General features: G+C 37.5%; 44 protein-coding genes and 5 pseudogenes (1 of these 49 running past the window's edge). 27 read left to right on the top strand and 22 right to left on the bottom strand.

Translation table 11 applies throughout. The annotated features are described in order from the left end of the window. Positions 1 to 114: pseudogene (locus FTV18_RS10200) on the top strand (IS982 family transposase); its annotated part reaches 36 nt to the left of the window's first position; the annotation flags it as partial. Positions 115 to 309: 195 nt separating this feature from the next. On the opposite strand, the gene FTV18_RS10195 reads toward FTV18_RS10200, so the two are convergent. Genes FTV18_RS10195 through FTV18_RS10185 form a run of 3 tightly spaced genes read right to left on the bottom strand, consistent with a single transcriptional unit; the run spans position 310 to position 4,064 of the window. Continuing rightward, a complete protein-coding gene (locus FTV18_RS10195; RefSeq protein WP_180017926.1) occupies positions 310 to 2,499 on the bottom strand; it encodes a polysaccharide biosynthesis tyrosine autokinase in 2,190 nt (729 codons plus the stop codon). A 36-nt stretch (positions 2,500 to 2,535) separates the two neighbouring features. Continuing rightward, entirely contained in the window at positions 2,536 to 2,964 is a 429-nt protein-coding gene (locus tag FTV18_RS10190) for a low molecular weight protein-tyrosine-phosphatase (RefSeq protein ID WP_034706709.1), read from the bottom strand. Continuing rightward, positions 2,964 to 4,064 carry a polysaccharide biosynthesis/export family protein gene (locus FTV18_RS10185; RefSeq protein ID WP_180017923.1) on the bottom strand — a complete coding sequence of 367 codons (1,101 nt, stop codon included), beginning with the start codon at positions 4,062 to 4,064 and terminating at the stop codon, positions 2,964 to 2,966. Before FTV18_RS10185 ends, FTV18_RS10190 begins: the two co-directional genes overlap by 1 nt. A 392-nt stretch (positions 4,065 to 4,456) precedes the next feature. Here FTV18_RS10185 and wecB point away from each other — a divergent pair, with 392 nt between their 5' ends. The 21 genes from wecB to FTV18_RS10080 all read left to right on the top strand — a co-directional run bounded on the left by wecB (position 4,457) and on the right by FTV18_RS10080 (position 30,193). Beyond that, positions 4,457 to 5,584, top strand: coding sequence for a non-hydrolyzing UDP-N-acetylglucosamine 2-epimerase (wecB, locus tag FTV18_RS10180; RefSeq protein ID WP_180017921.1), 1,128 nt, complete (start codon positions 4,457 to 4,459; stop codon positions 5,582 to 5,584). Positions 5,585 to 5,603: 19 nt separating this feature from the next. Then, positions 5,604 to 6,863, top strand: coding sequence for a UDP-N-acetyl-D-mannosamine dehydrogenase (gene wecC, locus FTV18_RS10175; RefSeq protein WP_180017919.1), 1,260 nt, complete (start codon positions 5,604 to 5,606; stop codon positions 6,861 to 6,863). 4 nt (positions 6,864 to 6,867) lie between these two features. Beyond that, positions 6,868 to 8,268: a hypothetical protein gene (locus FTV18_RS10170; protein ID WP_180017917.1), complete on the top strand. Its 1,401-nt coding sequence runs from the start codon at positions 6,868 to 6,870 to the stop codon at positions 8,266 to 8,268. Then, positions 8,258 to 9,460 (top strand): lipopolysaccharide biosynthesis protein, encoded by a 1,203-nt coding sequence (locus tag FTV18_RS10165; RefSeq protein ID WP_180017915.1) that lies wholly within the window; start codon positions 8,258 to 8,260, stop codon positions 9,458 to 9,460. Before FTV18_RS10170 ends, FTV18_RS10165 begins: the two co-directional genes overlap by 11 nt. Next, the gene (locus FTV18_RS10160) at positions 9,450 to 10,493 is read left to right on the top strand and encodes a hypothetical protein (RefSeq protein WP_180017913.1); all 1,044 of its coding nucleotides are present in this window, start codon (positions 9,450 to 9,452) and stop codon (positions 10,491 to 10,493) included. The genes FTV18_RS10165 and FTV18_RS10160 overlap by 11 nt, the downstream gene beginning before the upstream one ends. Continuing rightward, positions 10,490 to 11,893: a mannose-1-phosphate guanylyltransferase/mannose-6-phosphate isomerase gene (locus FTV18_RS10155; RefSeq protein ID WP_180017911.1), complete on the top strand. Its 1,404-nt coding sequence runs from the start codon at positions 10,490 to 10,492 to the stop codon at positions 11,891 to 11,893. The genes FTV18_RS10160 and FTV18_RS10155 overlap by 4 nt, the downstream gene beginning before the upstream one ends. A 122-nt stretch (positions 11,894 to 12,015) precedes the next feature. Continuing rightward, entirely contained in the window at positions 12,016 to 12,264 is a 249-nt protein-coding gene (locus tag FTV18_RS10150; RefSeq protein WP_180017909.1) for a hypothetical protein, read from the top strand. A gap of 69 nt (positions 12,265 to 12,333) precedes the next feature. After that, positions 12,334 to 13,470 carry a glycosyltransferase family 4 protein gene (locus FTV18_RS10145; protein WP_180017907.1) on the top strand — a complete coding sequence of 379 codons (1,137 nt, stop codon included), beginning with the start codon at positions 12,334 to 12,336 and terminating at the stop codon, positions 13,468 to 13,470. Positions 13,471 to 13,656: 186 nt separating this feature from the next. Further along, positions 13,657 to 14,802 carry a glycosyltransferase gene (locus tag FTV18_RS10140; protein WP_180017905.1) on the top strand — a complete coding sequence of 382 codons (1,146 nt, stop codon included), beginning with the start codon at positions 13,657 to 13,659 and terminating at the stop codon, positions 14,800 to 14,802. A gap of 13 nt (positions 14,803 to 14,815) precedes the next feature. Beyond that, positions 14,816 to 16,954 (top strand): bi-domain-containing oxidoreductase, encoded by a 2,139-nt coding sequence (locus tag FTV18_RS10135; RefSeq protein ID WP_180017903.1) that lies wholly within the window; start codon positions 14,816 to 14,818, stop codon positions 16,952 to 16,954. Beyond that, positions 16,951 to 18,759, top strand: a complete 1,809-nt coding sequence (locus tag FTV18_RS10130; RefSeq protein WP_180017901.1) for a heparinase II/III family protein — start codon at positions 16,951 to 16,953, stop codon at positions 18,757 to 18,759. Before FTV18_RS10135 ends, FTV18_RS10130 begins: the two co-directional genes overlap by 4 nt. Then, positions 18,756 to 19,967, top strand: coding sequence for a glycosyltransferase family 4 protein (locus FTV18_RS10125; RefSeq protein WP_180017899.1), 1,212 nt, complete (start codon positions 18,756 to 18,758; stop codon positions 19,965 to 19,967). The genes FTV18_RS10130 and FTV18_RS10125 overlap by 4 nt, the downstream gene beginning before the upstream one ends. Before the next feature lie 4 nt (positions 19,968 to 19,971). Then, positions 19,972 to 20,583 carry a sugar transferase gene (locus FTV18_RS10120; protein WP_180011547.1) on the top strand — a complete coding sequence of 204 codons (612 nt, stop codon included), beginning with the start codon at positions 19,972 to 19,974 and terminating at the stop codon, positions 20,581 to 20,583. Continuing rightward, on the top strand, positions 20,576 to 21,232 hold the full coding sequence (locus tag FTV18_RS10115) for a NeuD/PglB/VioB family sugar acetyltransferase (protein ID WP_218945550.1): 657 nt from the start codon (positions 20,576 to 20,578) through the stop codon (positions 21,230 to 21,232). The genes FTV18_RS10120 and FTV18_RS10115 overlap by 8 nt, the downstream gene beginning before the upstream one ends. Before the next feature lie 31 nt (positions 21,233 to 21,263). Further along, entirely contained in the window at positions 21,264 to 22,433 is a 1,170-nt protein-coding gene (locus tag FTV18_RS10110; protein ID WP_180017896.1) for a DegT/DnrJ/EryC1/StrS aminotransferase family protein, read from the top strand. 135 nt (positions 22,434 to 22,568) lie between these two features. Beyond that, entirely contained in the window at positions 22,569 to 24,443 is a 1,875-nt protein-coding gene (locus FTV18_RS10105; protein ID WP_180017894.1) for a nucleoside-diphosphate sugar epimerase/dehydratase, read from the top strand. 26 nt (positions 24,444 to 24,469) lie between these two features. Beyond that, positions 24,470 to 25,345, top strand: a complete 876-nt coding sequence (gene galU, locus FTV18_RS10100; protein ID WP_180017892.1) for a UTP--glucose-1-phosphate uridylyltransferase GalU — start codon at positions 24,470 to 24,472, stop codon at positions 25,343 to 25,345. A gap of 15 nt (positions 25,346 to 25,360) precedes the next feature. Continuing rightward, positions 25,361 to 26,617, top strand: coding sequence for a nucleotide sugar dehydrogenase (locus FTV18_RS10095; protein WP_180017890.1), 1,257 nt, complete (start codon positions 25,361 to 25,363; stop codon positions 26,615 to 26,617). Then, positions 26,617 to 28,272 (top strand): glucose-6-phosphate isomerase, encoded by a 1,656-nt coding sequence (pgi, locus tag FTV18_RS10090; protein WP_180017888.1) that lies wholly within the window; start codon positions 26,617 to 26,619, stop codon positions 28,270 to 28,272. The genes FTV18_RS10095 and pgi overlap by 1 nt, the downstream gene beginning before the upstream one ends. A gap of 22 nt (positions 28,273 to 28,294) precedes the next feature. Then, entirely contained in the window at positions 28,295 to 29,311 is a 1,017-nt protein-coding gene (gene galE / locus FTV18_RS10085; RefSeq protein WP_180017886.1) for a UDP-glucose 4-epimerase GalE, read from the top strand. Between the two features lie 6 nt (positions 29,312 to 29,317). Continuing rightward, the gene (locus FTV18_RS10080; protein ID WP_180017884.1) at positions 29,318 to 30,193 is read left to right on the top strand and encodes a beta-1,6-N-acetylglucosaminyltransferase; all 876 of its coding nucleotides are present in this window, start codon (positions 29,318 to 29,320) and stop codon (positions 30,191 to 30,193) included. An 84-nt stretch (positions 30,194 to 30,277) separates the two neighbouring features. Here the strand turns inward: FTV18_RS10080 and FTV18_RS10075 are convergent, their stop codons facing one another. Further along, complete coding sequence (locus FTV18_RS10075) at positions 30,278 to 31,648, bottom strand: phosphomannomutase CpsG (RefSeq protein ID WP_180017882.1); 1,371 nt, start codon at positions 31,646 to 31,648, stop codon at positions 30,278 to 30,280. Positions 31,649 to 31,791: 143 nt separating this feature from the next. Between FTV18_RS10075 and FTV18_RS10070 the strand changes: the two genes are divergently transcribed. Then, positions 31,792 to 32,856, top strand: a complete 1,065-nt coding sequence (locus tag FTV18_RS10070; protein WP_180017880.1) for an acyltransferase — start codon at positions 31,792 to 31,794, stop codon at positions 32,854 to 32,856. A 325-nt stretch (positions 32,857 to 33,181) separates the two neighbouring features. Here the strand turns inward: FTV18_RS10070 and FTV18_RS10065 are convergent, their stop codons facing one another. From FTV18_RS10065 to FTV18_RS10000, 14 genes are all read right to left on the bottom strand, one after another. After that, positions 33,182 to 34,780: a Tn7-like element transposition protein TnsE gene (locus FTV18_RS10065; RefSeq protein ID WP_180017877.1), complete on the bottom strand. Its 1,599-nt coding sequence runs from the start codon at positions 34,778 to 34,780 to the stop codon at positions 33,182 to 33,184. Between the two features lie 111 nt (positions 34,781 to 34,891). Further along, positions 34,892 to 36,424, bottom strand: a complete 1,533-nt coding sequence (locus tag FTV18_RS10060; protein WP_180017875.1) for a TnsD family Tn7-like transposition protein — start codon at positions 36,422 to 36,424, stop codon at positions 34,892 to 34,894. A 2-nt stretch (positions 36,425 to 36,426) separates the two neighbouring features. Next, positions 36,427 to 38,109 (bottom strand): AAA family ATPase, encoded by a 1,683-nt coding sequence (locus FTV18_RS10055; RefSeq protein ID WP_180017872.1) that lies wholly within the window; start codon positions 38,107 to 38,109, stop codon positions 36,427 to 36,429. A 33-nt stretch (positions 38,110 to 38,142) separates the two neighbouring features. After that, positions 38,143 to 40,305 (bottom strand): DDE-type integrase/transposase/recombinase, encoded by a 2,163-nt coding sequence (locus tag FTV18_RS10050; RefSeq protein WP_180017870.1) that lies wholly within the window; start codon positions 40,303 to 40,305, stop codon positions 38,143 to 38,145. Further along, entirely contained in the window at positions 40,289 to 41,092 is an 804-nt protein-coding gene (locus tag FTV18_RS10045; RefSeq protein ID WP_180017868.1) for a TnsA endonuclease C-terminal domain-containing protein, read from the bottom strand. The genes FTV18_RS10050 and FTV18_RS10045 overlap by 17 nt, the downstream gene beginning before the upstream one ends. 154 nt (positions 41,093 to 41,246) lie before the next feature. Continuing rightward, positions 41,247 to 43,085 (bottom strand): glutamine--fructose-6-phosphate transaminase (isomerizing), encoded by a 1,839-nt coding sequence (glmS, locus tag FTV18_RS10040; protein ID WP_180002650.1) that lies wholly within the window; start codon positions 43,083 to 43,085, stop codon positions 41,247 to 41,249. A gap of 12 nt (positions 43,086 to 43,097) precedes the next feature. After that, positions 43,098 to 44,462, bottom strand: coding sequence for a bifunctional UDP-N-acetylglucosamine diphosphorylase/glucosamine-1-phosphate N-acetyltransferase GlmU (gene glmU / locus FTV18_RS10035; RefSeq protein WP_180017866.1), 1,365 nt, complete (start codon positions 44,460 to 44,462; stop codon positions 43,098 to 43,100). 20 nt (positions 44,463 to 44,482) lie between these two features. Next, the gene (locus FTV18_RS10030) at positions 44,483 to 44,959 is read right to left on the bottom strand and encodes a phosphatidylglycerophosphatase A (protein WP_180017928.1); all 477 of its coding nucleotides are present in this window, start codon (positions 44,957 to 44,959) and stop codon (positions 44,483 to 44,485) included. Between the two features lie 22 nt (positions 44,960 to 44,981). After that, positions 44,982 to 45,899, bottom strand: a complete 918-nt coding sequence (thiL, locus tag FTV18_RS10025; protein ID WP_180017864.1) for a thiamine-phosphate kinase — start codon at positions 45,897 to 45,899, stop codon at positions 44,982 to 44,984. 17 nt (positions 45,900 to 45,916) lie between these two features. After that, positions 45,917 to 46,366 carry a transcription antitermination factor NusB gene (gene nusB, locus FTV18_RS10020; RefSeq protein ID WP_005233270.1) on the bottom strand — a complete coding sequence of 150 codons (450 nt, stop codon included), beginning with the start codon at positions 46,364 to 46,366 and terminating at the stop codon, positions 45,917 to 45,919. Between the two features lie 4 nt (positions 46,367 to 46,370). Then, on the bottom strand, positions 46,371 to 46,841 hold the full coding sequence (gene ribE, locus FTV18_RS10015; RefSeq protein ID WP_004280926.1) for a 6,7-dimethyl-8-ribityllumazine synthase: 471 nt from the start codon (positions 46,839 to 46,841) through the stop codon (positions 46,371 to 46,373). Positions 46,842 to 46,852: 11 nt separating this feature from the next. After that, entirely contained in the window at positions 46,853 to 47,974 is a 1,122-nt protein-coding gene (gene ribBA / locus FTV18_RS10010; RefSeq protein ID WP_180017862.1) for a bifunctional 3,4-dihydroxy-2-butanone-4-phosphate synthase/GTP cyclohydrolase II, read from the bottom strand. A 412-nt stretch (positions 47,975 to 48,386) separates the two neighbouring features. Beyond that, positions 48,387 to 49,898, bottom strand: a complete 1,512-nt coding sequence (locus FTV18_RS10005) for an aldehyde dehydrogenase family protein (RefSeq protein WP_180017860.1) — start codon at positions 49,896 to 49,898, stop codon at positions 48,387 to 48,389. 336 nt (positions 49,899 to 50,234) lie between these two features. Next, positions 50,235 to 51,203, bottom strand: coding sequence for an alpha/beta hydrolase (locus FTV18_RS10000; RefSeq protein ID WP_180017858.1), 969 nt, complete (start codon positions 51,201 to 51,203; stop codon positions 50,235 to 50,237). 519 nt (positions 51,204 to 51,722) lie between these two features. Here FTV18_RS10000 and FTV18_RS09995 point away from each other — a divergent pair. Next, entirely contained in the window at positions 51,723 to 52,313 is a 591-nt protein-coding gene (locus FTV18_RS09995; RefSeq protein WP_159123826.1) for a TIGR00730 family Rossman fold protein, read from the top strand. Next, positions 52,310 to 52,711 (top strand): NUDIX domain-containing protein, encoded by a 402-nt coding sequence (locus FTV18_RS09990; RefSeq protein WP_034170792.1) that lies wholly within the window; start codon positions 52,310 to 52,312, stop codon positions 52,709 to 52,711. The genes FTV18_RS09995 and FTV18_RS09990 overlap by 4 nt, the downstream gene beginning before the upstream one ends. Positions 52,712 to 53,335: 624 nt before the next feature. On the opposite strand, the pseudogene FTV18_RS09985 reads toward FTV18_RS09990, so the two are convergent. The 3 genes and pseudogenes from FTV18_RS09985 to FTV18_RS09975 all read right to left on the bottom strand — a co-directional run. Next, positions 53,336 to 53,458, bottom strand: a pseudogene (locus tag FTV18_RS09985) (VF530 family DNA-binding protein); the annotation flags it as partial. 113 nt (positions 53,459 to 53,571) lie between these two features. Further along, a pseudogene (locus FTV18_RS09980) lies at positions 53,572 to 53,706 on the bottom strand (IS3 family transposase); the annotation flags it as partial. 120 nt (positions 53,707 to 53,826) lie between these two features. Continuing rightward, a protein-coding gene (locus FTV18_RS09975) for an IS4-like element ISAba33 family transposase (RefSeq protein WP_180017856.1) occupies positions 53,827 to 54,920 on the bottom strand; the annotation gives its coding sequence in 2 pieces (ribosomal slippage) (positions 53,827 to 54,377 and positions 54,377 to 54,920; 1,095 coding nt in all). Between the two features lie 383 nt (positions 54,921 to 55,303). On the opposite strand from FTV18_RS09975, the gene FTV18_RS09970 reads away from it, so the two are divergent. After that, positions 55,304 to 56,923 carry an oleate hydratase gene (locus FTV18_RS09970; protein ID WP_004883953.1) on the top strand — a complete coding sequence of 540 codons (1,620 nt, stop codon included), beginning with the start codon at positions 55,304 to 55,306 and terminating at the stop codon, positions 56,921 to 56,923. A gap of 417 nt (positions 56,924 to 57,340) precedes the next feature. On the opposite strand, the pseudogene FTV18_RS09965 reads toward FTV18_RS09970, so the two are convergent. Next, a pseudogene (locus tag FTV18_RS09965) lies at positions 57,341 to 57,466 on the bottom strand (IS4 family transposase); the annotation flags it as partial. Between the two features lie 41 nt (positions 57,467 to 57,507). Here FTV18_RS09965 and FTV18_RS09960 point away from each other — a divergent pair. Then, positions 57,508 to 57,671: pseudogene (locus FTV18_RS09960) on the top strand (IS1595 family transposase); the annotation flags it as partial.

Genomic DNA, 57,671 nt, shown 5'->3' with positions numbered 1-57,671 from the left:
AGCAAAGCACGTAGTGTTCATGGATTTCTAGGAGGGATTTACGTGTCCTTGTGTGCATATCAACTGATCCATAAAAATAAGCCAACAATTCAAATTATGAAGTCATCGGCTTAAGCAGGATTCGGGTTATATTAAATAATTATTTTTAATTTTATCAGTCATTATAAGACTATAACTAATTTCATAGTAGGATAAATATAAAAAGCTTCAAACTAATTTGATTACTCTACCTTAGTTTGAAGCTTTATGATAACAATGAGGTTATCTTTATATTTAAGACAAATTTAATTGCTATGAATTAAATTTATCTTAATCACCATCTTTTGAAGCCTTATAAGCATACGCATAGTTATATCCGTACCCATAACCATTACCTGGCCCTTTTTGTACATCATTCAGAATAACACCATTAACTTTCACATTAGCCTGTTCAAAACGAGTAACAGTAATTTCAAGTTCTTTAATTTGTGTTTTACCATGACGTGCAATTAATAGATTTACACCAGCATATTGTGCAATGATGATACCATCGGTTACGGCTAATATTGGCGGAGTATCAATCAATACGTAATCAAAACTAGCTGAAGCTTGCTCGAGAAAAACTTTGAACTTATCTGTACTGAGTAATTCAGATGGATTTACTGGACTTTTACCTCGAGTAACAAAGAACAAGTTATCAACCTGTGAGTTTTGAACTACATCTTCATAGCTATTTTGATGATTTAATAGTTCGGATAAACCTGGTTGTACTTCTTTATTAAAATATTTATTTAAATAACCACGACGTAAATCACCATCAATCACTAATACGCGGCTTCCGCTTTGAGCCAAAATAGTTGCTAGGTTGGTAGTAATGAATGATTTACCAATTTCAGGGGCCGGACCTGAAAGTGCAATAATATTATTTTTGGCATTACTCAAAGCAAAATGGATTGCAGTACGCATACTGCGTAAGCTTTCAATTGCAATATCACTACTATCCTTAACCGCAAGAATAGGAATGCTCTTTTTCTTTTTCAGTAAATTGACGCGACTTTCTTGGAGAGGAGATCGAGGAACTGTTGCATATACAGGCAGATCTAACTCTCTTTCAATTTGTGCTGAATCCTTGATTCCTGAACGCATCATATTGCGCAATAAAGCAAGTAATGTTCCTAAAAAACCGCCTAAGAAAATAGATAAAATTATAATTTGTAATTTCTTTGGTTTAATCGGTTCAATTGGTTCTACGGCAGTATCAACAATACGTACATTACCAATTTCACCGGCTTTAGCGATGCGAAGTTGTTGATAAGTATTAAGTAATCCGGTATATAACTGTTGTTTAACTTCAACCTCACGATAAAGTTGTAAGTAACGACGTTGTAAATCAGGAAGCTGCTTTAAAGTATTACTCAATGCTGCAATTTTACTATTAATTGCACCGAGTTGAGCATTCATTTGTTCCATTACTGGATGTTCTTCAGTATAACGTGCAGAAGCTTCAGCAACTTTAAGTTCAAGTTCAGCTTTTTGTGTTTCTAGAGCAATACTTTGAGTCAAATACAGTTCTGATTCTTTAGTTAAGTCCACAGTATTATATTGTTGACGGAACTGGTTAAATTCACGTTCTACCTGATCTAGCTGTTGGCTCAACTCAGGGAGTTGTTCATCTAGAAACTTCAATGTTTGGGCAGATTCAGCTGAACGACGTTCAATATTTTGCTGGCTATAGGCTGTTAAGATGGCATTCAATACTTGAGTAATATGCTGTTTGTCCTGGCCCTGATAATTTAATCCAAGTACACCCGTCATTTTACCTTTTTCAGCAACTGAATAATTATTAAGTATGCGTTGCACTGCCGCAGGCAAAGTCAGCTTTTTAATATTATAAGTAGAACCTAAGGGATCTTTACTATAAATGGCGACTTTCCAAAGACCATATCTTGATTGAATTTGACTGGTTTGGTTTAAAGGAGCAGTAAATATAATTTCATTTGTTACTGTATCAGTTAGATTATATTTATTATGATCGAAACTTAATAACAGATTTTTATTTTTATAATAATTTGGAATATCAAACTGTCTTACATCAAAACTTTGCTCATTATCTTTGAAGAGTACTGATTTTGTCGTATATTGGATATCATAATTATGATTTTTTAATAATCGATTCCAGATCGAATCTTCAGTACCAGAAATTACAAGGTCCAAGTTTAACTGGTTAATCACTGAGCCAAGCACAAGACGCGATTTTAAAATCTCAATTTCAGCTTGAGCAGGAGATTTCTGCTCAATCATATTAGAAAGGTCACCTAATAAAGCTGCTGATGCTCCCTTACTATCTTCTACTTGTACCAGGGCATCTACGTTATAGGTATCTGGAGTGATCCTTAGATATAATAAAGCTGCAATTAAACTCAATAATATACAGATCGTGATCAGTTTCCATTGAGCAATTAAGGAAAAAAATAATTCCTTCAGATCAATAGTATCTTCGGTATTGGCAGTTTGGCTCATAATTTAGATATCAAAAAAGTGAAAATATTAAAAAACTTAAATATATTTTTTCCAGTCAGTAATGCAGTCTTGAATCAATCTACAAGTTTCATCAAAGACTGTTTGATCATGCTGATAAGGATCGGCAATATTTTTACTTTGCCAATGTCCCAGTCTAAAGGTTTTACCTTTAGCAAAAGGCCAGGTTTGTTCTATATGTTTTTGCTGATTTTGGCTCATAACTAATATTAGGTCGGCTTTTTTAATGAGTTCTGCATTCAGTTTTTTTGCAACATGAGGACTCATATCAATTCCAAAGCGTTGCATACATAGACTCGCTTTTTCATCAGCTGCATGACCAATTAAACCAGAAATACCTGCAGATTCAATATTTAAATGAGGATATTCCTGTTTTAAAAAATATTCTGCCATTGGGCTACGACAAATATTACCAATACAGACCACTAAAATATTGTTAATTTTCATTAGTTCCCCAAACGATCTAAATTATACAATGCATTTGAGAAAGGAATAACCTGGTTAACAACACGTTGCCAGCGTGCAAGACCTGAAGCATCTACATAAACAATATCATTGCTACGCATTTTAAACTGATTTGCTAGGCCAAAGTCTCCAATATTACTGAGATCCATATGATATATTTCTGTCATTGGAGAATTTACATTAGTTCGTACCACGTAAATTTTACTGCGACTCGCAGAAAGTGGATTTAATCCCAAGCTTTCCCCGATAACATCGCTAAGACTCATGCCTTGGTCGCGTATAGGTAGTGACTGGTTTTTACCTGACTCACCCATAACATAAATTTTTTGATTTTCACGATTATTGACATATAAGGTGTCATTAGGCTGTATTAATAAATTATGTAGAGAGAATCCAGCTTTTTCTAATTCTAAGGTATTTAAACTATAGGAACGTCCTTCACGAACTAATGTAATAGAAGTATTATCACCTTGCTCAGGATTAATACCACCTGCCATTCCTAATGCTGTATAAACGCTCACAGGCTGGTCATTGAGATAAAACTGGCCACCTTTTACAACATTGCCCTGAACCGAATATCTTTTACCTTGATATGATAATACCCGAACGATGACATCCGGAGTCTTTAAGTAACGTGATAACTGACTACGTAATTCACGATTGACCTGGGCTACTGATTTTCCTGAAGCTTGATAGCGTCCAATAATTGGAAAATGAATATAGCCATCTGAATCGATCTGGAAGCCATTCGCTTGTGCAGACTGATCACTCGTAATATTACTTGCAGAGGTAAGTTCTGGATAAGCCCATAAATAGATAGATAAAATATCACCCGGACTCAACTGATAGCTGCGGTGCGATGTACTAAAAAGATGAGCATATTCTTGTTGAATATTATGTACAGCAGGCTGAGCAGCCATAATTGATTCTTGATCTAGCTTAATGACATTTACTGTAGTGCCTAGATCAGTTTGATAAACACCCTCACTAGGTAAGTCATTTGTTTGTAGACCAGAGGTGATTGCACACCCTGTAGTGGTAATACCACATGCCAATAAAACAGCTAATCGAAAGTGTCGCACAGGCTTTCCTAAATATTAATTTTTAGATTCATTCAAATTGGAGTTATTCTACCGAAGTTACCAGTTATATACATAACAATTTGTAACTTATTACCAGTTTTTTTTAAAGGGAAAAATTAGGTTTATAACAGATAATAATTGTATTAAATAAAATACCAAATTTTCACAAAAAATATACATTACTTTATAATTTAAGTTATTTGAGCACAAATCATAATAGAAATTTTATTGTTTTCTGATACTATTCGTGCCGAAACATGCGGACTCAGTAAGCAGTAAAATGAGATTAAGCATTTTAAGATTATTATAGAGTGATTTTGATAAGCCTAGTCAAGAGTTTAAATAAAGTACTCCGAAGTGGCCAGATCACATTCATTAAAAAGGCAGGTAAAGTGAAAAAAAAGGTATTGCTAGTATTTGGTACAAGACCAGAAGCTATTAAAATGGCGCCGTTAGCACTGCAATTAAAACAACAAGATAGTTGCTTTGAAACAAAAGTTTGTGTGACAGGTCAACATAGGCAAATGTTAGATCAGGTACTAGAACTTTTTGATCTTATCCCGGATTTCGATTTAAATTTGATGAAACCCGGCCAAACCCTTTCTGATATTACTTCAGGTGTATTAAAAGGTTTGGAGCAGGTTTTTAAAGATTGGCTTCCAGACGTTGTATTGGTGCATGGCGATACGGCTACAACTTTTGCGGCGTCTTTGGCTGCATATTATCATAAAATTAAAATCGGCCATGTTGAGGCAGGGCTGCGCACAGGGGATATTTATTCTCCGTGGCCTGAGGAAGCGAACCGCAAACTTACAGGCGCTTTGGCAAACTATCATTTTGCGCCTACACAGTCTTCTTATAATAATTTAATTAAAGAAAATATTGATCCTAATCATATTGCAATCACCGGCAATACTGTTATTGATGCATTATTAAAAGTAAAGCATAAGGTTGAAACGGATCAAAAAATTGCTGCCGATTTTGAATCGCAGTTCAGCTTTTTAGATGCAGGCAAAAAGTTAATTTTAGTGACTGGCCACCGCCGTGAAAACTTCGGTCAGGGCTTTTTGAATATTTGCCAGGCGCTGGCGAATATCGCTCAAAAATATCCTGACGTTCAAATTGTTTATCCTGTGCATTTAAATCCAAATGTGCAAAAGCCTGTAAATGAGCTGCTGTCGGGTATTTCCAATATCCATCTGATTGCTCCTCAGGATTATTTGCCTTTTGTGTATTTAATGAATAGAAGCTACCTGATATTAACGGATTCAGGCGGTATTCAGGAAGAAGCGCCGTCATTGGGCAAGCCGGTGCTGGTTATGCGGGATACGACAGAGCGTCCAGAAGCGGTTGATGCGGGCACGGTTAAATTGGTGGGTACAGATGCTGCTCTGATTCAGCAGGCTGTAACAGATTTAATTGAAAATAAAGCGCTGTATATGCAGATGGCAGAATCCCACAATCCGTACGGGGATGGAACAGCATGTCAGCAAATCATTGAATTTTTGAAAAATAACTGAGTAAGTGTTAGTCAATATTATGAATAATCAATTTAAGCATATTTGTGTTATCGGTTTAGGCTATATCGGCCTTCCTACTGCAGCCACTTTCGCTGCGCATGGTGTAAAAGTAACAGGTGTTGATGTTAATCAGCATGCTGTAGATATGATTAACCAAGGAAAAGTTCATATTGTTGAACCTGATCTTGATGCGCTGGTTAAAGATGTTGTTGAAAAAGGCATGCTGTCTGCTCAAACAGCGCCAGTCGAAGCCGATGCATATATTGTTGCTGTGCCAACGCCGTTTAAAGACAATTATGAGCCGGATCTGAAATATATCGAGGCAGCATCAAAAGCGCTTGCGCCATTTTTGAAAAAAGGCAATTTGGTTATTCTCGAGTCAACTTCTCCTGTAGGCGCAACTGAGCAGATGTCTGCCTGGTTAAGTGAAGCGCGTGAAGATTTAACTTTCCCGCAGCAGGCTGGGGAAGAGTCAGATATCCGTATTGCTCACTGTCCAGAGCGTGTACTGCCTGGCAAGGTACTGGTTGAGCTGATCAGCAATGACCGGATTATTGGCGGTATGACTCAGCCATGTTCAACAGCTGCCAGTGATTTGTATAAAACATTTGTAGAAGGCGGCTGCATTGAAACCAATGCGCGTACAGCTGAAATGTGCAAATTGACAGAAAACTCTTTCCGCGATGTGAATATTGCTTTCGCAAATGAGCTTTCAATTATCTGTGACAAGCTGGATATTAATGTTTGGGAGCTTATTGCGCTTGCCAACCGTCATCCGCGTGTAAATATCTTGCAGCCGGGCCCTGGGGTGGGCGGTCACTGTATTGCTGTTGATCCATGGTTTATTGTGTCAAAAACGCCAGAGCAGGCGCGTTTAATCCGTACTGCACGTGAAGTGAATGATGCAAAACCGGAGTGGGTGATTGATCAGGTTAAAATTAAGATCGCAGAGTTTTTGCAGGCTAACCCTGAAAAAACGATTAAGGATGTAACAGTAGCTTGTTATGGTCTAGCGTTTAAACCTGATATTGATGACTTGCGCGAAAGTCCTGCTTTAGAAATTACTAAAAAACTTGCAGAGCAAGGTTTAAATATTTTAGCGATTGAACCAAATATTGAGATATTGCCAGCTAAGTTTTCTGGAAATGTGAAGTTGATTAATCTAGATAAAAGCCATATTGCAGATATTCATTTAATTTTAGTTGATCATAAAGAGTTTTATAGCGGTTTTTTTAAAGGGATTAGCAATGTAATAGACACGAAGGGAATTATAAAATAAATTCATGAAGAAACTTTTTATATTTTCAGTGCTATTTTGTTTAGTATCTGATATACCAAGAAATGAATCTTTGCTTTATTTTTTAGGGAGCATTTTTTTAAGTGCTTCCATTTTTTACTTCCTCTTAGCTAATTCAAAAAAATCTGCTACTACATTACTTGTTATTTTATTTTCAAGTCGAGATATTTGGTTTGGAGATGGGGGAGTTTCTGTTGTGTCGATATGGCAACAGCAATTCTCAATAATTAATCCATCGATGATAGTCATGGTATTGGCTATAATAACACTAATTAAAAATAGAATTAAAGAGATACCTAAAGAAGTCTTATTCATAAGTTTGATTTTTCTGCTAATGCCTATGATAGCTGGGCTATTATCTGGTTCATTGTTAGATATTCGTCAAATGGTTGAGGTAATTACTGATATAAAATTTTTTGTAATGTTTGCTTTAGGAATTATACTGGCATATACCCTAATAATAAATAAAACATATACTTTAGAAGAATTCCTGAAAATTATTTTAATTATTTTGTTTGCTAGGCACTTTGTTGACTTTATATATTTTCTAATAGGATATGGGCCATATTTTAGTGGGATAGCAAACCGAGTTAGTATGGATTCTTTAAAAGGAGGGGTTATTCTTTTAATTTTCTATTCATTTTTAAATTTCAGTCCGGCAAAAAAAAATTATTATACATTGCTAATAGCTTTTTCATGCCTTTTATTATTATTTGTATATAGTACTAGGATGTTGTGGGTAACATTTGTTTTAGGATTTTCTTTTATATTTTTTAGGTCAAACTTTGGTTTTAAATTTAAAGCAACGATATTTTTAATATTGTTAATGATATTGATAAGTTTTGCAATGCAAATATCAATTTTTGAACTTCAATATAATAGATTTAAAACTTTGACAGATGGTAGAGAGGAGAGTTTAATATCGAATTTGGATGAAAATTTTTTATCGAGAATAGATCCAGTGAGATATGCTCAATACTTTAATGTTTGGAGTAAATTGTTGAGCGATAATTCAATATTATGGGGGCAGGGTATTGGAGGATATTATAATAATTACCCCTATGTTATACCAAATACATTAGAGGCTGCTTTTCCTGACTATAGTTTTGAAACTAATAGATACTATAAAACTCATGAAATGCTATCTCATATATTATTGAAGTTTGGATTAATTGGTGTTTTTGCATATTTTTACTTTCATTTAAAAAGTATTATTGGTTGGATTAGTATACTCAATCAAAATAGAGATCCTTTAATTAGAAGTTATATTTGTTTATTTCCAACAGTATTTTTACAATTTTACTGGTCTGGAAAAAATATTTTATTTATGGGTATGTTCTTGGCAATCGGATTAATTGGTCTAAGATTGAGAAAAGATGTTAGATAGTTTAAAAGTTCTTTTAAAGTTGTTGTCAACTAATATATTGGTGGCAATTTTATCATTCAGTTTGACCATTTATTTAGCCTCTATAATTGGACCTGAATTATACGGCAAATATGCTTTTTCAATGATATTGGGGCTGTTTTGTGCTCAATATGTAGTTTTTTCAACTGAGGCTACAGGAAGATTTTTGAAAAATACTATGGGGGATGAGAGGGCATTTAATGCGGTTAGTTTTTTAAGGCTGATACATTTTTTTGTTATATTGATTTTTTCAGCACTATTGACTTTTAAATATGACTTTGAAATTATTTTAGGAATGATTGCAGTCGCTATTGCAGGTTTGAATTCATCATATATATATGAGTGGAAACATGAACAAGCCAAATACTCAGTAGTATTTCTAATAGAAAAAATAATATATATATCTTCTGCCTTCGTTTTTTTATATTTTTTTGATGTTAAAAATATTTATTTCTTATTTTTAATAATGTTGTTGGTTACTCTTTCTAGCTGTTATTTTCAATATAATTATATTGGAGTCTATAAGGTATCATTTAATTTTAGTGATGTGATATTTGTTTTTAAAAATAATTATATGATGTATTTGACTGCGTTATTGACTTTTGTTTATGGTGGATATGGTAGGATTTTAATTGGGGAAGGTTATGGTATGGCTATGCTAGGTCTATTCTCTGCAGCTTGGCAAATGGTATTTATAATTACAATGTTTAACAGCCAAATTGTTCGTATATGGAGGGGGAGGATAGCAGACAGTGTTTTTAAAAAAGATAGTAATGATTTGTTATTAAATATAAAAACCTACTTAGTTTATTGTGTTGTACCAGTATTAATTTTTTCATTGATATTATTTTTCTTCTCAGATTTATTTTTTTCAATGCTATTTTCAGATAAGTATGTAGATAGTGCGAAGATGGTGAAATTCTTAAGTCCCTATTTCGTGATAATAACTTTAGAGTTCTTATCTGTAATGTTGTGGTCATCTGTGTCAGATAGGAAGATTAATTTAATATTGTATGCTGTATTTTCTATTGTTACATTTATTATAATGCATATTGGTGTAAAATTTTTGACAATATACGAATTTATATTGATTATTCCTATAATGCATGGTTTTTGTGTTTTTACTAGTCTTGTTTTTTTTGGTTATAAATTGAGGAATCTAAATGAGAAATAAAGTGCTTTTTTTTGACCCAGTATCCCCTAAGGGGCATGTTGGATTGAACTCTATGATTTATGGTTCCTTTAAAGGAGATAAAAAAATAGTTGTAGGCACTTCTCTGAAAGGGGAATTTGATCATATCGATAACATAGCTTATTTTAGAAATAAAATTTTAAAAAAAAATAGATTTTATCATTTTTGTTTTTGTGCTTTATTTTCAATATATTATTTGTTTTTTGCGAAATTAAATAATTATGATAGTGTTGTTTTTTTATCATATGATAAATACACAATTTTTTTTATTTCATTTTTTTCTTTTATTTTGGGGATTAAGGTTTATGCTTTTGAACATAATACTTTTCCTGTTGGTCAAAATTTTTTATCATATTTTTTAAATATTAATTCTAAAAATATTATTCGATTATGCTTTATGAGTAATATGGTCGATTTCTTTAGAAATAAAAATATTTCATCTTACTATATTCATCATCCTATTGTGGGGTTGGATCTTAATGTTCATGATGAATTTTTTGATAAAAGCAAATCCAAAGGAACTGGGAAAGATTTTTTTTCTATTAAGATGATTGATAAATATAATTTTTGTGGTGTGATTTTTTGTCCTAGTGGGAGTAATAATATCGATATTCTAAAATCTAAGATATTAGAATATTCTGATTTTCTTTTTATTGTTAAGAGGCCTAAAACTAAAATTTCTGAATTAGAAAATATATCTAATGTATATTTGGTTGATTACTTTTATGATTTGGGAGAATGGTTTAAGGTTGTTGACTTTGTTTATCTTCCAATTGATTTTGAATATAGAGTATCTGGATTTTTTTACGAATCATTGAAATTCTCAAAAAAGTGTATAATTTCAAATTGTGGTTTTTCTGACTATATAAAATTAAATTTCCCAAATTACTACTTATCCTCTGAAGATAATTGGTATAATTTTAAAAATGCTTCATTTAATTTTGATATCGTGAATTATAATTTAGATTTTTCTAAATTAATTAACAAAATTTTGATTAAGGATATTCGTAAATGAAAACTGTTCCTATAGTAATGGCAGGTGGAAGTGGAACTAGATTATGGCCATTATCTAGAGAAAATTTCCCAAAACAATTCATAAAATATAATTCAGAACTTTCTTTTTTTCAGGAAACTATCAATAGAGTCAATATTGATGGCTTAGAAAAGCCAATAGTAGTAACAAATGAGAACCACAGATTCATTGTTGCACAGCAACTTTGTGAAATTTCCTGTGATGCAACAATAATTCTTGAGCCTGTTGGTAAAAATACTGCAGCAACAATAGCAATTTCAGCATTGCATAGTCTTTCGGAATTTCCAGATGAAAATGTGAATTTACTAGTTTTATCAGCTGATCATTATTTTGAGGACTTTGGTCCAGTGATAAAAAAAGTTAATCAATTAAGTAATATGGAAGATATTCTTTGTGTATTTGGTATTGTTCCGAACAGAGCGGAAACAGGATTTGGTTATATAAAAAAAGGTAAAGGTAATTATTCAATCTATTCCGTAGATGAATTTAAAGAAAAACCTAATGAGTCAACAGCTAAAAATTTTGTGGATAGTGGTTGTTATTTATGGAATACAGGAGTTTTTCTTTTTAATCGGGATACTCTAATTAGTAAGATGCTGAAACATTGTTCCGATATATATCAAGTTTGTTTAGTTGCTTATGAAAAAGCAGAATATGATTTAGATTTTATAAGATTAAGTCGTGATGATTTTGGAAAATGTAGAGAAGAATCTATTGACTATGCTTTGCTAGAGAAGATTACAGATTTGAAGGTTTGTGAACTTAATCTATCTTGGAATGATGTTGGTTCGTGGCTTGCGTTTTGGGAGATAAATAAAAAAGACTCAAATAATAATTATGTTTCCGGAGATGTATTTTGTGAAAAAACGGAAAATAGTTTGATCTATTCCACTGATAAGTTTGTTGCAACCTATGGTTTATCCAATGTGATAATTATTAATACTAGTGATGCATTATTAGTGATTAATAAAAATGATGCTCAAAGTGTTAAAAAGATAGTGTCTTATCTTAAATCTAATTCTAGAAAAGAATGTATTTCTCATGTTGAAGTTAAGAGGCCATGGGGTAAATTTGAATCAATACAGTTAGGAGAAAATTATCAAGTAAAAAAGATTACTGTAGATCCAGGACAAAAGTTATCAACACAAATGCATTTTCATAGAGCAGAGCATTGGGTTGTAGTCAAAGGTACTGCTAATGTTTTAAAAGGCAAAAATAAATCACTGATAACAGAAAATCAGTCAATATACATAGAACTTGGTGAAATACATTCACTAGAAAATCCTGGTAAAATTCCGTTAGAAATAATCGAAATTCAATCGGGATCTTATTTGGGTGAAGATGATATTATTAGATTTGAAGATCACTATGGGCGTATTTAATTTTTAAAATCATATTATCTGAATTTTTAAATTTGTCATTCATCTATTTTTTAATGATCTTTTTTAATCTTAATTCATTAGATTTTATTTTAGTGATAGTAAGTTAATTTTATTGGTAATTTATGATTAAATATATTTTAACCACATACAGTTTTTTTAAAGAGGGTCCGTGTGGAAGAGTTAGTCATGCCAAAGGTTTTGTAGAGGGATTATCTCAGAATGATAATCCAGTTACTATCGTCAGCTATGGTGGTGGTGAAAAATTCATTAAAATTAATTTATCTATAAATTTCTCAATAGTTGGTTGTTTTTTTAATTTTTTTAAAGAGATTTTGATTTCAATATTTTTTAAAAGAAAAAATAGTGATTAGATGGCGCTCTATGTTGCCTTTTTTATTTCTTATAATGTTTTTAAAGTTTCTGATGAGGGTCGTTAAATCATGATTCGTGTTGCTGTTAGTTGTAGAGTTCTACCATCCTGGCGAGTGCCTTTGTTTCAGCGACTATCTGAAATAAAAGGAATTGATTTATGCGTATTTTATGCCGATGATTTTGAAGGAACTAAGGTTAAAAGCTATAGCGGTATTGTAGATTTTAAAACCGTAAAATTGCCAACAAAAAAAATGTCATTTAAAACTTCAAATGGTCATGCTTACATACCTTATAATCCTAACTTGTATAAAAGTTTGGAGGCGTTTTGTCCAGACGTAATTATTGTTGAAGGCGCTTCAAATATACTTAATAATCTAGTATGTTTTTTTTATGCAAAAAGAAAAAAATGTAAAATAATACAATGGGGGCTAGGCGAGCTTGAAGGTCGCAAGAAATCAATTCATAGAAGATTGGCAGATGTATTCTTTCACACGATTGAACGTCAATCTGATGCTGCAATTGCCTATAGTTCCTACGGTGCTCAATACTATAAAAATTTGGGATTAGCTGAGTCTTCTGTTTTTACAGCTGTCAATGTTATTGATACTGAAAAAAGAATTTTTGAGCTAAAAAAATATTGTAATGAGAATAATCTTAGATATCCATCTCCAGTTCCTATTCAAAATAAATTAGTTTTTATTGGTAGTTTATCTGAAAATAAAAATATTGATTTATTAATAAAATCCTTTAAAAAGGCTTTGGAATATTTACCTAATTTAACTCTAGATATTATTGGTGATGGACCTTTTAGATCCTCTCTCGAAAAATTGGTTGATGAGTTGAATCTAAATTCTGAAATTTCATTCAAAGGTAATCAGACCTTTTTATCTCCTTATTTATATGATGCAAGTTTGATGGTTTTACCAGGTTTAGGTGGCTTAGCAATTTCAGATTCTTTGATCCATGGAGTACCCGTGCTGTGTGGAATTGGCGATGGATGTGAAAAAGATTTAGTAACAAATAATGGAGTTATTTTAAAAAATATTACTTTAGACTCTTTATGCACCGAAATAGTTAGTATATTTAGCTCGCCGGAAAGACTTGAAAATTTAAGAAAAAATGCTCAAAAGTTTGAGAGTAGTAATTTTAATATAAATAATTATGTAAGTGTTATTCATCAGGCTATTACCTATGTTTTTGATTAATATATATAGACGTTTTGTTTTTAAGTCTAATCATGTTGAGTCATTAGCAGAACAAATGCTGAAGTATAAAGATGCTCAATTGATAGATAGACATAAAAAAAGCACTAGAGAAATTTTTTCTAAATATTCAAGTGATAGTTTGTCGAAACATCTGGTTGATATTTTAAAGATTTGGATGAGCAAAAAATGAAGATTTTTCTAGACTGTAGTTTGTTGAGTATTGGTGGTGGAATACAGGTAGGATTAAGTATTATTCAGAACTTAGCTAATGATCCTGAGTTTGAAGTCATTGTTGCTGCTTCTCCTCAAATTGACCAGCAGCTTTCTCATGAAATTAAAAGTAGTTTTATTGCTTATAAAAAGTTTGAAAATGTTTCTATACTCAATAAAGTTAGACAAGGGAAACAGCTGGCTGCTTTTGAAGAGGTTTATAAACCTGACCTAACTTTCTGTGTCTTTGGTCCTGTTTACTGGAAGCCTAAAGCAAAATTTTTACAAGGCTTTGCTTTACCAAAAATGTTATACCCAGAGGCTAGAAAAAATTACCCAAGTAAATTGGATAAAATTAAGGAAGAAATAGTAGATTCTATTAAGGCTTTATTTTTTAAAAATAATAGTGAATATATTATTGTAGAAACTGAAACTTTTAAATCGCGTTTACTACAAAAGTTTAAGTTTGACCTTGAAAAAGTTTTTGTGGTTCGTAATAGTTATAGTCCAGCCTTTCAACAAGCAATTATAGAAAATAAGCAAAGCATTTTTCCAGAAGACGGTCAGATTAATATTTTCGTTCCTGGTGGGTATTATCGTCATAAAAATTATGAGAGCTTGCCAAAAATTGCAGCTGAGTTATTAAAAATTTATCAACAAAAAAGCTTTTGTTTTTATTTGAGTTTAGACTCCGCTTCTCATGGGTGGTTGAATATTTTAAAATTAGCAACAGATTTAAATGTTACTGACTATGTTAAAACATTGGGGCATATTCCAAATTCTGAAATTGCTAAAGTGTATTTGCGTTCTCATATTATTATGAGCTTAAGCAGTGCGGAAGCTTCAACAGCTGTGTATCCTGAAGCAATGTGTGCAAGAAGACCTTTAATTATTTCTGACACTGATTTTGCTCATGCTTCATGTGAAAATGCTGCTTTATATGTTGATCCATTTAATCCTGCTGAAATCGCTGAAAAAATATTCTATTTATCTAGTCATTCAGAATTGGTTTCTGAGTTAGTAGAGAATGGTGAAGAAATTTTTACAAAAAATTATCCAGACCCTGCTGCTAAATGGAAACAGCAAAGGGAATTATTAATTAAATTAGCAAATACTCCATAATTTAGGTCTTCTCATGAAACAAATCCTTCAAGACATGGCAAAAGGCGGTACAACCGTAACAGAAGCACCAGTACCACAGTGCTCTAAAGGGCATTTACTTATTTCCACTACTACTTCGCTTATTTCAGCAGGTACAGAGCGCATGTTAGTCGGCTTTGGTAAAGCTTCTATGTTAGACAAGGCGCGCCAACAACCAGAAAAAGTAAAAATGGTGCTAGAAAAAGTCCAGACAGATGGACTGCTTACTACCTATGACGCAGTAAAGTCCAAACTGGCACAACCTTTACCACTTGGTTATTGTAATGTTGGTGTAGTTCATGAGGTTGGAGCGGGTGTAGACGATTTTAAAGTAGGTGATCGTGTTGTTTCCAATGGGCCGCATGCAGATATTGTAAAAGTACCAAAAAACTTATGTGCGCTCATTCCAGAAAATGTTTCGGATGAAGCTGCATCTTTTACAGTTGTTGCGAGTATTGGCTTGCAAGGCATCCGCTTAGCCCAGCCAACAATTGGCGAAAGTTTTGTTGTCACAGGTGCAGGCTTAATTGGACTGTTAACCATACAAATGCTGCGTGCGAATGGCTGCCGTGTACTAGCAATTGATTTTGATCAGTCTAAATTAGAACTCGCAAAACAGTATGGCGCAGAAATATGCAATCCTGGACGGGGTGAAGATCCTGTAGCCGCAGGTATGGCATTTAGCCGCGGTGCAGGGGTAGATGGTGTCATTATTACAGCTTCTACTAAAGTCAGTGATCCTGTTGTACAGGCAGCTCGTATGAGCCGAAAACGCGGGCGTATTATATTGGTCGGCGTGACAGGACTTGAGCTGAATCGTGCAGATTTTTATGAAAAAGAACTCAGTTTCCAAGTTTCTTGTTCATATGGCCCAGGACGTTATGATGCTGCCTATGAAGAAAAGGGGCAGGATTATCCTCTAGGTTTTGTACGCTGGACAGAACAGCGCAATTTCGTTGCTGTATTGGATATGATGTCTGCAGGGACTTTAAATCTTGAACCTTTAATTACCCATCGATTTAAATTTGAAGATGCACCTCAAGCATATGATGTATTGACGCAAGATAAGTCTGGTCTAGGCATTTTGCTGCAATATAACTCGCCAGTTGAAACGAGATTAGAAAAGCATGTCATTTTAAATCCAATTCATATTGAACCAAAAAATGCCGTAGTTGGTTTCATTGGTGCAGGAAACTATGCTTCACGCATACTGATCCCCGCCTTTAAAAAAGCCTCATCACAGCTGCATACCATTGTAACTTCTGGTGGTATTAATGGGGTGATTCATGGTGAAAAGGCAGGATTTGCAGAAGCCTCGACAGATATAGATGCCTTATTAAGCAATCAAGATGTAAATACTGTAGCAATTGCAACACGACATAATAGCCATGCCTATTTTGTAGAAAAAGCGCTGTTAGCGGGTAAAAATGTTTTTGTAGAAAAACCGATTGCACTGACGATTGCAGAAATTGAGAAAATTGAGCAAGTTTATAACAGCAATATTGAAAAAGATCAGTTTTCACGTGTAATGGTTGGGTTTAATCGCCGTTTTGCACCGCAAGTTCAAAAAATGAAGTCATTATTGAACAGTGTGAAAGAACCCAAAAGCTTTATTATGACGATGAATGCTGGTGCGATTCCTGCAGATCACTGGACTCAGGATAATACTGTTGGCGGCGGACGAATTATTGGTGAAGCATGCCACTTTATCGACTTAATGCGTTTCTTGGCTGGCTCAAAAATTGTTTCTGTACAGGCGCGCCGCATGGGTGATACAGATGCAGTTCAAGTATTAGAAGATAAAGCTTCTATTACTTTAGGTTTTGAAGATGGTTCGTTTGGCACTATTTTCTATTTGGCGAATGGCGCTTCAAATTTCCCTAAAGAGCGTGTAGAGGTATTTACAGCAGGGCGCGTACTGCAGCTGGATAATTTCAGAAAGCTTAAAGGCTTTGGCTGGCCTGGATTTAGTAAAATGAATCTATGGCGTCAAGATAAAGGGCAAGATGCATGTGCAGCTGCTTTTGTTGCGAGTATTCGTGACGGTAAAGAGGCTCCTATCCCAGCGGATGAAATTTTTGAAGTGGCTCGAATTACAATTCAGGCAACGGAAATTTTACGGTCGCAAGCATGAGTGTAAAAGTGAAAGCTCAAACAGCTTTAAGCCTAGGGCTCTTAAATTTATTCAGAGTATTTAAGTATCGTGCTGGTGTTAAAACTGGTTTAAACCCTGTGCAGAAAATTGCTGCACAGATGCCTTCAGGCTCTTTTTTTGCACACCCTCAACAGCAAGAAACAGTGTTTGAGCCTTCATATCAGCTTACAGCTTTTGGCTGGAAGTCTTATACCATAGGTCAGTATCCCAATTGGTTTTATAGCCCTTTAACAGAGGCTAATTTTGCCAATACTGCAAAATCCTGGTTTGAAATTCCTGACTTTGATGTCAATGTCGGTGACATTAAAGGCATCTGGGAGGCATCCCGTTTTGACTGGCTGCTTCACTTTGTTCTAAAACATCATGAAAGTCTTGATCAAGCTGAATTGGCTCAGCTTGATCAATGGCTGAATAACTGGTGTGAGAATAATTCTGCATACCTCGGCCCCAATTGGAAATGCGGTCAGGAAGCATCTATCCGTGTAATGCATTTGATCAGCGCGTTAATTGGTTTGGAGCAATTGGAGTCACCATCGCAAAATGTGCTAGCGCTTATAGAAATTCATTTAAAGCGGATTGCTCCTACGATTGATTATGCGATTGCGCAAGATAACAATCATGGAACTTCAGAAGCGGCCGCCTTATTTATCGGTGGATCTTTACTGAATAGCTTAATTCCATCCAAGCAATATACAAAATGGGCAAAGATGGGGCGTAAATGGCTAGAAAACCGTGCGTCTAAGCTGATTATGGCTGATGGAGGGTTCAGTCAGTATTCAATCAATTACCACCGTGTAATGCTGGATTCTTACTGTTTAAGTGAAATTATCAGAAGAAAACTTAAACTGCCTGAGTTTTCCGCTTCTATGTACAGTCAATTGCATAAAGCTGCCGATTGGCTGTTTGTCTTGACACAGGAAAATGGCGATGTGCCAAATTTAGGCGCTAATGATGGCGCAAAATTGCTCCCTGTTTCGAATACAGACTATCGTGATTTCAGGCCGAGTGTGCAGCTGGCCAGTACTTTATTTGCTGGGCAGAGCTATTATACAGAAGCAGGCAGCTATGATCAGCCCTTAACATTCTTTGGTTTAGATAAAACATATCAGCCCGCTTTTGTTTCGCCGAATAAAAATAAATTTTTTAAGTCCAGCGGTTTAATTTCCGCTGAGCATGATAATTTTTTTATTGCTTTTAAACTGCCGGTATTCAAATTCAGGCCTAGCCAATGTGATGCTTTGCATTTGGATGTGTGGTGCAATGGCCAAAATATACTTAGAGACGGCGGTACATATAGTTATAATTCTACTGCTGAAGATCTAGATTATTTTAGCGGACCTGCCAGCCACAATACTGTTCAGTTTGACGGGCATTTGCAAATGCCAAGATTAAGCCGCTTTTTATTTGGCGCATGGCTGAAGCCATCAAACTTAGCATATTCAGAAGATAAATTTTCCTGCGGATATGCCGATTTTTGGGGATGCCAGCATCAAAGGCAGGTCAGTCTACATCATAAAGAAATTATTGTTATAGACAGCGTGTCGGGATTTAAAGAATCGGCTGTTTTACGCTGGCGTCTGCAGCCTGGCTCATGGGAGCTGAACGGCGGCACACTTTCCAATGGCAGAATTTCAATCGAAATTAAAGCAAATACTGAGGCTGAAATTACACTTTCCTCTGGATTTGAGTCTCGTTACTACTATCAAAAGACTGTTTTGCCGGTGTTAGAAGTGAAGGTGAAGCATTCCTCAACAATAACTACGGTCATTAAAGAGATCTCATGAAAATTCTATATTTCCATCAGCACTTTTCTACTCCCAAAGGATCAGCAGGTATCCGCTCCTATGCTATGGCGCAGTCGCTGATTCGCAATGGCCATCAAGTGACGATGGTATGCGGCTCCTTTGGCGCTGGCCAGACTGGCTTAACACAGCCCTTTGATAAAGGCGTGCGTAAAGGAAATGTAGATGGCATTGATATTATTGAATTTGAATTACCTTACTCGAACAGCCTAAGTTTTTTAAAGCGGATTTTGATTTTTCTTAGTTTTGCTTTCAAATCGATCAAAGTAGCCTTGACCGAAAAATATGATGTGCTGTTTGCCACGACCACACCGCTCACTGCAGGTATTCCTGGCATTTTTGCAAAATGGCTTAGACGCAAGCCCTTTGTATTTGAAGTCCGTGATTTATGGCCCGAACTGCCTAAAGCGATGGGAGTCATTAAAAATCCGGTTGTCTTATGGATGATGTCAGTTCTTGAATGGATTTCATACCGTTCGGCTGACCGTTTGGTCGGTCTTTCGCCTGGTATTGTGGAAGGTATTGTCAAACGTGGTATTGATCCAAAAAAAGTGGCCTCTATTCCAAATGGTTGTGATTTAGATATTTTTGCCCAAGAACAACAGGCTTGGCGTCCTGAACAGGTAAAAAATACTGATTTAATGGCAATTTTTACGGGAACACATGGTTTAGCCAATGGCTTGGATGCTGTAATTGATGTTGCTGTCGAGCTACAGAAAAGAGGTAGAGATGATATAAAATTAGTTTTGGTTGGAGATGGTATGCAGAAGAAACCTTTAGTGGCGCGTGCTCAGCAACTGAAATTAGCTAATATTGTTTTTCATGATCCCGTAAATAAAACTAAACTTGCTGGTTTAATGGCAAGTGCAGATATTGGTTTACAAATTTTAGCCAATGTCCCTGCATTTTATTATGGTACTTCTCCAAACAAGTTCTTTGATTATATTGCAGCTGGTTTGCCTGTGTTGAATAACTATCCTGGCTGGTTAGCGGAATTAATTCAACAAAAACAATGTGGTTTTGCTGTGCCACCTGAAAATCCTCAAGCTTTTGCCGCTGCGTTGGAATATGCGGCAGATCATCGTGATGAGCTTGTGGTTATGGGTGAAAATGCACAGAATTTAGCTCGCTCTCAGTTTAACCGTCAGGAACTTTCACAAAAGTTTGCTGAGTGGGTAGCGCAAGGATAATATAATGCTAAAACGCCTCCTCGATATTATTATTGCTTCTATTGCCCTTATCTTGCTGTCACCGTTGTATTTTTATGTGGCACATAAAGTGAAAAAAAATCTGGGCTCACCAGTGTTATTTCGTCAGGTGCGTCCCGGTTTACATGGCAAACCTTTTGAGATGATCAAGTTCCGAACCATGAAAGATGCGGTAGATGAACAAGGCAATCCATTACCGGACAGTGAACGTCTAACGGCTTTTGGTCAGATGCTGCGCTCTACTAGTCTAGATGAAATGCCAGAATTGTGGAATGTAATTAAAGGCGATATGAGTATTGTTGGTCCACGTCCATTACTGATGGAATACCTGCCACTTTATAATGCCGAACAAGCTAAACGTCACAATGTGCGTCCAGGTATGACCGGTCATGCACAGGTGAATGGCCGTAATGCGATTAGTTGGGAAGAAAAGTTTAAGCTAGATACCTGGTATGTTGAAAATCAATCAATTTGGCTTGATTTTAAAATTATGCTGAAGACAGTAAAAAAAGTTATTGCTAAAGATGATATTAATGAAGCTGGTGAAGTGACAATGACAAAATTTACTGGCACTAAGACGGATCATCATCATGATTGAAATCTATGCAATTTATGGTGCATCTGGGTGTGGCCGTAGTTTAATGCCAGTAGCACGTGAACAGCTAGAGCGTGATAATATTCAAGCTGAAATTTATTTTATTGATGACAGTTTAACTGAAAAAATTACAATTAATGGCCATGTGGCTTTGAATTATGAAGCTTTTAAAGAATTAAAAGCTGATAAAAAATTCACTTTAATTGCGATTGCCAATAGTCAAATTCGTGAAAAAATTGCGATAAAACTTGAACAAGATGCAATTGAGCGATGGACTGTTCAGGCAGATAATGTGGTGCTTATGGATGAGGTCGAAATTTCTCCAGGAGCTGCATTAAGCCCATTTGTTACGATTACCTCTAATATCAAAATTGGAAAATGTTTCCACGCCAATTTATATAGCTATATAGAACATGATTGTGTAATTGGCGACTATGTTACTTTTGCTCCTGGAGTAAAATGTAACGGCAATATTCATATCCAAGATCATGCTTATATTGGTGCAGGTGCCGTGATTAAACAAGGCACACCAGACAAACCTTTAGTGATTGGTAAGGGTGCTGTGGTAGGAATGGGCGCTGTCGTGACTAAAAGTGTGCCACCAGGCGTGACAGTAGTTGGCAATCCGGCACGTATTTTAGAGAAAAAATAAGCTTTTCAATTTTAAAAATTCAGGACACATCATGTTAAATACTGTATTTGAACCATGGCCAAGTTTTACTCAGGAAGAAGCGGATGCGGTTTCCCGGGTTCTATTGTCTAATAAAGTCAACTACTGGACAGGGCAAGAATGCCGTGAGTTTGAAAAAGAATTTGCCCAGTTTGCAGACACCCGGTATGCAGTGGCATTGGCCAATGGAACCGTGGCGCTCGATGTGGCTTTAAAAGCACTGGGTATCGGGGCAGGGGATGATGTAATTGTCACCTCACGCACCTTTCTGGCATCAGCCAGTTCGATTGTGACGGCTGGAGCAAATCCTATTTTTGCTGATGTTGAGCTGGATTCACAGAATATTTCTGCTGAAACCATCGAAGCAGTACTGACCCCAAATACCAAAGCGATTATTTGTGTGCATCTCGCTGGCTGGATGTGTGATATGGATCCCATCATGCAATTGGCAGAAGAAAAAGGCCTGTATGTGATTGAAGATTGTGCCCAAGCCCATGGTGCCAAGTACAAAGGGAAATCTGCAGGTTCAATCGGTCATATTGGTGCCTGGTCATTCTGTCAGGATAAAATCATGACCACGGGTGGTGAAGGAGGAATGGTCACTACCAATGATGAAAACTTATGGAAAAAAATGTGGTCTTATAAAGATCATGGTAAAAACTTTGACAGTATATATAACAAACAGCATCCACCGGGATTTCGCTGGTTACATGACTCTTTTGGTACGAACTGGCGCATGATGGAAATGCAGGCTGTGATTGGACGGATTCAATTGAAGAAGATGTCCGAATGGACAGCACAGCGTAATGCAAATATGGAAAAAATTTATGCTGCATTTGCAGATAGCCCATATTTTACAGTTCATCGTCCATCAGATGATTATGTACATGCTGCCTATAAATGCTATGTACAAGTCAATACTGATGCTTTACCAGAAGGCTGGTCACGTGACCGAATCATGAATGAAATTAATGCCGAAGGTGTACCATGCTTTAGTGGGTCTTGTTCTGAAGTCTACCTGGAGCATGCTTTTGATGGCACGCCATGGCGTCCAAAAGAACGTTTAAAGAATGCTCAAAAACTGGGTGAAACCAGTCTAATGTTCCTCGTGCATCCAACGTTAACAGAAAATAATATTCAAACAACTAAAGATGTTATTCAGCAGGTGATTAGTCGCATATAATTCTCTAGGATTCAATCATGTAAAGTGTATCTTTATAGGTACACTTTAAACATTTATCCAAGTTTTTACCTCAATTCTCTCTAATATTTAATATGGGGTAAAAATTTATAAATAATTATTGAGAAGACACAGCAAGTGAAATCTATCATTCTACCTTTAGTTGAATCTCCACGTGCGGCTAAACAGACATTTTTAGTTATTTTGGACTTCTGCATATTTCCCGTCCTGATCTGGCTTTGCTATGCCATTCGTCAATTCGATCTGGGTGCAGAAGTCGTTCCCAATATTCCTTTTGGTACAGTTTGGGTCAGTACCATTGCTGTATTGGCTTTATTTGTTTGTGGTGTTTATCGTTTTATTGTTCGTACTTTTAATGAATTTTTTATTGTCAAATTAGGACTGGCCACTGTTTTGGCAGTCATTGGTTTGTATTTGCTTGCGTATGCCACACATGCGTTCATTCCTACTTCTATTCCTTTGATGTTTGGCTTCATGATGTTTGCCTGGGTCTGGTTTAGTCGGGGATTGATCCGCTTTATTGTTCGTTCTTACTTATATGCAGGAGTATCGAAAAAACGGATTGCGATTTACGGTGCAGGTTATGCGGGACAGCAGGTTGCAGCAACTTTAAATCGTTCTAATGAACATTTACCAGTCATGTTTATTGATGATAATCCTTCATTGAGCGGTCAGAATATTGGGGGAATTCAAGTTTATGCGCCAGAAACTGCATTAAAATCTTTTACCAAACTTCGCATTGATGAAATTCTGATTGCACTTCCTTCAGTGGGACGTATCCGTAAAAGCGAGATTGTAAAATTTTTAGAACCTGCCCATTTAAAAATTACTGAAATTCCAGGGCTGACTAAACTGGTCAATGGTGAAATTCGAGTTTCTGATATTCAGGAAGTCGATATTATTGACCTATTAGGGCGTGATCCAGTTCCTCCTGTGGCAGAGCTACTAGAAAAAAATATCAAAGATAAAGTCGTGATGGTTACAGGGGCAGGAGGCTCCATTGGCTCAGAGCTATGTCGTCAAATTATTAAAAATCAACCGGTAAAACTTATTATCTATGAGCTGACAGAGTTTGCTTTATATAGTATCGATAAAGAATTACGTCTTAGTGCCAGCTGCGAAATTATTCCAATTCTAGGTTCGGTAGTGGATGAAAGTAAACTGGAACGGGTCATTGAGCAATATAGCGTTCAAACCGTCTATCATGCTGCTGCTTATAAACATGTTCCTTTAGTAGAATGTAATCCATTGGCTGGCTTAAAAAATAATGCTATAGGGACTGCCTTTAGTGTTAATGCTGCAGTGAAAAAAGGGGTCGAGACCTTTGTACTGATTTCGACTGACAAAGCGGTACGTCCGACCAATGTCATGGGTGCGACCAAACGTATGGCAGAGCTTTATTGTCAGGCCATGGCGGAAGCACAGAATCAAACCCAAATTAGTATTGTACGTTTCGGGAATGTCTTGGGTTCATCGGGTTCGGTTGTGCCATTGTTTAAACAGCAGATAGCTAAAGGTGGGCCTATCACCGTCACTGATCCTGAAGTGACACGTTTCTTTATGACGATTCCTGAAGCTTCGCAGTTAGTAATCCAGGCAGGAGCTTTAGGCACAGGTGGAGATGTATTCCTGCTCGATATGGGTGAACCGGTAAGAATCCAGGACCTTGCTCGTCAAATGATTTCACTGAGTGGCTTAAAGGTGAAAGACAGTCAAAATCCCGATGGTGACATTGAAATTCAATATACAGGACTGCGTCCAGGTGAAAAACTGTATGAAGAGTTGTTAATTGACCAAGAGAATACAGAGATTACTTCACATAAGCGAATTTTAAGATCAGTAGAAAAGCATTATCCTTTAGCTGAAATTCTGGAAGTATTTAATCGTATGCATGTGCTGACAGCGACTCAGAGTGATGTAGATTGGGCTTTAATGCAGCTTGAACATTATGTCGATGGTTATCAGCGTGGTCAGGAAATTAAAGTAAATTAAATTTGGAAATAATTAGGTTGAATAACATGATTAAAAAAGCAATTCTCCCTGTCGCAGGACTTGGCACACGTTTTTTACCAGCCAGCAAATCCATTCCCAAAGAAATGGTGACGGTAGTTGACCGTCCGGCAATTGAATATGTGGTAAAAGAGGCGATTGCAGCTGGAATTGAACAAATTATTCTGGTGACGCATTCTTCCAAAGCATCGATTGAAAATTACTTTGACCGTAACTTTGAACTTGAAACTACACTTGAGCAAAAAAATAAAACCGATTTGCTTAAAGAAGTTACTGAAATTTTACCCCCTCATGTTAGTGTGATTAGCGTACGTCAGCCACAGCCTTTAGGCCTTGGTCATGCGGTACTTTGTGCTAAAGCTGTGATTGGTGATGATGACTTTGCTGTCCTGTTACCAGATGTTCTGGTTAAAGATCAAGATACACAAAATGACCTGTCTCGTATGATTCAACGTTATGAACAATTTCATGCATCACAAATCATGGTTGAGGCAGTTCCTGATCATCTGGTTGATCAATATGGGATTGTAGATGTTTCTGCTTCGCTTGCGGAAGGTGAAAGTACGGTGATGCAAGGTATTGTGGAAAAGCCAGCGATTGGTATGGCACCGTCAAATTTATCTGTAGTAGGTCGTTATATCCTTCCGGCGAAGATTATGCATTTACTGGAGCAGACACCGAAGGGGGCAGGCAATGAAATCCAGCTAACTGATGCGATTGCATTATTACAGCAAACAGAGATTGTCGAAGCTTATCGGATGAAGGGTCAGACCTTTGATTGTGGTAGCAAGCTCGGCTATCTTAAGGCTGTATTACATTATGGCGTAGATCATCCTAAACTTGGTGCAGAGTTTAAAGCATTGATTCAGGAACTCGCCTTATAATAAAAAAGGGATATTATGAAAGTCGCAGTATTAGGAAAAACCTTATTCTCAGGGGTTATTTCAGCTCTATTGGCTGAATGTGGCCATCAGGTCATATGGTGTAATAGCTTTAATCCTGATGAGCCTGCCCGGACTTACTTTCAGGATGAATCCTTACAATTATTGCTACAAAAACAGCAAGAGTTAGGATTCTTAAACTGTTGTGATTTTCAGCATTTGACCTTTAATCAGGATGTCTTTTTTTTCAGTTTTAATGCGACAGAAGAGCAGCTGGCATTTCAGATGTTAAATACCATTCATCATGCCTGCTTTGCACACCCTAAACTGATGATTAATGCATCCACCTTTGGTTTGCATGGTACAGCGCGATTCCAGCAACTTTTACCGAATGATGACTGGGTCTATCTTCCAGATATTATTCAGGAAGGAAATGCTATTCGCAGTTTCGTTCAAGCCACTCAACTGATTGTGGGTTGCGATCAACCTGATGTACAGCTCAAAGTTAGAGAGCTGTTACGTCCCTTGTTTCCTCGTGCCCAGCAATATCTGTTTATGCCTATTCTGGATGCAGAATTTACCAAGTTGAGTATTTCCGGCATGTTGGCTACCCGGATCAGTTATATGAATGATCTGGCAAGTGTCGCTGAAAAACTGGGAATTGATATTGAGCAAGTCCGTCAGGGTATGGCGGCAGATAATCGTATTGGTTCAGCTTATTTATTTCCAGGTGTGGGCTTTGGTGGAGAAAACTTTTCTCATGATATCCGGACGCTGACTCACGCCGTGGCGGATTCAGGGGTAAAAAACCAGTTACTGGAACAGGTTTGGGATATCAATGAGCAACAGAAAGAATTGTTATTCCGAAAGCTATGGAATTATTTCCGTGGAGATCTGCAAGGGAAAACAGTCGCCATCTGGGGAGCTGCATTTAAGGAAAATACTCCAAGTATCCAGCAATCTCCGGTACATGCCATGTTGGTAGCATTGTGGGCCCAAGGTGCGACAGTAAAATTGCATGATCCACAGGCTTTGACCAATATTGAACAGATTTATGGTCAACGTACTGATTTAATCTTATGTGAAGACCAGTATCAGGCGGTAGAAGATGCAGATGCATTGTGTTTAATCACGGCCTGGAAACAGTATGGTAGCCCGGATTATGCTTATCTCAGCAAGTTAATGCAGCATCCTTTGATTCTGGATGGACGTAATCTCTATGACCCTGCTTATATCAAGTCACGCGGTTTTAACTATATTGGGGTGGGACGTTGATGTTAGACCAGCTTAAATCAGACCAGAATAGCAATAATGCTTATAAAAAGCTGAATTCTGTAAAAGAACAATTAAAATCGATCCATTTACGCCAACTCTTTGCAGTAGATCCTGAACGGTTTAACCAATACTCGGTACAATTTGAGGAGGTAGTTTTTGACTATAGCAAACATAGAGTCAATCATGATGCTGTGCAGCATCTGATTGAATGGGCAGAGACACAAAATCTAAGATCCTGGATCGGGTCTTTATTTTCCACTCAGACGATTAACTATACTGAACAACGTGCAGCCATGCACTGGGCCTTACGTTTGCCGAAAGAGGACCAGCAGCATGAAGAACTGGCAGCTGAAGTTCATGCTCAGCTAGACCGTATGTATGCTTTGGTCGAGCAGATTCATGCCGGACAACGCCGTGGCGCTACCGGTGAAGTCATTCAGGATGTAGTGAATATCGGGGTGGGGGGATCTGACTTAGGACCATTAATGGTTAGTCATGCGCTCTCGGATTTCAAATATCAATCTGCCAAACCTTTGAATGTGCATTTTGTTTCGACGATGGATGGTAGTCAGCTGTCTGAACTGCTACACCAGCTACGTCCGGAAACTACGCTTTTTATTATTTCTTCCAAGTCATTTGGAACGATTGATACCTTATCCAATGCTCAAACAGTGCGTTTATGGCTGGAAAAATCTTTAGGCCAGCATCCTTCTATTGTTAAACATCATTTTATTGGGGTATCCACTAAACCTGAAAAAATGACAGCCTGGGGAATTGCACCCGAAAATCAGCTGTTGTTATGGGATTGGGTCGGTGGGCGTTATTCTCTCTGGTCGTGTATTGGTTTGCCGATTGCACTCAGTATTGGAGTGGACGGTTTTAAACAACTGCTTGCTGGTGCTTATGCCGTGGATCAGCATTTCCAGTACAAGCCTCTGGAACAGAATATTCCAGTATTAATGGGCTTACTGGGTGCCTGGAATACGAATTTTCTGGATATTCAGACCCATGCCATCTTGCCTTATGATGGACGTCTGAAATATTTCGCGTCTTATTTGCAGCAATTGGAAATGGAGTCTAATGGTAAATCTATCCAGCGCAACGGTGAAAAAGTACAGCTCGACACTTGCCCGATTATTTGGGGTGAAGTTGGGCCAAACGCTCAACATGCCTTCTACCAGCTGTTACATCAAGGTACTCAAGCAGTCAGCTGCGATTTTATCGCCCCAGTGAAGCGTTATAACAGTCAACAATATACCTATGTCGATAATGCTGATGCTCTGATTGAACAGCATCATCTGGCTTTATCTAACTGTTTGGCTCAATCACGTTTACTGGCATTTGGTAATGATGCCTTGGATCAAACTGAATTGCAGGGTTTACCAGCTTATAAACAATATGAGGGTAATCAGCCGAGCAGCACTATTTTATTACAGGAGTTAAATCCTTATAGTCTGGGAATGCTGATTGCGCTGTATGAGCATAAAGTTTTCGTGCAGTCGGTACTGTGGAATATTAATCCCTTTGACCAATGGGGCGTAGAAAAGGGCAAGGAAATTGCCAATCAGCTCTTGCCTATACTGAATGGTGAGCAAACCGATATTAGTAGTCTGGATGGTTCAACCCAAGGTTTAATTAAAATCCTGACAGCTTGATTAAAATTATAACAGGAAAAACATGGCTAAAATTTTGGTGACAGGTGGAGCAGGTTATATTGGTTCACATACCTGCTTGGAACTATTAAATACGGGGCATGACGTCGTAGTATTGGATAATTTATCTAATAGCTCGGTTGAGTCTTTAAATCGTGTCCAGCGGTTGGCTCAAAAAAGCCTGAAGTTTGTAGAAGGTGATATTCGGGATAGTCAGATCCTAGATCGAATATTCCAGGAAAATACCATTGATGCGGTGATTCACTTTGCTGGCCTAAAAGCAGTTGGTGAGAGCCAGCAAATCCCCCTTAAATATTTTGAAAATAATATTTCCGGTTCAATTAGCCTGGTACAGGCCATGGAGCGTGCTGGGGTCTTCTCTCTGGTGTTCAGTTCTTCAGCCACTGTCTATGGGGAGCTCAACCCTTCACCTTATCAGGAAGATATGCCTCTAGGCATGCCAACCAATAACTATGGCTACACCAAAATGGTGGTTGAACAATTATTGGAGAAGACCGCTCAAGCCAATTCACAGTGGTCGATTGCCTTGCTGCGCTATTTTAATCCGGTAGGTGCACATAAAAGTGGCCAGATCGGAGAAGATCCACAAGGTATCCCGAATAACCTGATGCCATTTGTTACACAGGTGGCGGTAGGGCGACGTGAAAAGTTGTCAATCTTTGGTCATGATTATCCGACTGAAGATGGGACATGTGAGCGGGATTTCATTCATGTTGTCGATCTGGCCAAAGCGCATGTTTTGGCGATTCAGAATCGTTTGCAACAAACGGGTTGCCGTGCCTGGAATATCGGTACAGGAAAGCCTATTTCAGTACTGGCAATCAAGAATACCTTTGAGCAAGTAAATGGAATAAATATTGCATTTGAATATGCACCAAGGCGAGCTGGTGATCTGGCCAGCTTCTATGCAGATAGCCGCCGTGCGACAGAGGAACTTGGATGGACGGCAGCTTATACTCTCGAGGATATGCTAGCTGATAGTTGGAACTGGCAAAAGCAGAATCCCCATGGATATGGATAATAAAATATGAATTTTATTTATGGGATTATGTGTCATCAATTAACTAATCCACTTGTTTATCTTGTAAATGAGCTGATTAAAAGTTCTCATAGTAAAATTTTAATTCATGTAGATAAAAAATCAGATCTTGATCATATAAAAAGATCGTTACCAAGCAGCTCACAAATAGAATTTTTGGCAGAAAGAGTGGATGTGCATTGGGGTGGTTATACTCAAATTGAGGCCACTCTAAAACTTTTAAATTATGCCAATCAATTTGAATATAAGTATTTTTCTTTATTGTCTGGTGATGATATTCCCTTAATGTCTATTGAAGGTATAGAAAAATATCTTTTAAACAGTGATCAGGAATATATTGGTTATGAACTTCAAGCAGATCCGAGAAGCCGGATTAAATATTTATATCCAGATTTCTTTTTTATTAAAGAAAAATCAATTTCAGAGAAAATTAAATGCAAACTAATTATTCTTTTACATAGACTTGGTTTCTATACTCAAAATATAGAAGGATTGCCAAAACTATATAAAGGATCTTTATGGTTTATATTAAGCTATCAGGCGGTTCAATATATTTTGGATTTTATAAAAAATAATAAAGACTATGATTTGGCCTTTAGAAAATCACTGTGTGCCGATGAAGTATATTTTCACACTATTATTCAGAATTCATATTTACAGGAAAGAATTTACCATCCAGAAGATGAGGAACAAGTATCTGAAGGGGGATTAAGATATATCGATTGGATGTCAGGACCAGATTATCCCAAAATTCTAGATGAGTCTGATTTTGATAAGATGAAACAATCAGGTATGTTATTTGCCAGAAAAGTGAAGGCAAATATCGATATAAATCTGCTCAAACAATATTTTCAATATTCATAATAAAAAGAAAAAGCCCTCTTCAAAAATAGACAGTTCGTCTAATTTGAAGGGGGAGTTTTCTAAAGTTTTTTCTAATAGATAGAATTATCCCTGAATTAACTGGGTGAGCTCATCTACATAAGACTGCATTGGACGAGGGTTCTGGTCACGACGACTTTCAATATTCAAGCGTAATAATGGCTCTGTATTTGATGCGCGAACATTTAAACGCCAAGCACCAAAATTCAGACTGACCCCATCAATATAATCAATGATAGGGTTTTGATCAGCAAAGTGGTCGAAGATTTTTTGAATGGTTGCTTGAGTATCAGCCACTTTAAAGTTGATTTCACCTGAGCATGGGAACCTGGCAATCATTGCCTGGACAAGTTCAGACAAAGGCTTCTTGGTTTCTGATAATACCACCACTGCTAATAACCATGGGATCATCCCACTATCGCAATAGGCAAAATCACGGAAGTAATGGTGTGCAGACATCTCACCCCCATACACAGCATTGTGTTCACGCATCACTTCTTTAATGAAGGCATGTCCTGATTTTGATTGAACAGTAATACCACCATGCTGTTCCACAATATCAAGGGTATTCCAAGTCAATCGTGGATCATGAACAATTTTCTCACCCGACTGTTTCAATAAGAATGCTTGTGCAAGCAGACCGACAATATAGTAACCTTCAATGAATTGTCCTTTTTCATCGAAAAGGAAGCAGCGGTCGAAGTCGCCATCCCATGCTAAACCCATATCTGCACCATGTTCGAGTACCGCATTGCGGGTACTATCACGGTTTTCAACTAACAGTGGATTAGGGATACCATTCGGGAAGTTACCATCTGCTTCATGATGAATCTTGATGAATTCAATTGGAACATTCAGTTCTTTGAATTTTTCTTCTAAAGCATCGACTACATGGCCTGCTGCACCATTACCTGCATTCGCCACCAGTTTTAACGGACGGATTTTAGCAGGATCTATATAAGTTAATAAATGGTCGATAAATTCAGGTAGAATATTATACTTCTGAGTAGTTCCCTTGACTGCAACTTCATTAAATGCACCAGCTTCTGCCAAGGCTTGAATTTCTTTTAAGCCGGTATCTGCGCTAATTGGGCGTGAGTTTTCACGTACCAATTTCATGCCATTATAATCCATTGGATTGTGACTAGCAGTTACTTCAATACCACCTTGGACATCTAAATGGAATGCCCCAAAGTAGACTTCTTCAGTACCGGTCATACCCAAATCGAGGACATCGACACCTGCATCATTTAAACCACGAATGGTCGCCTGTTTTAAGTCTTCACTGCTAAGGCGTACATCACAGCCAACTACAACGGTTTTTGGTTGATAAATCTGTCCATAGGCACGACCAATGCGGTAGGCGATATCTTCATTTAATTCGATACCTAACTTGCCGCGAATATCATAAGCTTTGAAACAAGAAAGTTTTTTCATAATTTATTATTTAAGAGTACAATTGAAAAATATATTCTAACCCAAATAAAGATTTTTACCATTCAGCTGGTTACATAATATTAAAATAATGTTTCATTTGAAAAATAAAGTATTGTATTAGAAAAATTATAAGGACGAAAAATATGTCTAATAATAAATTATATTCAATTAATATATTGAGATTTATTGCTGCAAGTTTTGTCTTGCTCAGTCATATAGAAAATAAAGTTCATCAGTATAATATCCTGTCCTTAGAATGGTATCGATTTAGAGGACCAGGTGTTGATATTTTTTTTGTAATGTCCGGGTTTATTATCTGTTTAACGACAGCTAAAAAAAATATAACCCCTATAAAATTTTTAAAAGGGCGGATGCAAAGAATATTGCCTCTGTATTGGTTCTTTACCACTGTGGCTCTTTGTATTTTTTTATATAACCCTGACCTTATTAATATGAGTGGTGGATATACCAATATTATAGCTTCTTATTTGTTAATTCCAGGTGAGCATAAGTTCCTTGTTCAAAATGGCTGGACCCTAAGTTATGATGTTTATTTCTATATCATTTTTGCTTTATCTCTCTATTTTTTTAGAAATAAAATAAATTATATTGCATTAATAGCGGTATTAACCTTTTTGCCCGCTGTAGGAATATTGGTATTAAATTTAGATAAGGTGTTCTTTTTTAATGTGATTCTTTTGGAGTATGCCTTGGGTATATGTGCATATCTCATTTATATAGAATGCAATTTAAACTTTATTCTGAATATTATTCTGATTCTATTGGGAACTGCATTTATTTTTTTTCAGAATATATTTAATGTGTTTGAAACTGTTTTCGGTCGTGCTTTGGACAGGGGAGTACCAGCCTTTTTATGTGTGGTTGGTGTGATTGGTCTGGAAAGCTTTTTTAAAAACCACTATCATAAATTTGTAAATATTTTAGATAGATTAGGGAACACGTCTTATTCTATTTATCTAAGTCACCCATTCATACTGGTTATAGGAACAAAATTATATATAAGCTATTACTTTTTTCAAAATCTTAATTTTGCTTTATTTTTATATGTGATCTGTATTTTCATTGGGTACTATGTAAATAAATTTATTGAAGTCCCTTTAAATAGGGCAGTTAAGAATTCATTTAAATCAAATTCTATATGGATATTAAAGATTAAAATATTTATTCAGAATTTAAGAAATATATAGTTAACCTGTTATATGAGAGTAGTCAATATCCTCATATGTAAGCTAGTAATAAAGTTGCACCCTAAATTTGTGTTAACTAATTGATTTATATAGTGCATGATTTATTATTTTGAAAATAAAGTATCATCGTAAATCATGCTGTATCCTCAACTCCATAAAAAAATCAGTAATAAAGTATCATCCTAAATATAAGGAAATATAATCTAGAGATCAAAGTACTTATGTTATTGATGTACAGATAGGTGCAAGATTAAGTCCCATGAAACGAAGGAATATCCAATTAACAAAAGATATTTTTCAATTTCTTATACTATAGAAATATCAATTAAGTAGATTTTAAAACTTCTATAAATCGGTTTTTCCAATCTTTAAATTCTTTATCGGATATAGTGATCTCAAATTTATTTTTTGGATGGTTAACACCTTTGGGAATACCAATGTTATTTAAGGATTCTGCGGTAGGCCAACGTAAAGAGCGTTTAATAATATCTTCTTTAAATTTTGGAAAATGTTGATCCCAGATTTCCGTATTATTAACCTTAATAATTAATGTAGACAGTGATTTTCGGTTGTCGCTAGTATCAATTTCTAGAATGATAAATTGCTTATTTTGAAATTCTAGTTGTACTTCGGCGATACATCGAAGGATACCATCATCGGTCAGGTGTAGTTTGGATCGATTCACAGCAGGAAGCTTAGAAATGGTAAATTTAACTTTTGATGGAATATGATGCTGTGATCTGAATTCTTCAATCATAGCTTGAAATGCTTCAAATCGTTTCATGAATAGTTCAAGATCATCACTTTCATCTTGACAATTTTCAAACTCTCCTCGGCCAATTTCACCAAAAATACTAGATTCACCTGTACCTACATGAGGTTCAGGTAATATATTTATATCATCGTTATTAATTTTACCTTTTTTACCAGAACGTTTAATTATTGCTTTTTGGGTTTCAAAAGGTGATGCGAGTGACATTATTATTTTTTGTGAATCAATAATTACCGTTGGCTTATCACTATTAGCTTCTTTCTCATTATCAATTATAGGGTCTTCATTTCTTGGAGTTTTACTGCCTCTTGAAGAACCTCCAGAACTTACTTGAGTATTTTTTACAGTAAATTTTGGACTACAAAAAATGACCGTATGATTAATTTCACTAGGTAAGTTTGATATTGCTAGAATTTCATTTACGTAATATTTATTTTGCTTCGCACTAAAATATACTTTTAATGTGATTTCAGTATCCTTTAAGGACGGTGGCACAAAATTGAAGTTCCAAAATTCCCGGAATTTTGTCTGCAATTTCTCACTTAAAAAATTCTTGGAGATGCTTTCAAAAGATGTTCGTGCTTCTGTATCGAGTAATATCCATGCGAGCAAGCGGCGCATCCCTATATTATTAAATTGGGACATTGGGAAGTTACAGAGTACAGGAATATTGATCAGAGTTTGATGATCTTCCTTTATAATATCAAATTCCCGAGTAAGACGGCCTTGATCCAATGCACCACGAGATAGATAGGCATTATGGAAGAATAATACTCTAGCAAGCTCTATCTGAGGTAAAACGATTTCAATATCAGTTAGTTTTGCATGAATATCGCTAACAATATGGCTGAAATGATACTGATTTGATTGATTAGTTACAACATCCCATTTTTGTAAATCATCTATTTTAATAGTGATCGTAGACTCATTAAAAGGAGTAAAGGTTTCAGTCTGATTGAAACGTCGGTTGCGTGCCAGTAATGGCATATTAGAAAAACGAGCGTGGTTTAATATATATTTCTGATCTTTTGTTGAATATTTATCATTTTCTAATCCAATAGTGATATTCCATTCGCTATTCTTTATGTCTTTAAAAATAGAACCTAAAAAAGTAATTCTCGAATTTTTAGGAAAATTTTTAATTTTTATCATCAGGATTTTACCATTTTAATCATTGGTTGATTTACAAAAATGACTATATATTAAAGTTTATTTTATTGAAATTTCAAAGTTTAATTTCAGTAAGGTAACGATTTAATCAAATTAATTTTGAATAATTTGAGAGGATTCAAGAGTGATATATTCTAGAAATCTTTTCGTTTCAGATGTCATTCGTTCTTCACTTAATCCAGCTTTTCGTAGAATGCGCCACTGAGGAATTGATTGTTTATTGATTTTAATATCGATAAACACTTTTGTTAGGCGTCTGATTTGATAACAGCTAATATTTTCACTATACCGTTCTAGAAAAAGTTGAATCAGAGGTAATTTATGTAAATTTTTCTCTAATGTATTTGAATTAGACGTCTGTTTAAACCACCATTTCATAGAGCGTCTCGGGCTATCTAAATCCCAGATTAAAGTATTATTAAGTTGGACAAGTTGCTTTACATAAAAAAGATCGCGTTTTTGCCAATCAATTTTAGTCCCTTGAGGAATAAATTTCTGATGGAAATTTTGGTTTGTCTGCAATAGCCAGTCTTTATCGTTTCGATATAACCATGCATAAAGAGCTGCCTGCAGGTGACGAGCCGGTTTAACCCCATGTTCTTGTACTAAACCTACCCATTTTTCACGATTCTCAGCTCTAGTTATTTCAAAATTAGTATCCTGGAATTTTATTTGATTATTCTGTTGAGTAGTTGCTTTCTGGAAGGACTTAACTTGAGTGAAGATATCTGTAAAAGACCAGTCAGTATTTAAAAAAGCTTCGATTGTAATAATATGCTCCAGATAACTAAAGCTTTTGCGATGCTTTCTAAAAATATGACGTAGCCAACTGGTTTCAGAAGCTAAGTCATCTAAATGGTATTGCTGAAGAAATTTTTCTGGCCACCTTAATGATATTTTTTCTGAAATTTGATCGAAAGCAATTTGGTTTTCCCCACGGATACAGTTATTCCGTCTGGCTAGTTCATTATAAAACATCGTCCACTGTTCATAACTCGGTGATACAAAAGGCGGTGTAGATAACAATTCTATTATTTTAGAACTAATAAAAAGTTCATCACTTGTTGCTGGTACCTGATTCCACTCAGTACAAAAAACATCTGAAGGTGCTATAAAGTCATGTCGATGTAATGATCTTAAATCTAGTCTTGATTCTACAAGATTACCGTGTTGCGGACAGCAAGCTCCCTGAATTTGCCATAAACTCAACCAGTAAAATTCTCCTTTTTGAAACGCTTGCTCTTTCAGACATTGTGGACAGTAACGTAGTCTATGAATAATAGGGACTCGTGAAGCATTAATTCCCAAAGAAAGATGTACCGAACCTTGTGAAATATTACCCATCCATTTGATACATTGTTTTCTTCTTGCTTCAGGCACAAAAGGTGCATATATAGGAAATAATGTATGTTTGTATATTATATTTTGTAGAGTCAATTGTTGTTCAGAATACTGATTAACGATCGCATTAAGATGGCAGGGTAAATCAACCGTCGCAATAACCTGTCTATTTTCAAATACAGCATCAAGTAATTGCTTGGGACTTTCAAATGCCAAGCGGATTCCAGCACGAGCCACCGTACTATAAATTAGCTCATGTTCATAAGGCATAGGGAAATTTAGCATAACTAACTCACTTGTTTGATCCAATCAGGTATATCAAAGATCAAATCTGTTTCAGTTTTTAGATGATCATAAAAGCTTTGACCACTCTTTTTTTGTGAAAATTGAAAACGTAAGTCAACTGAATCCAATGTATGCCATTGATCATATTTAAGTAGTTTAGGTTTGGATATTTTAGGTTTGGAGAGTGGAGGGCTCTTTGTTGAATCTTCATTCTGTTTTAACCAGTCCAAAATAATTGATAGTAGTTCGGTCAAATGCTTGTCAGGATGTTTAATAAATACTTTTTTAACCATCGGTATCAAAATCTTGGAGTCATAACCAAGCTCAAGTAACAGAGCATGTAAACGCATAGATTCATCATGTCCTTGATATTCATCAAGCTCATCTTCTTGCTCAATTGTACTTTCTTCGATTTTGGAAAAAAGTTTTAACAATTGTCTGTCAATTTCAGGTGTGATCAAATCAGGATATTGTGCAATTCGTCGAGCATCACCTGAACGTAAGGCATCTATAATATGATGAATTGGTTTAAAGTCTTCTTGATATGTATTTTGGAGCAATTTTACAGTGATTCGTTCTAAACCAGATTCAATTGCTCGTATTTGTGCAAGGACAAAAAGCTTAACTGTTACGTCTAAAATACCTTGGGTTAGATCAAACCAGCATTGTCGTAACTCCTCTGAGAGTGCGAGATCAGCTTTTCTTAACCACTGATATTTCCAAAGAGCATCTGTAAATGTCATCCACTCAGATTTTCGAACTTTCCCATCTGGGGTTTTTATTACAGGCTCATTTTTTATAGGTTCCCAGTGAATTGAACCAAAACCTACAGCTCGACGTGATGAGCGCAGATCACGTTCAAATATGTTACTTGCTTTAGGTGTTCCTACCATAATGATTGGCAAGCTATAAACATTCACTAAAGTCACAAAGAAATTCAACATTTCATCAGAATTTTTAGATCTGTTTGCCATGAGGTGTTGAATTTCATCAATCACCAAAAGACCGATTGCATGAAGATGAGCAATGTGTCCCATAAGTTGCAAGAGCTTTTGTTCATTATGTCTTTTTTGAGTATATTGTTGCTCATAATTAGTTCCTAAAGCACGGTCAACAGCACTAAAGAAACTTAAATATAGGGATTTAAGTGAGCCATTATATGGGCAGTCTATTTTTAGATAGACCAGCTGAGTGAAATTATGTTCAGGATGATAAATTTTTTGTGGGTAATTTCTAAGAATGCGATTTAACGTGGTTGTTTTGCCACTACCAGAGAAACCGATAAACACTAGACTTTGTGCTGTTGATATTAAATCTGTATGGCGAGAAGCATTAAAATCATTGCTTTTAATATGTTCAAAACTATTTTGTAAATGCCGATTTAAATCACCTGTAGTAATATTTCGTCCTACATAGCCTTTTCTCAACATAATAGAAATTTTTTGTTCTAATGTTAAATGTCGTTTAATAGGGTGAAAAAAATTATTTAATAACTGGGATATAATATGAGCACGAGTATTGTTGGGTAGTTGTCGATCAGATAATTTAAATTCGATAGTACCCCTAATGGCTTGGATTGTATCTTTTGCCTCAAAAATTTCGGGTAGTGCCTCAATAAAAGGGTTTCCCTGATAGTCAGAAACTGGGCTTACTGTATACACTGCATGGTCATTTTTATTAGTCATAATTGTATCCCGCTTATTTGAATTTATTGAATATCAGTTATCATCGTCACAATCTTCAAGGTCATCTAGCAACTCTTGATAAATGCCAAAACGTAGTTTGTAATCTTCATCATTTTCTAAATTTATAAATTGCCTAGACTTAGGTATAGGAATAATATTACTTTGATTTTCTGAAGACTGCTCAGAGTGGTCTAGAACCGTAAATGCAGATTTTGACGATTTTTGGCTGTTGTTTCTCTGTTTCAATCTTTCACTGTCTTTTTCAGCTTGTTTATTTTTACGAAGATCAGTCAACCGTTCTTTTTTACTAAGTGTTGAAGAAGGTTTTTTTGCATCTGCCCGAGCAATAATTGATTCAATATGTTCTTCAAGGCTTGCTTGAGACCTATCGGTTTTTAGGTTTTGAGCCGCTTTCGTTTTCTTTTGTTCGTGTTGAACCTGCCAAACTTCCCAAAAACTACATCCTATGAACTCTCTAGATCTTGGAGAAAGTGTAGCTTCCCAATAATCTAAACTATGCTTCTGATAAAACACATAAATTATTTCTGCATTACTTGGATCATAAGCCACTTGTAATGATTCTGGACGAGAAATAGATTTTTTACGATGCATCCAGCCTTGTTTATATATTTCAGGGCAATTATAAAATACTCCAAACATTTTTAGGCCGAGGTCGGACAAGGTCGCTTTAACTTTAGGTAATAAAGCAACATGTAATGCTTTTTCAGAAACTTGTTTTAACTGACCCACACGATGTTGTATTCCCCAATTCCATAAATGAATAGGAACTAAAGGCAAATCACTAGGCATATCTATATCACGATCATAAGTTGTTAATTGATGGGATGTATTATGTGCAAGTATTGAACCAATAATGATCTGCTTAAATTCAGTTATAGTAAGTGTTGAATCTAATCGGTAGTCAGAGCCCCCACGTTTTTTTTCTTTAACCTGTTGTACTACGCCAGAAGCAAAAGGCTTAAATTTTGTCTGAATAGTTCTGAAATAACGTTCAACAATTGGTTTTAAATCTCCACGATAAGGTGCAGTATTTTCAATACGGATAGAAAAGTTATATTCTAAAGCTTCAATCTGATGTCCTAATAATTCTCCCCGATCTGCCAAAATAGCATCGGGTAATCCAATACATGGCCAGTCATCATGTGTAATTTCATAACCATATTGTTTGCATAACTCAACTTTATCTGTCATAGCGACTTGTAGAGCTTGCATTGCAGTTACATAGGAGGCATTTTCAAATCCAATATAGAAACCAACCACCATTCTACTAAATACGTCAGCAACTAAATAAATAGTGGGTCTTCCAACAATACAAGCACGATCTGAATCTGATACAAGATAAATATCAGCAATGGTTGCATCAATTTCATAGCGAGAACCAGGCCCTAGGACTTGGGTGTTGACAGTAGAATGGAGCTCTCGGATGTCTTTTGCATAGATAATCGGATTGGTTCGAGCAGTAAGTTGAGCCACTTTTGGAAACTCACGCTCATAAAAATATTTAAATTGCCAGATGGTCGGAATTTCGCTATCAGGAGTATCTGGAAATAATGAATGATACATCGTAGAAAATTTACGATAGGCATAACTCAAAGAATTTTTATCCTTTGTTAACATATATTTATTAATATTAATTCTGAAAAGTCGCTCGATATTCTGATCAACTAATGCACCAATACCTTCACTATATTTTCTTGGCCTACCTAGTTTTTTATTTTTTGCAATACGTTTAACACCTTTAGCACCAGAATTGTTATAACTGGGAATAAGTGCATTTGGTGTTTGACCTCGTTGCCAGTATCGACGTGCTAATCTATAAATGGTTTGATGAGTTGTTTTATGCTGCTCAATAATTATTTTAACAAGGCTAAAACGAATAGATGGATCATAGAAATGCTCATTAGATATGAGTAAATCTATAATGTTCATTCCCATATCACGTTTTTTTTGCTGTACAGAGCCTTCTGTCACATTAATCAAGGAGATATCGGCAAAAGGATCATCGGTTATTTCTGCTTCGCCTACTTCTATGGCTGTAATCAGTTCTTCTTTTTTTATTATAGAGGGATTAGCATTAGGATGATTTAAATCAATCCAGATAATATGAGAAGGAATAATTTTAAGAATGCGGTAATCTTTACCTTGAAATTTATATACACTATTGATTCGAAACATGGCGAATCTCCTCCCATATTTCAAAATTTCCTAACTTGATCTCAGAGGCTTTAATCTTTTTATAGTCTTTGGTTATATCGAAAATAAAATAACGTTGAGCAAGCAGTTCTCGGAGCTCAGCTAAAGACGTACCAATCGTTAAATTATATGCTTGATCTATTTTTTTGCTTAAAGTAATTAATTCGAGTTCAGGATATTGTGTAAATATATGAATATAATCATTTAAACGATCATGAATTTCAGCACTAGATTCTCTCATGGCTGGATAAAGCCATTTGATGTTATTCAAAATAACTGAAGGAATTTCTTTTTCTGTAAGGATATACCAAGGTGTATCTGTACTTTTCCAATATCTACGCTCAAGTTCTAGTTTTTCAACGGTTCTTTCATCCTGTAAGCTATTTGTGTATTTAGTTCGGATGACAAAATTTGGTTGGTTAGTACTTTGACTATTTACATAAAAACTTGAACTGATAGTTTGTAGGGCATCTTTAACTTTAGGGTGAGAGATTTGAGCTCTTTCTGAAATTTCGAGCGTAGTGTTGAGAGGCAAGGGAAACTGCTCTCGGATATCAGTAATTAACGGATTCCAGTCTAAAAGTAGAAAAATTGCAAGTTCTAAATCAGATAATAAATGATGGGTGCGTTTCGTTGTATGGCCAAAAACTCGGTGAGAACGACCTTTTGAGCTAACATCTCGTACAGTAATCCATGGCTTATAATCTTTTAGATAGCCTTGACCACGTCCTTCTTTGATCCAGCGTTTCTGCTGATGTTCTGTAACCATAACAAATCGCCCGCTATTCTTTATTTATTCAGAATAGCAGGCGATCAATCTTTAATCAATATGAGATGATACTTTATTGCTAAAGATGAAACTATATTACCCAGGGTGATACTTTATTACCTAAATACATCATATAACAGGCTAATTTTATGAATTATTCAACTGTTACTGATTTTGCCAGATTACGTGGCTGGTCAACATCAGTACCACGCAGGACTGCCACATGGTAAGACAGTAGCTGTACTGGAATACAATAAACAATTGGCGCTAAAACAGCGTTTACTTCAGGAATATGCACGACATGCTGGCGCTCTTTGGCTTTAATGCCACTATTTTCATCAGCGAAGACAAATAATTCACCACCACGTGCCTGAACTTCTTCCATATTGGATTTCAGTTTATCCAGCATGTCATCTTGCGGTGCCAGAATTACTACTGGCATGTCATTATCCACCAGTGCCAATGGACCGTGCTTCAGCTCACCCGCCGCATAACCTTCTGCATGAATATAAGAAATTTCTTTCAACTTCAGTGCACCTTCCAGTGCGATCGGGAAGTGTGTACCACGGCCTAGGAACAGACAATGCTGTTTCTCTACAAAGAGTTCAGAGAGACGCAGAATTTCATCATCATGACTTAAAGTATCTAGCAGTACCTTAGGCATATGCCATAGTCCAGTCGTGATCTCAGTCATCTGTTCAGCTGAAATGGCATTTTTCACTGTACCGATTTTCAGTACCAGTAACATCAAAGCTGCGAGCTGGGTGGTAAAGGCTTTGGTCGAAGCCACACCAATTTCAGGACCCGCTAAAGTCAGCAGGCTGTAATCTGTTTCACGTACCATTGAAGAAGTTGCAACATTACAAATCGTCATCGTCGTAATATTTACACCTTTTGATGTAGCACGTTTTTGGGTATCACGCAGAGCAGCTAAGGTATCGGCTGTTTCACCTGACTGAGAAATACACACATAGAGTGTGTTATTAACAATCACTGGCGTACGGTAGCGGAATTCACTGGCAATCTCGACCTGACAAGGCAGATCAATCAGCTGTTCAAACCAGTATTTGGCAATCATGCCGGCATGGTAACTGGTACCACAGGCAATAATCTGGATTTGCTGGATTGTTGAGAAATCCTGTTCCGCATTTACCAGAAAATCTTCACGCAAGGTATTGCCATTCAAGGCTTGTGAAATAGTCTGTTTTAGCGCTTCAGGTTGCTCATAGATTTCTTTGAGCATATAGTGCTTATATTCACCCTTAGAGGCATTGCTCACGGTGGCATCCAGTTCTTTCACTGGGCGATCTACCAGTTGACCATCCACAAATACTTCAATGGTAGTACGGGTCAGACGTGCAATATCACCTTCTTCAAGATAGATAAAGCGATTCGTGATTGGTAATAAAGCCAACTGGTCAGAACTGATAAAGTTCTCGCCAATACCGACACCGATGACCAGTGGTGAACCTTCACGAACAGTAATCAATTCATCTGGATGATCTGTATGTACGATCCCGAGCGCATAAGCACCTTTCAGCTGTGGTACGACCTGACGTACTGCTTCAAGCAGGCTAGGGGTAGATTTCAGTGCATCGTTAACCAGATGGGCAACCACTTCAGTATCAGTTTGTGAAGTGAATACATAGCCTAAAGCTTCAAGATCATCTTTCAGCTCCTGGTAGTTTTCAATAATCCCGTTATGAACCACAGCAACATTACCCGAAATATGGGGATGAGCATTGTTTTCAGTCGGTTTACCATGAGTTGCCCAGCGTGTATGCGCGATGCCTAATGAACCATTAATCTGTGATTCATTCACAGCTTGTTCAAGGTTCGCGACTTTACCCACACGACGTTCACGGAGCACCTGGCTATTATTGATTAAGGCCAGACCCGCAGAGTCATAGCCACGGTATTCAAGACGTTTTAGGCCTTCAATTAAGATATTGCTGATATTACGTTCCGCGATGCCACCGACGATACCACACATACTAACTTCCTCTTATTTCTTGATTTTTTGCGGACGCTGATAGTTTTCTTTGGCAAATTGCTTGGAACGTTCTACCGCTAAACTGTTCTCTGCCACATCACGGGTAATCGTTGAACCCGCTCCCACTGTCGCGCCATTACCGATCTGGACCGGTGCAACCAGAGAGCTGTTAGAACCAATAAAAGCATGATCCCCAATGATGGTCTTAAATTTGTTGGCACCGTCATAGTTGCAGGTAATTGTTCCTGCACCAATATTGGAACCGCTACCAACTTCAGCATCACCTAAGTAAGTGAAGTGATTCGCTTTGGAACCTAGACCAATACTAGAATTTTTCACTTCAACAAAGTTACCAATATGGACTTCAGCTGCCAGTTTTGCCCCTGGACGCAAGCGTGCAAATGGACCAATCTGTGCTTCTTCACCCACAATTGCCTGATCAAAGATGCTATATGGCTGAACTTTAGTACCTGCAGCAATCTTGGTATTTTTAATTACGCAGCCTGTACCAATTTCAACATTATCACCGAGTTCGCACTCACCTTCGATAATGACATTGATATCGATCCGCACATCTTTACCAACAGTGAGTTGACCACGTAAGTCAAAACGGCTTGGGTCAATGAGATGGACGCCTTGCTGCATCAGCTGTTTAGCCTGATAAGCCTGGAACTGACGCTCTAAAGCAGCCAGTTGCACACGGTCATTGACGCCTTCCACTTCAAAAGCCAACGCAGGTTCTACAGATGCAACACTCATACCATCTGCTAGTGCCATTGCCACGATATCGGTCAGGTAATATTCACCTTGTGCATTGTCATTAGACAATTTTGGTAGCCATTCATGTAATTTGGCATTGCTGACCGCATAAATACCGGTATTAATTTCTTTAATTTGACGCTGTTCTTCAGAAGCATCTTTATGTTCAACAATGGCTTGAATCTGACCATCTTTACGCACAATACGACCATAACCACTGGCATCTGCAAGCGTTAATGTCACCAGGCCAATGCCTTGCTCTTGAGTAGCATCAAGCAGATTCTGAAGCGTCTGCTGGCTAATACAAGGGACATCACCCGACAGGATTAGTGAAATACCATCTTTAGGCAAAATAGGTAGTGTCATTTGTACGGCATGACCGGTACCAAGCTGTTCAGCCTGCTCTACCCACCGGATATCCTGGTCTGCAAATGCGGACTGAACCTGCTCACCGCCATGACCATAAATGGTAATAATATTGTCTGCATTGAGTTTTTTTGCTGTGTCGACCACATGGCCGAGTAAAGGTCGTCCTGCAAGCGGTTGTAATACTTTCGGTAAGTTGGAACGCATACGGGTTCCTTTACCTGCAGCAAGAATAATCACAGTCGTAGACATGTTCTAATCCTAGATATGGCTTAAGCCATCGTGAAGTAAAAATAAATCCAAATACAAAGTGCTGCCCAGAGGCCAGCGATAATGTCATCCAGCATGATGCCAAAACCACCCCCAACCTGACGGTCAATGACTCGAATCGGCCAAGGTTTCCAGACATCAAATAATCGGAACAGGGCAAAGCCAATGAGTAGCCATAACCAGTTCATCTGACCTAAATAGATCAGTGGTAAGAAGGTAATAGATTGTCCTGCAAACTCATCCCAGACAATACGTCCATCATCATGCACACCCATGACTTTGGCAGTTTGGCCACAGATATATATGCCAACCAGGGACATGATGACAATGGCAAAAAGACTATTTACAAAACCTAAGTAGAGCCAGATGGGTACAAATAAAAGTGCAAAAGCTGAACCAAAAGTTCCGGGCGCTTTAGACGCCAGACCAGAACCAAATCCTACCCCACTAAAGACAATGAGCCGGTTGATCCATGACATGCTTTTAAAATTGATCGCAGGTTTATGCAAAATGTTGATATCCGTTAAATTGAAGTGAATGATCTACGCCATCTTTTTCAAAAGTTAAACCGTGTTGCTGCTGAATGGAGCCAATTATACTAATCGAAACATCTAGATGTTTTTGCAATAATTTTTCATAATTTTGCGGGCTTATTGTAAAGCATAACTCGTAGTCATCACCACCCGCGAGTGCGTATTGCCAACGCTGTTCATCATTTAATGCCTGCAGGGCAGGACTGATCGGTAACTTTTCAAGTCCTAAAGTCGCTCCTACCTGAGAAGCTTTGAGAATATGTCCCAGATCCTGTGCGAGGCCATCCGAGACATCAATCATACTGTTGGCTAGGCCTTTTAAGGCAGTACCCAACTGACAGCGTGGGGTTGGATAATCCAAACGTTGCTGTAATGGGTGACCGAGATGATTTAAAGCAAAAGCAGCATCACCCACTGTACCGGATACACAAATCAGATCACCAGGCTTGGCACCTGAACGGGGTACAGCTTTACCAATCTCTACCCAGCCCAGGGCAGTCACAGATAAGGTCAAATGAGGACTTTGTGTGGTATCACCACCAATTAAGCTCACACCAAATTGATCGCAACAATCATAGAGACCCTGACTAAAGGCTTTTAACCAGTCATGATCAATTTGGGGTAGGCTCAAGGCGAGTAAAATACTATGCGGGGTCGCGCCCATGGCTGCAATATCAGAAAGATTAACAGCGACAGATTTCCAGCCAATCGCATGAGGATCGGTGTCTAAAGGAAAATGACGTCCAGCAACGAGGGTGTCGGCACAGATGACCAGTTGTTGCTGTGGAGGAGGGGTGAGCAAGGCTGAGTCATCGCCAACGCCTAAATCGACAGAATTTTTATTCTGACGATTGAAATAGGTATCGATAATCGAAAACTCAGCCATATAACAATTCGACTAGATTAGTTGGCTTGCTGTTTTTCTGCTGCACGTAAAGTTGTTGCTAAACGGTCCAATACACCATTGATGTATTTATGGCTGTCTGCACCGCCAAAGTGTTTAGCTAACTCAATTGCTTCATCCAGAACCACGCGGTATGGAATCTCAAGATGTTCTTTGAGTTCATAGGCGCCTAGGCGAAGTGTAGCGAGTTCTACACCATCAAGTGCAGAAAGTTCACGATCCAGCACAGGAATAAGCAAAGCATCCAATGCTTCATGATTGGCAACCACTTGAGTCAACAATTCATGATAATAGCTGAGATCCACTTTGTGCATGGCATTGTCCACACGAGTACGTGCTTCAATCTCATGCACCGGATTGTGGCTCATCTGCCATTCATAAATTCCTTGTACAGCAAAGCGACGTGCTTTACGTTTTGCTGCATAAGTTGCTTGAAGTGTTTGCGACATAGCGTTAAATAGCCTTTAACAAGTTAACCATTTCAATAGCAGTCAAGGCAGCTTCACTACCTTTATTACCTGCTTTTGTACCCGAGCGTTCAATCGCCTGTTCGATACTATCCGTAGTCAATACACCATTAATCACTGGTAAGCCAGTGTCCAAGCCAACTACGCCCAGACCTTTGGCACATTCACCAGCTACAAAATCGAAGTGAGGCGTGCTGCCACGAATCACAGCGCCCAGCGCGATGATGGCATCGAAACGATCTGAAGCTGCCAGTTTTTTCGCAACTACAGGAAGTTCCCAAGCACCAGGTGCATGAACAACAGTGATATTATCCTCTGATACGCCATGGCGTTTCAATGTATCAATGGCACCTTCTAACAGATGTTCAACAACAAAGCTATTAAAACGACCAACTAAAATCGCATAACGGTCTTCGTTCGCGAGATGCAACATACCTTCAATACGGCGAACTGCCATAGGAACCTCGATTATTTCTCTGATGTTTGTTGTGCGGTGATGTATTCCACCACTTCTAAGTTAAAGCCGGACAGGGCATTGAAACGTAATGGAGAGCTAAGCAGCTTCATTTTTTCCACGCCGAGGTCACGTAAAATTTGTGCGCCGACACCAATGGTCTGATACTGCTGAGACAGGGCAGCATTGGATTTTACATTTTTTGGTGTTTTCAGGGTATCTAATGCCGGGCCTAAGTCCTGTAAATGGCGCTGGCCAATCCAGACCAGAACACCACGATCACTGTTTGAAATTTCTTTTAAGGCACGATCCAGATTCCAGGCCGGTTCTCCATCTTGCTTGTTCAGTTTGAGCAAGTCGCGGGTCGGGTTAAAACCATGTACACGCACTGTGGTCACGCCCTCTTTAGGCTCACCTTTGACCAAGGCCAGATGGATATCCGGATTACCCAGTTCACGATAGCGGTACAGGTCAAAGCTGCCGTATTCAGTATCAATACTTTGCTGATCGATACGCTCAACCGTTTGTTCATTGGTCATACGGTAGTGAATCAGATCGGCAATAGTCCCGATTTTCAGGCCATGTTTTTCTGCGAAAATTTCAAGATCTGGACGACGTGCCATGGTGCCGTCTTCTTTAATGATCTCGCAGATCACAGAAGCTGGCTCAAGACCCGCAAGACGAGACAGGTCACAACCGGCTTCAGTATGACCAGCACGGTGCAATACGCCACCTGGCTGTGCCATCAATGGGAAGATATGTCCTGGCTGTACGATGTCACTTGGTTTGGCATGTGCAGCCACCGCAGTTTGAATAGTGTGCGCACGTTCAGCTGCAGAAATACCGGTAGTAATGCCGTTGGCTGCTTCAATTGAAAGGGTGAAGTTGGTTCCATGCTGAGCACCGTTGGCATCCACCATCAAGGGTAGATTTAACTGCTGGCAACGTTCTTTGCTTAAAGTCAGGCAAACCAGACCACGCGCATGGGTGATCATAAAGTTGATGTCTTCAGGACGCACGTGGGTCGCAGCAATCACCAGATCGCCTTCATTCTCACGGTCTTCGTCATCCATCAGGATAACCATTTTTCCTGCACGGATATCTGCTACAAGCTCTTCAACTGTATTGAGCGGCATCAACCTTCACCTTCTTTTTTGATCTATACCAGACCGAATCATGACATTATTACTGCATAGTCTAACGCTTTTTAAGCAATTTTGCCTATGCTTATTGCTTTCCCTCAGGGGTTCATTGTTATACACAGTCTTGCGTAGCATGAAAAGTCGACTTTAAATGAAAGCACAGGCTTTATGCTGGATTTTTAAACGATCAGAAAGCATAAAAAATGACAAACTTATTTAAAATCAACATAATTATAAATAATCTCTTATTTTTTATGCAGTTTTATTTATTGGTTTAATACAGCCCCTAAAAATACGTATACCTCCTCATTCTTCCCTTTATAAATTTTTTACCAATCAGTTTAAAATTCTGTTTGAAATAATGAATGAATCAGGCGGACCGAAGTCCACCCGAATTTAGATCAGTTTAGAAGAAGCCTGCTGGTTTGGTTGAATAACTCACTAACAGGTTTTTAGTTTGCTGATAATGATCCAGCATCATGCGATGGTTTTCGCGGCCAATCCCGGATTTTTTATATCCCCCAAAGGCTGCATGAGCCGGGTAGATGTGATAGCAGTTGGTCCAGACTCGACCGGCCTGAATGGCACGACCAGCACGATAAGAAGTATGTGCTGAACGTGACCAGACACCGGCGCCGAGTCCATAAATCGTATCATTGGCAATCTTGATGGCTTCATCGAAGTCTTTGAATGTGGTCACCGCCAGTACCGGTCCAAAAATTTCTTCCTGGAAGGTCCGCATGTCATTGGAACCTTTAAAAATCGTTGGCTCGATATAAAAACCTTGTCCCACTTCCTGACGCTCATTGCCGCCTAACAAGATTTCCGCACCTTCTTCACGGCCAGTAGCAATACAGCCGAGAATCTTGTCCTGCTGCTCCTGAGAAGCCTGAGCACCGATCATGGTCTCGGTATCCAGGGGATGACCAGTCTTGATCTTTTTCACTCGCTCTACTGCAAGTTCCAGGAATTGGTCGGCAATACTTTCCTGAACCAGCGCACGTGAAGGGCAGGTACAGATTTCACCCTGATTCAGGGCAAACATGGTAAAGCCTTCCAGAGCTTTTTCCAGAAAATCATCTTTCTGATCCAGGATGTCGGCAAAGAACAAGTTTGGTGATTTACCTCCAAGTTCTAAAGTCACAGGAATAATATTTTCAGTCGCATACTGCATAATCAACTGACCCACAGCGGTAGAACCGGTAAAGGCAATCTTGGCAATGCGTGGATTAGTCGCCAGCGGACGGCCGACTTCAACGCCGTAGCCATTCACGATGTTTAATACGCCTTCAGGCAACAGATCTTGGATTAACTCAACCAGCACCAAAATACTCACCGGTGTCTGTTCAGCGGGTTTCAGCACAATACAGTTTCCGGCTGCAAGGGCAGGTGCCAGTTTCCAGGCAGCCATCAGAATCGGGAAGTTCCACGGGATAATCTGCCCCACAACGCCCAATGGCTCATGAAAATGGTAGGCAATGGTATCTTCATCAATTTCCGAGATGCCGCCTTCCTGGGCGCGAATACAGCCGGCAAAATAGCGGAAATGGTCAATGGCTAAAGGAATATCGGCTGCCAGGGTTTCTCGGATCGGCTTGCCATTATCCCAAGTCTCTGCAACTGCTAGTAACTCAAGATTTTCTTCAAGTCGGTCGGCAATTTTTAATAAAATATTGGAACGGGTAGTAGGGGAGCTGTTATTCCATTGCTGTTTGGCGGCATGAGCCGCATCCAGCGCCAGTTCAATATCTTCCACTGATGAGCGCGGAACTTTGGTAAAGGCTTTACCATCTACGGGCGAGACATTATCAAAATATTCACCTTTGACGGGTGGAACCCATTTGCCGCCAATAAAGTTTTCGTATTGGGATTTAAATTGCACTTTTGAACCGTCAGTATTGGGATCTGCATAACGCATAATTCTATTCCTTGATATGATTATTATTGATGAATGCCGAACCACTTCTGCTCTGCAAAAGCCCTCAGATTCAACATCTCAGCTCTACTATAGAGAGGGAAAAAAATCGCAGGATAAATACTTACAAGCTTGCTACAAAAGGCAACATTTGGATAAAAATGGAATTTATTATTTTTATAAATTTCAATATTTTATTTTTATAATGACATGATTTTAATATGTAAAAAGCATTACTGATCAGCTTGATATTTTTATTTCATATCCAAGCGAAATAGATAAATAAAATTATTGAAAAATAAGACAGGCAGAGCTTGCTACCTATCTTGTTCATCTGGCTTATAGGGCTTGATCTTCTAGCCATTGAAATAGCTGCTGATAGACCTGCTCACGGACCGGTTTTTCTGAAAGAACCAGATCATGTATCCCATTTTGAATCGAACAGAGTTTCACATCGCCCTGGATTTTCTGCGCATGTTCAATCATGTCGCGTACCTGAAGAATCACATCACTGGTTTGAGCATTACGGTTAAAACGTAGGGGATAAGTGGTTTTGTGGGCATGCATCAGCAAAGTTGGAATATTTAAACGCACACCCTGATGAATTTCTTTTTGTGCTTCGTGAATGGCATGTACAAAACTCAGACGCACCCAGTGATAGCTAGGTTTTTTCCATTCCAGATCAAAATGCCATTCACCCTGATAGCTGATATGCAGACTAGGCACATAATGACGATTTAAGCGGCTAGGAAATAGCATTTCCGGAAAACGTTTTCCCAGATAGCTTAATTGAGGCACCAGAAACTTTTTCTCAAAAGGCGTCATATTAAAGTCATAAAAAGGGCTATTGAGCCATAAGCCTTTAATTAAGGGATGATCCGGATGATGTGCTGCATACAGGGTAGTAATTAGCCCGCCAGTAGAATGGCCACTGAGTAAAACCGTGTCATGGCCTTCCTGTCCAATAATTTCAAGAGCCTGGCTGATTTCTGCATCATATTCTGAAAGATGATAGACATTATAAAGTTTCTGATGGGACAGATAGGATCGGCCGTATTTACGTAAATCCAGTGCATAAAAATCAAAACCTTGCTGATTAAAACGCTCTGCCATTTCAGTCTGGAAAAAATAATCAATAAAGCCGTGAATATAGAGGACAGCTTTAGAGGTCGGTTGGTCTGCCTTTTTGCGGATCAGTGTGGCAACTACTGTGCCTTCAGTATCTGGCGGGAATTCTAAAGTGGCCTGTTCATAACCTTCACCCAGAATATCAGGTTGATATTCAAGGCTGGAAAGCGGATGGGACATATTGTTCTACTCATGATTATTTTTATTCACTTATCCTTGTGGATTGGCTTGCATTTGTCAAATCCTGCTGTCTGATCCATTTGAGATCAGTAGTCCTATTCAAAAAATAGCCAAATATAAAATCTCAGGTCATTGGCAGCCTGATTGACTAAATAAAAATTAATAAAAAACCCCGGCATCCTGCCGGGGTTTTTCGTATTGGTTAGCTCGGTATAACTCCTGTCGTACCTTACAATCCTTGTGCTTATCTATTGTCATTGTTATATGGAACTTCCTGTTCCTGATGTAAGTATCATAGGAAAATTCTACTATCTGGGATAGCTGCAAAGAACTGGAATCGATGTAAGTCAATGCGTACAAATCTGACTGAAAATTATCCGTATTTTTCTGTAGAAGTGAGAATTTATTCTGAATCATGCGCTTCGATAAATTAGCCGATTATGGCTATTTTGCTTGTTTTTAAGACAATTTTTTTATTTTAATGCAGTTAGAATATGTTGATCGATGAGGGGATAAAAAATGAAATCTATTGCAGTCTTTTGTGGTTCAGCTATGGGGAATAGCGAAAATTTTAAAGAGCAGGCCCAAGCTTTGGGTGAGTCTATTGCGAAACGGGGAATCACGCTGGTTTATGGTGGCGGCCGAGCTGGACTGATGGGTGTTGTGGCTGATAGTGCATTACATGCTGGTGGAACAGTCATTGGAGTAATTCCACAAAATCTGGTCGATGCAGAATTGGCCCATCCGCTGTTAACAGAGCTGCATGTGGTGAAAAATATGCATGAACGTAAGACAAAAATGTCTGATCTGGCGGATGCATTTATTGCTTTGCCGGGCGGGGTGGGGACTTTAGAAGAAATTTTTGAGCAGTTGACCTGGGGGCAATTGGGTCTTCATCAGAAACCTTGTGCATTTTTAAATATCCATGGATTTTATGATGAATTGCTGAATTTCTTGATGAAAACGACTGAGGCTGGATTTACCCAGTCACGTTTTACCGATGCCTTGATTTCCTCAAGTTCAATTGAGGAAGTTTTGGATGCTTTGGAGCATTATCATGCGCCTGAACCGAAATGGAATAAAAGCGTAAAGGTAGTAGAATCGGTATGAGTAATAAAGTGATTACGATTGCTGCGGCTATCATTCTGAATGAACAGAATCAGATTTTGTTGGTTCGTAAAAAAGATACCGATTTCTTTATGCATGTGGGCGGAAAGCTGGAACCCAATGAATTGCCTGAAGCTGCACTTTCTAGGGAAGTTCTGGAAGAGACAGGCTGTGAGATGGAAATACTGTCTTATATTGGCAAATATGAAACCGTGGCTGCGAACGAATTGAATCATTCGCTGGTCAGTTATTTGTATCAGGTTAAGTTAAAAAGTCAGCCACAGGTTCAGGCTGAACTTGCGGAAATGCAATGGGTTGATCTCAATCATCCAGACCTGCCTTTAGCCCCTTTAACTCGGGATATTTCAATTCCATGGTGTAAGCAACTATTGGGAATCTAATGGGATCTCAAAAAATTTTAATCTATAGATATGAAATTTAACCAGATTGTCATATTAGAGCGTTAACATTGATGTTTACAAAAGCCCATTTCCCCTCAAATGGGCTTTTTTTATGGTTTTTTATCATTAATTGCTTGGATGAATTAGAAGCCTCAACCTGTATGAAATGCAATAATTTCGTTAAGGCTTCTTTAAAAAGGATAAATTGAACCAAGGTTCTATGGGTTCAAAATTTAAGGAAATTTTCTTAATTTGAGAAAAAAGCAGGCTTAATCAGAATATTGAATTATTGAGAATAGCAATAAAAAAAGCCCCAATCTTTCGATCAGGGCTTTTTGAATCTGGAGCGGGAAACGAGACTCGAACTCGCGACCCCAACCTTGGCAAGAGTCACCGACATAAAATACACTAAATTACATAATTGGTATGTTAATAAACTCTATATATAACAGTTATATAGAGTTTTAATTTTGTGTGACGTAATTTAAGGTGGGGTAGGGTACTTTGATTTTTGGTCACTAATTTATTGTGATAATCAACAATAATAACCAACATTCATATGCTTAATCTAAGAGTGTTTTACTGACTGGTATAATTTTATGATGAGAGGGGTGTTGCCTGAGGCTACGGTTTCTGTTTGGCCTTTTGGCGTAAGACGTACAAATATAAGCTTTCTACTTTTTCACGTGTCCATGGTGTGGTACGCAAGAATCGTAATGATGATTTAACACTTGGGTCTATGCAAAAACTGAACCGTACCGGGTTTGTCGGAGACTTTTTTATTTAAGTTAGGCCACCTGACCTAACGGGTTAATCTTATAATCGTACATTGCTTCAAGCTCAAAAGACGATACATAACTCAGCGCATCAAGCACCATATCTGTATTCTTACGTGTTGATACTTTCCAGCCAACAATTGCACATGAAAAAACATCAATAATAAATGTGGTTTAGACCCAATCTGAATGAGTTTTAATATATGTGAAGTCAGCGACCTGAGATACCGTCTTGGTAGTCAATCAGGTTTTGAGATTATTCGGCTAATAAATAATCTCTTTGATAGGCAGTCTGATGTTTTAAAACGCTATAACACAGATCTCTGTACACGACAAATTTCATAGGATCCTTGTCCTATCAGGCTTTTTCTTTCTTAAAATTGCTAGCACTTTCTTAAATTCTTCTTTTTTTCCAAAACCAATCAAACGTAGAATAGCCATTTGAACATAGTCCAAACCGTAGCGAAATAAACTTACTGAAAGTCGTCCATGCTTCTTTATTTTTATCGCTTTTTTCCGATCATGTTGCCATTCACCTGTTAAATAGCACCAACAGAAACCGATAGCTAGCACTGCTATCAATTTCTTGACTCGTCTAGGGTCTGTTAAACGAGTATTTTCAAGATTGAATCCACGTCCTTTGAGACAACTAAATAACGTTTCGATTTCCCAGCGTAATGCATAATCACGAATAGCAGAAGCATTAAACATAGGAGAAACAACAAGTAAAAGTTCTCCATCTTCTAATCGTAGCGCACTAATATACAGTTTCACTCGACCAACCCAAATACGTCGTTTACGACATTCAGTTTGACCAACTTGAAGATGACGAAATAAATCACTAATTTTATGATTCTTGGCTAAGTGATTGGTCACAATAAAGTTTTTTTAACACGTATACAGAAGTTAATGTCATTTTCAATTAACCATGTAAACCATTTCTCACCGATAAATTCTCTGTCTGCAAACACATTCACAATACGATCTTTACCAAAAATGGAGATAAAGCGTTGAATCAAAGCAATACGCTCTTTTGTATCTGAATTTCCACGTTTATTGAGCAATGTCCAAACAATAGGTATCGCTATTCCACGATAGACGATGGCTAACATCAAGATATTAATATCTCGTTTTCCCCATTTCCAATTAGTTCTATCCAAAGTTAATTGGACTTTATCGAATGAAAATATATTGAAAATTAACTGAGAAATTTGACGATAATCGAAATACTGATCTGCAAAGAAGCGTTGTTGTATACGTCGATAAAATGATTGTGGTAAGCACTTGATGGGTAAGGCTTTAGATGCAGAAGAAAGATTACATGTCTGTTTTACAATTAATGCAAGCATAATCAGTGTAAAACATTTTGCATGTGACTTGTTCCACTTTAGATATTTGTTTAAGATGAGATGTAACTCATTGAAATGTGTCATCATATTCGTCGTCAGAAAACAAGTATTATGCCATTATTTCAATGAGTTATCTTTTTTTGTCGTGTACAAAGATATTTTTTAATGATAAATAAAAAGCCTATTTTTAAAGAAATTTAGCATACGGCATAGTGAAAACAACAATAGAGCAATTACTCAACAATAAACATTAACATCAATTATTTAGATCATATTCAATTTTAATAAAAAGACAAATGTGTATTAAAAATAGCCATCATACGTCTATTTTTGATTACAAAATATAATGAGGGGATTGCTTCCCATTTCATACATTTTTCATATATAAAAAGACATACTATTTTTAAGGTTTTTCTAAACCAATTTTTTTACTTCATAATTTTTAACATCATAATTAAAGGTGAACCATGCAAAATAAGAAGCGCACCCCATTAGACGCGCAACAGTCCCATCTTTGGATTATTGGTGGTGGTATCGCAGGTATGGCTGCTGCTGCATTTGCAATCCGTGATGCCAAAGTCCCTGCTAAAAATATCCATATTTTAGAAGAACTCGATATTTCAGGTGGTTCGATGGATGGTGGACATACACCGCATGCCGCGCAAGCTTGGGTAACACGTGGTGGGCGAATGCTGACCGATGAAACTTATTTGTGCCTATGGGACTTATTTTCCAGTATTCCATCTTTGGAAAATCCAGACATTTCGGTGCGTGAAGAATGTCGTGAGTTTAATGAAAAAGTGAAAACCCACGCCAATGCACGGTTGATTGATGCCGAACATGTCATTGCGGATGCAGCAAAGCTTGGTCTGAATACGCTACATCGTGCACAGATGCTGCGCCTATTAGCTTCAAAAGAAGAAAAAATTGGCAGTCGCCGCATTGATGAGTTTTTTGATGAAACCTTTTTTGAAACCAATTTCTGGCGCATGTGGCGCACGACTTTCGCTTTTCAAAAATGGCACAGTGCAGCAGAGTTAAGACGCTATTTCTTGCGTTTTATTCAAGAATTGCCACGCATTCATACCTTAGCGGGTGTGAAACGTACCAAGTACAACCAATATGACTCGATGATTCTGCCCCTACAGCGTTGGTTAGTCGCACAAGGCGTCGATGTGCGTTTTGGACACTATGTCACAGATGCAGACTTCATTACCAATGCTGAAACTCAAGAACGCTACGCTTCACGTCTATATGTACAATTGCCTGAAGGCTCAGAGCAAATTAATCTGAAAGCCAATGATTTAGCTATTTTCACTTTAGGCTCTATTACAGCAGACTCACGTTATGGCGGTAATCATGACGTGCCTGCCCTTATTCGTCATCGAGAAGATCATGGCTGGACGCTTTGGGAAACGCTGGCACAAAAAGCCCCAGACTTTGGCCGTCCAATGACTTTTTATGGCAATGTCGATGAACATAAGTGGGAGTCTTTCACTCTGACCATGAAAGATGACGTGCTACTTAAACGTATTATTGACTATACAGGCAACGAACCAGGCACAGGCGCACTCATGACTTGGTATGAGTCGGGTTGGCATTTATCCATCGTGGTTCCTGCACAGCCACACTTTGCCGACTTACCTGAAGGTTTATATACCTTATGGGGCTACGGTTTCCAAATTGACCATATAGGCGATTACATCAAAAAACCAATGTCCGAAGCCACGGGGCAAGAAATCCTAACAGAACTGATTAAACAGCTCGGTTTTGACGACATTTTAGATCATGTTTTGGCAACGACTGATGTTACTACCGCCATGATGCCATACGCCTCTGCCCTATTCGCCTGCCGTAAACCGGGGGACCGTCCACAGGTAATTCCACAAGGCTCACAAAACTTTGCTTTCCTTGGACAGTTTGTGGAAATTGAAGATGACGTGGTCTTTACTGTGGAATATTCAGTTCGTGGGGCGATGCTTGCCATTTATGAATTTTTTGGGGTGGAACGTGAAATCCCTGAAATTTACAACGGTCTACTTGATCCCAAAGTGGGTTTAAAAGCTTTAGAAACAGTGTTCCACTAAGTTTTTAATATATAGCGATAAGAGCACCTTTATGTCGCCACTATTACATAGTTTAATTTAAGCAACGTTTGGATACACGAGTGTGGCAGGGATGCCACACGTTATCCATCATAATAGGGATGTTATGTATGGGTAACAAAGGCTTTTGCTTTCTTTTGGCTTATCAAAAGTAAGGGTATTGCCTACACAAACACCTTTTATACTTTATTGAAAGTTGAGGCCGTGTACGCACCTAATTTTAAATTGGATAAAAAGAAAAATTAGATAAAACTTTATACCTCATTCGTAAATAAATTGACTAATCAACATAGGAAAAACATCTCCACGTTTTAAATACTCCGAAACTGACTAAGTGCTTTTCTATCTTTTTCTCATGATTTTAGATTTCATAAAAATTACCTCTGTACACGACAAATTTCATAGGATCCTTGTCCTATCAGGCTTTTTCTTTCTTAAAATTGCTAGCACTTTCTTAAATTCTTCTTTTTTTCCAAAACCAATCAAACGTAGAATAGCCATTTGAACATAGTCCAAACCGTAGCGAAGGCTCTAGACTAGCAAAATGATTATGTTAGTCTAGAATCATGATAGAAAACAGTAAATTAAGTCACTACAAGATTAAAAAAAATTATTCAATGCTTTTGTGTTGATATTCCTGCTTCCAAAACAGCCTTATTACTCAATTTAAATCGTAATACGATTAACTATTGGTACATGCTTTTTAGAGAAACTATCTATGATCATCAAA

Source organism: Acinetobacter sp. YH12241 (genome assembly GCF_013417535.1).
GTDB lineage: Bacteria > Pseudomonadota > Gammaproteobacteria > Pseudomonadales > Moraxellaceae > Acinetobacter.
Note: the sequence above shows the minus strand (reverse complement) of the source record. Positions and strands in the feature narration are given on the sequence as shown.

Coding starts and splice junctions, on each gene's coding strand:
- FTV18_RS10165 (WP_180017915.1), top strand. CDS start 8,258: ATGTTAGATAGTTTAAAAGTTCTTTTAAAGTTGTTGTCAACTAATATA.
- FTV18_RS10140 (WP_180017905.1), top strand. CDS start 13,657: ATGAAGATTTTTCTAGACTGTAGTTTGTTGAGTATTGGTGGTGGAATA.
- ribBA (WP_180017862.1), bottom strand. CDS start 47,974: ATGCCGCTCAATACAGTTGAAGAGCTTGTAGCAGATATCCGTGCAGGA.
- nusB (WP_005233270.1), bottom strand. CDS start 46,366: ATGTCGCAAACACTTCAAGCAACTTATGCAGCAAAACGTAAAGCACGT.
- FTV18_RS10150 (WP_180017909.1), top strand. CDS start 12,016: ATGATTAAATATATTTTAACCACATACAGTTTTTTTAAAGAGGGTCCG.
- galU (WP_180017892.1), top strand. CDS start 24,470: ATGATTAAAAAAGCAATTCTCCCTGTCGCAGGACTTGGCACACGTTTT.
- FTV18_RS10110 (WP_180017896.1), top strand. CDS start 21,264: ATGTTAAATACTGTATTTGAACCATGGCCAAGTTTTACTCAGGAAGAA.
- glmS (WP_180002650.1), bottom strand. CDS start 43,085: ATGTGTGGTATCGTCGGTGGCATCGCGGAACGTAATATCAGCAATATC.
- FTV18_RS10050 (WP_180017870.1), bottom strand. CDS start 40,305: ATGTTTCGAATCAATAGTGTATATAAATTTCAAGGTAAAGATTACCGC.
- FTV18_RS10000 (WP_180017858.1), bottom strand. CDS start 51,203: ATGTCCCATCCGCTTTCCAGCCTTGAATATCAACCTGATATTCTGGGT.
- FTV18_RS09995 (WP_159123826.1), top strand. CDS start 51,723: ATGAAATCTATTGCAGTCTTTTGTGGTTCAGCTATGGGGAATAGCGAA.
- FTV18_RS10055 (WP_180017872.1), bottom strand. CDS start 38,109: ATGACTAATAAAAATGACCATGCAGTGTATACAGTAAGCCCAGTTTCT.
- wecC (WP_180017919.1), top strand. CDS start 5,604: ATGAATAATCAATTTAAGCATATTTGTGTTATCGGTTTAGGCTATATC.
- FTV18_RS10135 (WP_180017903.1), top strand. CDS start 14,816: ATGAAACAAATCCTTCAAGACATGGCAAAAGGCGGTACAACCGTAACA.
- FTV18_RS10130 (WP_180017901.1), top strand. CDS start 16,951: ATGAGTGTAAAAGTGAAAGCTCAAACAGCTTTAAGCCTAGGGCTCTTA.
- FTV18_RS10125 (WP_180017899.1), top strand. CDS start 18,756: ATGAAAATTCTATATTTCCATCAGCACTTTTCTACTCCCAAAGGATCA.
- FTV18_RS10190 (WP_034706709.1), bottom strand. CDS start 2,964: ATGAAAATTAACAATATTTTAGTGGTCTGTATTGGTAATATTTGTCGT.
- FTV18_RS10095 (WP_180017890.1), top strand. CDS start 25,361: ATGAAAGTCGCAGTATTAGGAAAAACCTTATTCTCAGGGGTTATTTCA.
- FTV18_RS10065 (WP_180017877.1), bottom strand. CDS start 34,780: ATGATAAAAATTAAAAATTTTCCTAAAAATTCGAGAATTACTTTTTTA.
- FTV18_RS10195 (WP_180017926.1), bottom strand. CDS start 2,499: ATGAGCCAAACTGCCAATACCGAAGATACTATTGATCTGAAGGAATTA.
- thiL (WP_180017864.1), bottom strand. CDS start 45,899: ATGGCTGAGTTTTCGATTATCGATACCTATTTCAATCGTCAGAATAAA.
- FTV18_RS10160 (WP_180017913.1), top strand. CDS start 9,450: ATGAGAAATAAAGTGCTTTTTTTTGACCCAGTATCCCCTAAGGGGCAT.
- FTV18_RS10045 (WP_180017868.1), bottom strand. CDS start 41,092: ATGGTTACAGAACATCAGCAGAAACGCTGGATCAAAGAAGGACGTGGT.
- galE (WP_180017886.1), top strand. CDS start 28,295: ATGGCTAAAATTTTGGTGACAGGTGGAGCAGGTTATATTGGTTCACAT.
- FTV18_RS10070 (WP_180017880.1), top strand. CDS start 31,792: ATGTCTAATAATAAATTATATTCAATTAATATATTGAGATTTATTGCT.
- FTV18_RS10060 (WP_180017875.1), bottom strand. CDS start 36,424: ATGCTAAATTTCCCTATGCCTTATGAACATGAGCTAATTTATAGTACG.
- ribE (WP_004280926.1), bottom strand. CDS start 46,841: ATGGCAGTTCGCCGTATTGAAGGTATGTTGCATCTCGCGAACGAAGAC.
- FTV18_RS10170 (WP_180017917.1), top strand. CDS start 6,868: ATGAAGAAACTTTTTATATTTTCAGTGCTATTTTGTTTAGTATCTGAT.
- FTV18_RS10030 (WP_180017928.1), bottom strand. CDS start 44,959: ATGTCATGGATCAACCGGCTCATTGTCTTTAGTGGGGTAGGATTTGGT.
- FTV18_RS10075 (WP_180017882.1), bottom strand. CDS start 31,648: ATGAAAAAACTTTCTTGTTTCAAAGCTTATGATATTCGCGGCAAGTTA.
- FTV18_RS10120 (WP_180011547.1), top strand. CDS start 19,972: ATGCTAAAACGCCTCCTCGATATTATTATTGCTTCTATTGCCCTTATC.
- FTV18_RS09970 (WP_004883953.1), top strand. CDS start 55,304: ATGCAAAATAAGAAGCGCACCCCATTAGACGCGCAACAGTCCCATCTT.
- FTV18_RS10155 (WP_180017911.1), top strand. CDS start 10,490: ATGAAAACTGTTCCTATAGTAATGGCAGGTGGAAGTGGAACTAGATTA.
- FTV18_RS09990 (WP_034170792.1), top strand. CDS start 52,310: ATGAGTAATAAAGTGATTACGATTGCTGCGGCTATCATTCTGAATGAA.
- glmU (WP_180017866.1), bottom strand. CDS start 44,462: ATGTCTACGACTGTGATTATTCTTGCTGCAGGTAAAGGAACCCGTATG.
- FTV18_RS10080 (WP_180017884.1), top strand. CDS start 29,318: ATGAATTTTATTTATGGGATTATGTGTCATCAATTAACTAATCCACTT.
- pgi (WP_180017888.1), top strand. CDS start 26,617: ATGTTAGACCAGCTTAAATCAGACCAGAATAGCAATAATGCTTATAAA.
- FTV18_RS10145 (WP_180017907.1), top strand. CDS start 12,334: ATGATTCGTGTTGCTGTTAGTTGTAGAGTTCTACCATCCTGGCGAGTG.
- FTV18_RS10005 (WP_180017860.1), bottom strand. CDS start 49,898: ATGCGTTATGCAGATCCCAATACTGACGGTTCAAAAGTGCAATTTAAA.
- FTV18_RS10115 (WP_218945550.1), top strand. CDS start 20,576: ATGATTGAAATCTATGCAATTTATGGTGCATCTGGGTGTGGCCGTAGT.